This is a genomic window from Ectobacillus polymachus (genome assembly GCF_048159605.1).
GTDB classification, from domain to species: Bacteria; Bacillota; Bacilli; order Bacillales; family Bacillaceae_G; genus Ectobacillus; species Ectobacillus polymachus.
On record NZ_JBLREB010000002.1, the window covers coordinates 1 to 57,671 of the forward strand.

49 protein-coding genes, 4 tRNA genes, 1 rRNA gene, 3 pseudogenes and 2 other annotated features are annotated in these 57,671 nt (G+C 36.3%); of the genes and pseudogenes, 38 read left to right on the top strand and 19 right to left on the bottom strand.

Going from position 1 to position 57,671, the window contains the following annotated elements; genetic code table 11:
- The 7 genes from ACM5BR_RS10655 to dnaA form a co-directional block, all read right to left on the bottom strand.
- A 16S ribosomal RNA gene (locus tag ACM5BR_RS10655) occupies positions 1–85 on the bottom strand; the annotation flags it as partial.
- A 395-nt stretch (positions 86–480) separates the two neighbouring features.
- Entirely contained in the window at positions 481–2,946 is a 2,466-nt protein-coding gene (gene gyrA / locus ACM5BR_RS10660; RefSeq protein ID WP_416827894.1) for a DNA gyrase subunit A, read from the bottom strand.
- 49 nt (positions 2,947–2,995) lie between these two features.
- Positions 2,996–4,918 (bottom strand): DNA topoisomerase (ATP-hydrolyzing) subunit B, encoded by a 1,923-nt coding sequence (gene gyrB, locus ACM5BR_RS10665; RefSeq protein WP_416827895.1) that lies wholly within the window; start codon positions 4,916–4,918, stop codon positions 2,996–2,998.
- Positions 4,919–4,969: 51 nt separating this feature from the next.
- Positions 4,970–6,079: a DNA replication/repair protein RecF gene (recF, locus tag ACM5BR_RS10670; RefSeq protein WP_416827896.1), complete on the bottom strand. Its 1,110-nt coding sequence runs from the start codon at positions 6,077–6,079 to the stop codon at positions 4,970–4,972.
- A gap of 13 nt (positions 6,080–6,092) precedes the next feature.
- Complete coding sequence (gene yaaA, locus ACM5BR_RS10675) at positions 6,093–6,308, bottom strand: S4 domain-containing protein YaaA (RefSeq protein ID WP_416827897.1); 216 nt, start codon at positions 6,306–6,308, stop codon at positions 6,093–6,095.
- A gap of 376 nt (positions 6,309–6,684) precedes the next feature.
- Positions 6,685–7,830: a DNA polymerase III subunit beta gene (dnaN, locus tag ACM5BR_RS10680; protein ID WP_416827898.1), complete on the bottom strand. Its 1,146-nt coding sequence runs from the start codon at positions 7,828–7,830 to the stop codon at positions 6,685–6,687.
- A 184-nt stretch (positions 7,831–8,014) separates the two neighbouring features.
- Complete coding sequence (dnaA, locus tag ACM5BR_RS10685) at positions 8,015–9,361, bottom strand: chromosomal replication initiator protein DnaA (RefSeq protein WP_416827899.1); 1,347 nt, start codon at positions 9,359–9,361, stop codon at positions 8,015–8,017.
- A gap of 549 nt (positions 9,362–9,910) precedes the next feature.
- Here dnaA and rpmH point away from each other — a divergent pair.
- The 9 genes from rpmH (at position 9,911) to ACM5BR_RS10730 (ending at position 18,540) form a co-directional block, all read left to right on the top strand.
- Positions 9,911–10,045 (top strand): 50S ribosomal protein L34, encoded by a 135-nt coding sequence (gene rpmH, locus ACM5BR_RS10690; protein WP_416827900.1) that lies wholly within the window; start codon positions 9,911–9,913, stop codon positions 10,043–10,045.
- Positions 10,046–10,119: 74 nt separating this feature from the next.
- Positions 10,120–10,488: a ribonuclease P protein component gene (gene rnpA / locus ACM5BR_RS10695; RefSeq protein ID WP_416827901.1), complete on the top strand. Its 369-nt coding sequence runs from the start codon at positions 10,120–10,122 to the stop codon at positions 10,486–10,488.
- Positions 10,489–10,522: 34 nt separating this feature from the next.
- Complete coding sequence (gene spoIIIJ, locus ACM5BR_RS10700) at positions 10,523–11,293, top strand: YidC family membrane integrase SpoIIIJ (RefSeq protein ID WP_416827902.1); 771 nt, start codon at positions 10,523–10,525, stop codon at positions 11,291–11,293.
- 376 nt (positions 11,294–11,669) lie between these two features.
- On the top strand, positions 11,670–13,046 hold the full coding sequence (gene mnmE, locus ACM5BR_RS10705) for a tRNA uridine-5-carboxymethylaminomethyl(34) synthesis GTPase MnmE (protein WP_416827903.1): 1,377 nt from the start codon (positions 11,670–11,672) through the stop codon (positions 13,044–13,046).
- 20 nt (positions 13,047–13,066) lie between these two features.
- The gene (gene mnmG / locus ACM5BR_RS10710) at positions 13,067–14,956 is read left to right on the top strand and encodes a tRNA uridine-5-carboxymethylaminomethyl(34) synthesis enzyme MnmG (RefSeq protein ID WP_416827904.1); all 1,890 of its coding nucleotides are present in this window, start codon (positions 13,067–13,069) and stop codon (positions 14,954–14,956) included.
- A 20-nt stretch (positions 14,957–14,976) separates the two neighbouring features.
- Positions 14,977–15,696, top strand: coding sequence for a 16S rRNA (guanine(527)-N(7))-methyltransferase RsmG (gene rsmG, locus ACM5BR_RS10715; protein WP_416827905.1), 720 nt, complete (start codon positions 14,977–14,979; stop codon positions 15,694–15,696).
- Positions 15,697–15,793: 97 nt separating this feature from the next.
- Positions 15,794–16,651: a nucleoid occlusion protein gene (noc, locus tag ACM5BR_RS10720; RefSeq protein ID WP_416827906.1), complete on the top strand. Its 858-nt coding sequence runs from the start codon at positions 15,794–15,796 to the stop codon at positions 16,649–16,651.
- A 289-nt stretch (positions 16,652–16,940) separates the two neighbouring features.
- Positions 16,941–17,702 (top strand): ParA family protein, encoded by a 762-nt coding sequence (locus ACM5BR_RS10725; protein ID WP_416827907.1) that lies wholly within the window; start codon positions 16,941–16,943, stop codon positions 17,700–17,702.
- Complete coding sequence (locus tag ACM5BR_RS10730) at positions 17,695–18,540, top strand: ParB/RepB/Spo0J family partition protein (protein WP_416827908.1); 846 nt, start codon at positions 17,695–17,697, stop codon at positions 18,538–18,540. The genes ACM5BR_RS10725 and ACM5BR_RS10730 overlap by 8 nt, the downstream gene beginning before the upstream one ends.
- Positions 18,541–18,588: 48 nt before the next feature.
- On the opposite strand, the gene yyaC is transcribed toward ACM5BR_RS10730, so the two are convergent.
- Positions 18,589–19,203 (bottom strand): spore protease YyaC, encoded by a 615-nt coding sequence (yyaC, locus tag ACM5BR_RS10735; RefSeq protein WP_416827909.1) that lies wholly within the window; start codon positions 19,201–19,203, stop codon positions 18,589–18,591.
- Positions 19,204–19,372: 169 nt separating this feature from the next.
- Here yyaC and ACM5BR_RS10740 point away from each other — a divergent pair, with 169 nt between their 5' ends.
- The 22 genes from ACM5BR_RS10740 to rlmH all read left to right on the top strand — a co-directional run bounded on the left by ACM5BR_RS10740 (position 19,373) and on the right by rlmH (position 37,950).
- Positions 19,373–20,254: a mechanosensitive ion channel family protein gene (locus ACM5BR_RS10740; RefSeq protein ID WP_416827910.1), complete on the top strand. Its 882-nt coding sequence runs from the start codon at positions 19,373–19,375 to the stop codon at positions 20,252–20,254.
- Between the two features lie 20 nt (positions 20,255–20,274).
- Positions 20,275–20,478, top strand: a complete 204-nt coding sequence (locus tag ACM5BR_RS10745) for a DUF951 domain-containing protein (RefSeq protein WP_416827911.1) — start codon at positions 20,275–20,277, stop codon at positions 20,476–20,478.
- A gap of 202 nt (positions 20,479–20,680) precedes the next feature.
- On the top strand, positions 20,681–21,781 hold the full coding sequence (ychF, locus tag ACM5BR_RS10750; RefSeq protein ID WP_416827912.1) for a redox-regulated ATPase YchF: 1,101 nt from the start codon (positions 20,681–20,683) through the stop codon (positions 21,779–21,781).
- 285 nt (positions 21,782–22,066) lie between these two features.
- Positions 22,067–22,354 (top strand): 30S ribosomal protein S6, encoded by a 288-nt coding sequence (gene rpsF, locus ACM5BR_RS10755; protein WP_416827913.1) that lies wholly within the window; start codon positions 22,067–22,069, stop codon positions 22,352–22,354.
- Positions 22,355–22,385: 31 nt separating this feature from the next.
- The gene (ssb, locus tag ACM5BR_RS10760; protein ID WP_416827914.1) at positions 22,386–22,889 is read left to right on the top strand and encodes a single-stranded DNA-binding protein; all 504 of its coding nucleotides are present in this window, start codon (positions 22,386–22,388) and stop codon (positions 22,887–22,889) included.
- A 28-nt stretch (positions 22,890–22,917) separates the two neighbouring features.
- The gene (gene rpsR, locus ACM5BR_RS10765) at positions 22,918–23,154 is read left to right on the top strand and encodes a 30S ribosomal protein S18 (RefSeq protein ID WP_416827915.1); all 237 of its coding nucleotides are present in this window, start codon (positions 22,918–22,920) and stop codon (positions 23,152–23,154) included.
- A 142-nt stretch (positions 23,155–23,296) separates the two neighbouring features.
- Positions 23,297–24,229 (top strand): YybS family protein, encoded by a 933-nt coding sequence (locus ACM5BR_RS10770; RefSeq protein WP_416827916.1) that lies wholly within the window; start codon positions 23,297–23,299, stop codon positions 24,227–24,229.
- A gap of 129 nt (positions 24,230–24,358) precedes the next feature.
- Complete coding sequence (locus tag ACM5BR_RS10775) at positions 24,359–26,332, top strand: DHH family phosphoesterase (RefSeq protein WP_416827917.1); 1,974 nt, start codon at positions 24,359–24,361, stop codon at positions 26,330–26,332.
- Positions 26,329–26,775 (top strand): 50S ribosomal protein L9, encoded by a 447-nt coding sequence (gene rplI / locus ACM5BR_RS10780; RefSeq protein ID WP_416827918.1) that lies wholly within the window; start codon positions 26,329–26,331, stop codon positions 26,773–26,775. The genes ACM5BR_RS10775 and rplI overlap by 4 nt, the downstream gene beginning before the upstream one ends.
- Positions 26,776–26,828: 53 nt before the next feature.
- Positions 26,829–28,178: a replicative DNA helicase gene (gene dnaB / locus ACM5BR_RS10785; RefSeq protein WP_416827919.1), complete on the top strand. Its 1,350-nt coding sequence runs from the start codon at positions 26,829–26,831 to the stop codon at positions 28,176–28,178.
- Between the two features lie 329 nt (positions 28,179–28,507).
- Entirely contained in the window at positions 28,508–29,797 is a 1,290-nt protein-coding gene (locus ACM5BR_RS10790; protein ID WP_416827920.1) for an adenylosuccinate synthase, read from the top strand.
- A gap of 158 nt (positions 29,798–29,955) precedes the next feature.
- A tRNA-Lys gene (locus ACM5BR_RS10795) sits at positions 29,956–30,030 on the top strand.
- Positions 30,031–30,036: 6 nt separating this feature from the next.
- Positions 30,037–30,108: transfer RNA gene (locus ACM5BR_RS10800), tRNA-Glu, on the top strand.
- A gap of 4 nt (positions 30,109–30,112) precedes the next feature.
- A tRNA-Asp gene (locus tag ACM5BR_RS10805) sits at positions 30,113–30,188 on the top strand.
- Between the two features lie 39 nt (positions 30,189–30,227).
- Positions 30,228–30,300: transfer RNA gene (locus tag ACM5BR_RS10810), tRNA-Phe, on the top strand.
- A 214-nt stretch (positions 30,301–30,514) separates the two neighbouring features.
- Positions 30,515–31,222 (top strand): response regulator YycF, encoded by a 708-nt coding sequence (gene yycF, locus ACM5BR_RS10815; RefSeq protein WP_416827921.1) that lies wholly within the window; start codon positions 30,515–30,517, stop codon positions 31,220–31,222.
- A gap of 3 nt (positions 31,223–31,225) precedes the next feature.
- Positions 31,226–33,055, top strand: coding sequence for a cell wall metabolism sensor histidine kinase WalK (walK, locus tag ACM5BR_RS10820; RefSeq protein ID WP_416827922.1), 1,830 nt, complete (start codon positions 31,226–31,228; stop codon positions 33,053–33,055).
- Positions 33,052–34,398 carry a YycH family regulatory protein gene (locus ACM5BR_RS10825; protein WP_416827923.1) on the top strand — a complete coding sequence of 449 codons (1,347 nt, stop codon included), beginning with the start codon at positions 33,052–33,054 and terminating at the stop codon, positions 34,396–34,398. The genes walK and ACM5BR_RS10825 overlap by 4 nt, the downstream gene beginning before the upstream one ends.
- The gene (locus ACM5BR_RS10830; protein WP_416827924.1) at positions 34,379–35,188 is read left to right on the top strand and encodes a two-component system regulatory protein YycI; all 810 of its coding nucleotides are present in this window, start codon (positions 34,379–34,381) and stop codon (positions 35,186–35,188) included. The genes ACM5BR_RS10825 and ACM5BR_RS10830 overlap by 20 nt, the downstream gene beginning before the upstream one ends.
- Positions 35,185–35,979 carry an MBL fold metallo-hydrolase gene (locus ACM5BR_RS10835; protein WP_416827925.1) on the top strand — a complete coding sequence of 265 codons (795 nt, stop codon included), beginning with the start codon at positions 35,185–35,187 and terminating at the stop codon, positions 35,977–35,979. Before ACM5BR_RS10830 ends, ACM5BR_RS10835 begins: the two co-directional genes overlap by 4 nt.
- Before the next feature lie 57 nt (positions 35,980–36,036).
- On the top strand, positions 36,037–37,245 hold the full coding sequence (locus ACM5BR_RS10840; protein WP_416827926.1) for a S1C family serine protease: 1,209 nt from the start codon (positions 36,037–36,039) through the stop codon (positions 37,243–37,245).
- Between the two features lie 225 nt (positions 37,246–37,470).
- A complete protein-coding gene (rlmH, locus tag ACM5BR_RS10845; protein WP_416827927.1) occupies positions 37,471–37,950 on the top strand; it encodes a 23S rRNA (pseudouridine(1915)-N(3))-methyltransferase RlmH in 480 nt (159 codons plus the stop codon).
- Between the two features lie 367 nt (positions 37,951–38,317).
- Here the strand turns inward: rlmH and ACM5BR_RS10850 are convergent, their stop codons facing one another.
- Positions 38,318–38,443, bottom strand: a complete 126-nt coding sequence (locus ACM5BR_RS10850) for a hypothetical protein (RefSeq protein WP_416827928.1) — start codon at positions 38,441–38,443, stop codon at positions 38,318–38,320.
- A gap of 218 nt (positions 38,444–38,661) precedes the next feature.
- Here ACM5BR_RS10850 and ACM5BR_RS10855 point away from each other — a divergent pair, with 218 nt between their 5' ends.
- The gene (locus ACM5BR_RS10855) at positions 38,662–38,889 is read left to right on the top strand and encodes a hypothetical protein (protein WP_416828580.1); all 228 of its coding nucleotides are present in this window, start codon (positions 38,662–38,664) and stop codon (positions 38,887–38,889) included.
- Here the strand turns inward: ACM5BR_RS10855 and ACM5BR_RS10860 are convergent.
- A pseudogene (locus ACM5BR_RS10860) lies at positions 38,853–39,080 on the bottom strand (pyridoxal 5'-phosphate synthase lyase subunit PdxS); the annotation flags it as partial. The gene ACM5BR_RS10855 and the pseudogene ACM5BR_RS10860 sit on opposite strands and share 37 nt — an antisense overlap.
- Positions 39,081–39,937: 857 nt before the next feature.
- On the opposite strand from ACM5BR_RS10860, the pseudogene ACM5BR_RS10865 reads away from it, so the two are divergent.
- The 4 genes and pseudogenes from ACM5BR_RS10865 to nhaC form a co-directional block, all read left to right on the top strand.
- A pseudogene (locus ACM5BR_RS10865) lies at positions 39,938–40,081 on the top strand (hypothetical protein); the annotation flags it as partial.
- A gap of 46 nt (positions 40,082–40,127) precedes the next feature.
- Positions 40,128–41,564: an amino acid permease gene (locus ACM5BR_RS10870; RefSeq protein ID WP_416827929.1), complete on the top strand. Its 1,437-nt coding sequence runs from the start codon at positions 40,128–40,130 to the stop codon at positions 41,562–41,564.
- A 177-nt stretch (positions 41,565–41,741) separates the two neighbouring features.
- The gene (gene tdc, locus ACM5BR_RS10875; RefSeq protein WP_416827930.1) at positions 41,742–43,655 is read left to right on the top strand and encodes a tyrosine decarboxylase; all 1,914 of its coding nucleotides are present in this window, start codon (positions 41,742–41,744) and stop codon (positions 43,653–43,655) included.
- 137 nt (positions 43,656–43,792) lie between these two features.
- A complete protein-coding gene (nhaC, locus tag ACM5BR_RS10880) occupies positions 43,793–45,178 on the top strand; it encodes a Na+/H+ antiporter NhaC (RefSeq protein WP_416827931.1) in 1,386 nt (461 codons plus the stop codon).
- Between the two features lie 200 nt (positions 45,179–45,378).
- On the opposite strand, the gene tyrS is transcribed toward nhaC, so the two are convergent.
- The 3 genes and pseudogenes from tyrS to ACM5BR_RS10895 form a co-directional block, all read right to left on the bottom strand.
- Positions 45,379–46,644 carry a tyrosine--tRNA ligase gene (gene tyrS, locus ACM5BR_RS10885; RefSeq protein WP_416827932.1) on the bottom strand — a complete coding sequence of 422 codons (1,266 nt, stop codon included), beginning with the start codon at positions 46,642–46,644 and terminating at the stop codon, positions 45,379–45,381.
- Between the two features lie 53 nt (positions 46,645–46,697).
- Positions 46,698–46,914: a binding site (T-box leader), on the bottom strand.
- A 186-nt stretch (positions 46,915–47,100) separates the two neighbouring features.
- Positions 47,101–47,317, bottom strand: a binding site (T-box leader).
- A gap of 172 nt (positions 47,318–47,489) precedes the next feature.
- Entirely contained in the window at positions 47,490–48,254 is a 765-nt protein-coding gene (locus ACM5BR_RS10890; RefSeq protein WP_416827933.1) for an IclR family transcriptional regulator, read from the bottom strand.
- Positions 48,255–48,408: 154 nt separating this feature from the next.
- Positions 48,409–49,008 (bottom strand): annotated as a pseudogene (locus ACM5BR_RS10895) (SDR family NAD(P)-dependent oxidoreductase); the annotation flags it as partial.
- 176 nt (positions 49,009–49,184) lie between these two features.
- On the opposite strand from ACM5BR_RS10895, the gene ACM5BR_RS10900 reads away from it, so the two are divergent.
- Positions 49,185–50,663, top strand: a complete 1,479-nt coding sequence (locus ACM5BR_RS10900) for a WD40/YVTN/BNR-like repeat-containing protein (protein ID WP_416827934.1) — start codon at positions 49,185–49,187, stop codon at positions 50,661–50,663.
- Between the two features lie 406 nt (positions 50,664–51,069).
- Here ACM5BR_RS10900 and ACM5BR_RS10905 read toward each other — a convergent pair whose 3' ends face one another.
- Both ACM5BR_RS10905 and ACM5BR_RS10910 read right to left on the bottom strand, forming a co-directional pair.
- Positions 51,070–51,702: a sterol desaturase family protein gene (locus ACM5BR_RS10905; protein WP_416827935.1), complete on the bottom strand. Its 633-nt coding sequence runs from the start codon at positions 51,700–51,702 to the stop codon at positions 51,070–51,072.
- Between the two features lie 27 nt (positions 51,703–51,729).
- The gene (locus ACM5BR_RS10910; RefSeq protein ID WP_416827936.1) at positions 51,730–52,407 is read right to left on the bottom strand and encodes a GntR family transcriptional regulator; all 678 of its coding nucleotides are present in this window, start codon (positions 52,405–52,407) and stop codon (positions 51,730–51,732) included.
- Between the two features lie 327 nt (positions 52,408–52,734).
- Between ACM5BR_RS10910 and ACM5BR_RS10915 the strand changes: the two genes are divergently transcribed.
- On the top strand, positions 52,735–53,316 hold the full coding sequence (locus tag ACM5BR_RS10915; RefSeq protein WP_416827937.1) for a Crp/Fnr family transcriptional regulator: 582 nt from the start codon (positions 52,735–52,737) through the stop codon (positions 53,314–53,316).
- Positions 53,317–53,326: 10 nt separating this feature from the next.
- Here the strand turns inward: ACM5BR_RS10915 and ACM5BR_RS10920 are convergent, their stop codons facing one another.
- From ACM5BR_RS10920 to ACM5BR_RS10935, 4 genes are all read right to left on the bottom strand, one after another.
- Positions 53,327–54,037: a DUF4386 domain-containing protein gene (locus ACM5BR_RS10920; RefSeq protein WP_416827938.1), complete on the bottom strand. Its 711-nt coding sequence runs from the start codon at positions 54,035–54,037 to the stop codon at positions 53,327–53,329.
- 155 nt (positions 54,038–54,192) lie between these two features.
- The gene (locus ACM5BR_RS10925; RefSeq protein WP_416827939.1) at positions 54,193–55,584 is read right to left on the bottom strand and encodes an MFS transporter; all 1,392 of its coding nucleotides are present in this window, start codon (positions 55,582–55,584) and stop codon (positions 54,193–54,195) included.
- A 108-nt stretch (positions 55,585–55,692) separates the two neighbouring features.
- Positions 55,693–56,412: a purine-nucleoside phosphorylase gene (gene deoD, locus ACM5BR_RS10930; RefSeq protein ID WP_416827940.1), complete on the bottom strand. Its 720-nt coding sequence runs from the start codon at positions 56,410–56,412 to the stop codon at positions 55,693–55,695.
- Between the two features lie 425 nt (positions 56,413–56,837).
- Positions 56,838–57,578: a GntR family transcriptional regulator gene (locus ACM5BR_RS10935; RefSeq protein WP_416827941.1), complete on the bottom strand. Its 741-nt coding sequence runs from the start codon at positions 57,576–57,578 to the stop codon at positions 56,838–56,840.
- Between the last annotated feature and the right edge of the window lie 93 nt (positions 57,579–57,671).

Genomic DNA, 57,671 nt, shown 5'->3' on the forward strand with positions numbered 1-57,671 from the left:
GCTAGCCCCGAAGGGCTCGCTCGACTTGCATGTATTAGGCACGCCGCCAGCGTTCATCCTGAGCCAGGATCAAACTCTCCATAAAAGTTAAGTTTGTCTAAGCTTATTTAAAAAAACTGACGTTTGTTGTTTTGTTTAGTTTTCAATGTTCATCCGCTGTCTTTCAGCGACTTAAATAATATAACACACATAAACAAAATCGTCAACACTTTTTTATGTTTTAATATATATGACTTGCTGACTTGATTTATTATAAAGACTTCTATTATAAAATGCAACCTATTTTCGATGAGAAATTTATATAATATCTTACAGTGAAAACAACTCCTAGAACATTGTACACTCATATGATCTACTCACGACAAAAAACAGTTACATGAAATTCTTTAAGCAGCGGGATAAAAATAGACCGTTAGATAGAACTGCCTATCTAACGGTCTATTGAGAATGAAAGGTAGGATGTATCTACCACTTCATTTCTTATTCTTCTCCATCTTCATCTACTTCGATGTCATCTTCACGCTGTGCTTTTGCAACCGTAGCAACTTCTTCATTTTCCTTTAAATTAATGAGACGAACTCCTTGTGTATTTCTACCCATACAAGAAATTTGCTCAACAGGAATACGAATCAGAACACCTGCTACTGTAATCAGCATAATATCTTCTTCGCCTTTTACAGACTTAACAGCTACTAGTTTTCCATTTTTATCATTCACATTACAAGTTATCAAGCCTTTTCCGCCACGACTTTGAATTCGATACTCTTCTATCGGTGTACGTTTACCAAATCCATTTTTCGTAACAATTAATACATCTACATTATCTTCTGCAATTTCCATTCCAACAACTTGATCATCATCATGTAATGTGATAGCTTTTACGCCAGCTGCTGTTCTTCCCATAGAACGAACATCTTGTTCATTGAAGCGTATGAGCAGCCCGCCGCTCGTTCCAACAATAATATCTTTATCTCCTGATGTTAATCGAACGGAAATAAGTTCATCTTCTTCTCGTAAGGAAATAGCAATTAATCCATTATTGCGGATATTCGCAAAGGATGAAAGTGGCGTACGCTTAGCAAGCCCTTGCTTCGTAGAAAAGAATAAATAATCCTCGTCCGAAAATTCCTGAATTGGAATCATGGCATTAATCCATTCATCCTTTTCGATTTCTAACAAATTAATAATTGGAATCCCTTTTGCTGTTCTACTATACTCTGGTATTTCATACCCTTTTATACGGTATACTTTTCCTTTATTCGTAAAGAACAGAATATGATTATGTGTAGACGTCGTAAGTAGATGTTCTACAAAATCATCATCATGTGTCCCCATTCCTTGAACGCCTCGTCCATTTCTATTTTGACTTCTATACGTTGAAGTAGGAAGTCTCTTAATATAGCCGTTATGAGTCAAGGAAATAACAATATTTTGTTCGGGAATTAAATCTTCATCCTCGATAGATCCAAATCCACCTGGAACGATTTCTGTTCTGCGCACATCATTGTAACGTTCTTTCACTTCTAGCAATTCTGTGCGAATAATTTCAAGTACTTTTTCTTCACTTGCGAGAATAGCCTTCAATTCTGCAATTAATTGTTGCAATTCTGCATACTCTTCTTCTATCTTCTCGCGTTCTAATCCTGTTAAACGTTGCAAACGCATATCCAAAATAGCTTGTGCTTGCTTTTCGCTTAATCCAAATCGTTCGATCAAACCATTACGAGCAATATCAGCAGTTCGTGAGCTACGGATAAGTGCAATAACTTCATCCAGGTGATCAAGAGCAATACGTAAACCTTCTAAAATATGCGCACGAGCTTCCGCTTTATCTAGCTCAAATGCTGTCCGTCTTCGAATTACTACCTTTTGGTGCTCTAAATAATAATGTAAACTTTGCTTTATATTTAAAACCTTTGGTTCTCCATTAACTAGAGAAAGCATGTTTATACCAAAGCTTGTTTGTAATGCTGTATGCTTATACAAATTATTAAGTAATACATTTGCGTTCGCATCTCTGCGGACTTCCATAACAATATGCATACCATTGCGATCTGATTCATCTCGTAAATCCGTAATACCATCAATTTTCTTATCACGAACAAGCTCAGCAATCTTTTCAATAAGCTTTGCTTTATTTACTTGATAAGGAAGTTCCGTTACAATAATGGATTGCTTTCCATTTCCGCGTTCCTCTATCGACACTTTACCACGTACAAGAATCGATCCTCTTCCTGTTTCATAGGCACGACGAATTCCGCTCTTTCCGATGATCTGTCCAGCGGTAGGAAAATCAGGACCCGGAATGTACTCCATTAGCTCATTAATTGTAATATCTGGATTCTCACTTAATGCTAACACTCCATCAATTACTTCTCCAAGTTGATGAGGAGGAATGTTTGTTGCCATCCCAACCGCAATTCCTGTAGCTCCATTTACGAGAAGATTTGGAAATCTTGCTGGTAAAACGATAGGCTCTCTTTCAGTCCCATCATAGTTATCTTGATAATCAATTGTATTTTTCGAAATATCGCGCAAAAGCTCCATCGATATTTTCGACATTCTCGCTTCTGTATAACGCATTGCTGCAGCAAAGTCACCATCAACAGATCCAAAGTTTCCATGACCATCAATGAGTTCGTAACGTTGGTTAAAGTCCTGCGCCATCCGTACCATCGTAGCATATACGGCTGCATCACCATGTGGATGGTACTTACCAATTACTTCTCCGACAATACGAGCTGATTTTTTATGTGGCTTATCTGATACAATTCCTAAATCATTCATCGCATATAAAATTCTTCGGTGCACAGGCTTTAATCCATCCCGTACATCTGGCAGAGCCCGAGAAACAATGACACTCATCGCATAATCCAAAAAGGATGATCGCATTTCATGACTAATATTTATATCTCGAATCTGGGCTTGTTGTTCGTTATCTGACATCAACTAGCGCCTCCTCTTACGTTTCCGAACATATTTATAGGGCGAGCCCTTAAATATCTAGGTTTTTCACGTATCTAGCATTTTCTTGAATGAAGTTACGACGCGGTTCTACTTTATCGCCCATTAACATTTCAAATGTTTCGTCTACTTCCAGCGCATCTTGTAGGTTTACTTGAAGAAGCAATCGGGCTTCAGGATCCATTGTGGTTTCCCAAAGCTGATCTGGATTCATTTCACCAAGACCTTTGTAGCGCTGGATATTTGGCTTCGGCTGCGCTGGTAATTCCTGCATGATTTTATCTAAATCTTTATCGTTATAAGCGTATAAGATTTTTTTCCCTTGTTGAACTTTAAATAAAGGCGGCTGTGCTATATATACATAGCCGTGTTCAATAATATTACGCATATAACGATAGAAAAACGTTAATAATAAAGTTCGAATGTGTGAGCCATCCACATCCGCATCTGTCATAATGATAATTTTATGATATCTTGCTTTTTCTATATCAAACTCTTCTCCGATGCCTGTTCCGATTGCCGTAACAATGGCACGAATTTCGTTATTAGAAAGAATCTTGTCAAGACGAGCTTTTTCAACGTTAATGATTTTCCCTTTCAGTGGAAGAATTGCTTGGTAATGCCGTTCACGGCCTTGTTTGGCAGATCCTCCGGCTGAATCACCTTCAACGATGTAAATCTCGCTGATAGACGGGTCTTTTGACGTACAATCTGCAAGCTTACCAGGTAAACTTGAAACTTCTAAGGCATTTTTACGTCTCGTTAGCTCACGAGCCTTTTTAGCAGCGACACGAGCTCTGGAAGCCATTAGTCCTTTATCGATAATCTTTCTTGCAACATCCGGATTTTCGAGAAGGAATTTTTCAAATGTTTCTGCGAAAACAGATTCTGTAATCGTTCTTGCTTCACTATTGCCAAGCTTCGTCTTTGTTTGTCCTTCAAATTGAGGATCTGGATGCTTGATAGAAACAATTGCGGTCAATCCTTCACGCACGTCTTCTCCCATTAAGTTATTATTACCATCTTTAAATATTCCGTTCTTTCTTGCATAATCATTAATCACTCGTGTTAAGGCCGTCTTAAATCCTACTTCATGGGTACCGCCTTCATACGTGTGAATATTATTTGCGAACGATAAAATATGGCTTACATATCCTTCGTTGTATTGTAAGGCAACTTCAAGATATATATCATCACGTGTTCCCTCTACGTAGACCGGCTCCTCATGGATAACTTCCTTTGAACGATTTAAATGTTCTACATAGGACTTGATGCCGCCTTCGAAGTGAAATTCTTTCTTTTGTTTCGTTTCTCGCTTATCTTCAATGGTAATACGTAAACCACGATTTAAAAATGCAAGTTCACGCAATCGATTTGCTAATGTATCAAAATCATATTCCGTAGTTTCCGTGAAAATTTCCGCATCTGGTTTAAAACGTGTAGTTGTACCGTTCAATTCTGTTTCTCCAACTACAGCTAAATCAGCAACTGGAATACCACGATGATATTCTTGATAATGTATGTTTCCTTCACGATATACATATACTTCTAATACTTCTGATAACGCATTGACAACAGAAGCTCCGACTCCATGTAATCCGCCGGACACTTTATATCCGCCACCGCCAAATTTTCCACCTGCATGCAGAACTGTCATGATAACTTCAACGGCAGGACGTCCTACTTTTTCTTGAATACCTACCGGAATACCACGACCATTATCCTTTACTGTAATACTATTATCTTCTTCAATAATGACGTTAACTTCATTACAATATCCAGCAAGTGCTTCATCAATACTGTTATCAACAATTTCCCAAACTAGATGATGCAACCCTTTACCACTTGTAGTACCAATGTACATACCAGGACGTTTTCTGACAGCTTCAAGTCCTTCTAATACTTGAATTTGACTTTCATCGTATGCATTCTCTTGTGTTTTCTTTTGTTCCATTGTCACAAACATCACCCACTTTTCCATTTAACGGAAGAAATTTATAACGATCTAATTGACGACTCCATTCGTCACTTGTATCGTCTTCGCTTGCTTGAGTGTTTGATGCTCAATACCATCAACACTTGTTGTCGTTACGAAAGTTTGTACTTTACCTTGTATTGTATTTAATAAATGAGATTGACGATAATCATCTAATTCTGATAAAACGTCGTCTAATAAGAGAATAGGGTATTCGCGTACTTCTGAGTGGATCAATTCAATTTCAGCTAGTTTAAGGGAAAGTGCTGTGGTTCGCTGCTGTCCTTGCGAACCAAAAACCTGCACATTTTTATCATTAACGAAGAAATGTAAGTCATCGCGATGAGGACCAATTAAAGTTGCACCACGAAATAATTCACGCTTTTTTATCGTCTGAAAAGCACCATAGTATTCTTCTTTTATTTTCGACAAATCCGTGGATTCTGATACATCTATGCTCGGTTTATATGCAATTCGCAGCTCCTCTAGCCCTCTACTTATACCATTATGAATGGGAGCTGCCCATTCTTGGAGCATACGAAGAAACTCGAATCTCTTTAGTAAAATTTTCGCTCCATGCTCAATCAACTGAATGGTAAACACATCTAGCATTGCTTCATTGTGTTTACCCTCACTTTGCATCTTCTTTAATAAATGATTTCGTTGCACAAGCACCTTATTATATTGGCTTAACTCATACAGATAGAGAGGCGCAATTTGTCCTAATTCCATATCAATAAAACGCCTTCGAACTTGCGGGCTTCCTTTTACTAGATTCAAATCCTCCGGAGCGAACATGACAACATTCATTTCCCCGATATATTGACTTAGTTTCGATTGTTCTAATTGATTTAATCTCGCTTTTTTTCCCTTTTTGGAAATGAGCAAATCTAGGGTTAGCGATGTATTTCTTTTTTGAAGCTTCCCTTTTATTTTACCATATTCTGCGTCCCATTTGATAAGCTCTCTGTCATTTGACGTTCGATGAGATTTTGCCATAGCTAATACAAAAATTGATTCAATTAAATTCGTTTTACCTTGTGCGTTTTCACCGATAATAACATTCACTTGATCTTCAAATGAGAGCATAAGTTCCTTATAGTTACGAAAATTTTGTAGTGCTAGTTCTTCAATATACAAAGGGATGCCTCCCTTACTTTGCCTTTACTTGAAATGTTCCGAATGACGGAACTTCAACCGTATCATTGCTATAAAGCTTTCTGCCTCGTCTGTTGTCTGCTTCGCCATTGACATACACTTCATGTTCTTGTAAAAACCAGCGAGAAGCTCCTCCAGTATTCACTAAATCAGCAAGCTTCAAAAACTGTCCAAGCGTTATATATTCTGTCGAAATCGATATCACTTTCATAAAAATCGCTCACTTTCTAAAAGTGTTCATTCTTTCATTGTACTAAAAAAATAAATATTAGAAAAGAAATGCTTCAAAAAAGATTATGCAAGAAGGGGAACTTAAAAAAACTAACAGACGAAATGGACCGCTTCAGAAACAGTCATACCATTCTGTAAGTCGGTCCATTTCATAACATATCACAATTTTAAAATATCCCAGTGAACATAAAGTGAAACTTTCCTAGGTGGGGGTTTTCTCTCATCCCCCACCTAGGGTTAGCCCGCCCAATACGGACTTTAACGGGCAGCCCTACCCCACTTAGCCTTCTCCGATTTCTCTAAGTCTTGAAGTGGGGGTCTTACTGCCCGTTAAAGCGGGATAAAAACTTTAGATATTAATACGTACGAACAGGCAAGATTAATTGAACCATACTGTCATCATTAATAGATCGAATTAAAAACGGACGCATAGCTCCTGTAAAACTTGTTTTTATTTCAGTGCTATCTAATACTTTTAATGCATCCATCATATATTTTGCACTGAAGGAAATTTTTAATTCTTCTCCATCAATACTCTCACAAGACAATTCTTCAACAACCTTTCCGATTTCAGGAGAGTTTGAAGAAATTTCAATTTGATTATCTTCAAATGTAGAAAGCTTTACAACATTGTTTCTACCATCCCTTGCGAGTAAGGACGCACGATCAATCGATTGTAGAAAGTCCTTTGTTTTAATAATAATTTCAGTTTTGCTTTCTGTAGGAATAAGTCGAGATGTATCTGGATAGTTTCCTTCCAACAGGCGTGAGTAAAATAGCAAATGCTTTGTTTTAAATAAAACTTGATATTTTGTGATGACAATATCTAATGTTTCTTCCGTGTCATCTAATATTTTGCTAAGTTCATTTAAACTTTTTCCTGGAATGACCACATTGGCTTGAAATGATTCAGGAAGAGCATTTCCCAAAATAGTCGCCTTTCGCAAAGCAAGTCTATGACTATCTGTAGCAACGCATGTTAATTCCTTGTTACACACGCTCCAGTTTACACCTGTCAAGATTGGCCGGGTTTCAGACGTAGAAACAGCATATACGGTTTGGCGAATCATGTGTTTTAATAAATCCGTCGGTAGTTGAAATACTTGATTTTCTTCCAGTTGAGGAAGTAATGGATATTCATCTGGATCTAATCCGTTCAAATTAAATTCTGATTTTCCAGATTTAATATGGGTTGAAAAATGATTCTCTACACGAATTTCTACCGTATCCTTTGGCAGCTTTTTGACAATTTCACTAAAATATTTTGCTTGTAAGACAATGTTGCCAGGCTGAGTAATTGTTACAATTTCATTTCCATCTTCTTCAATAGGAATAAAAGATTCAATTGAAATATCTGAATCGCTTCCTGTTAAAGTAACTCCTTCATGATTAGCTACGATTTTTATTCCTGTTAGGATAGGGATAGTTGTTCGAACGGACACGGCTTTCATGACATCTTGCACACTTTTTACAAGATAATCTTTTTGAATGATAAAATGCATGACGAAAAAAACCTCCTACATGTTCAAAATGAAGTGTATTTAATTAAATTAATAATAATAAAAAATAGTAGTAATAGTAATAGTACTTGTGGATATGTGGATAAGCCTACTTTAGCAAGGAAAAAACAGTCTATCCACATGTTGATAGACTGTGAGTAATTAACAAGATATTATTCACATTATTCTATTGTTTGAGTATCTCACAGATTTCCTCGATTTGCTTTTGCAGATGTACATCTGTTTTGACAAGGCGAGAAATTTTTTCATGAGCATGAATCACAGTTGTATGATCTCTACCTCCGAATTCTTCTCCTATTTTAGGAAGAGAGGAATCTGTAAGCTCCCGTGATAAATACATAGCGACTTGACGTGGAAACGCTACTGACTTCGTCCGTTTCTTTGCTTTAAAATCCTCTAGTTTTATTTGAAACACTTGCCCGACTACTTTTTGAATATCATGAATGTAAATAGTCTTTGGCTTTGAGTTTGGAATAATATCTTTAAGTGCTTCAGCTGCAAGGTCCGCATTAATATCTTTATTAATTAAAGAAGAATAAGCTACGACGCGAATAAGAGCACCTTCTAGCTCACGGATGTTGCTATCGATTTGGTTTGCAATATATAGCATCACTTCATTTGGGATATCCAAGCCTTCAGCACGTGCTTTTTTTCGTAGAATGGCAATCCGCGTTTCTAAATCTGGAGGCGTAATATCCGTAATGAGACCCCATTCAAAACGGGAACGCAGGCGATCTTCCAGAGTAGGGATTTCTTTCGGCGGACGATCACTTGAGATGACAATTTGTTTACTTTCTTCGTGAAGTGCATTAAAGGTATGGAAAAATTCTTCTTGTGTTTGTTCTTTTCCCGCTAAAAATTGAATATCGTCAATTAGAAGAACGTCTACATTTCGATATTTATTTCGGAAATCTACCGCCTTATTATCACGAATGCTATTAATAAATTCATTTGTAAATTTTTCAGATGATAGGTATACAACCTTCGCATTCGGATTATGCTCTATAACATAGTGGCCAATAGCGTGCATAAGATGTGTTTTCCCTAAACCAACACCCCCGTATATAAATAACGGGTTGTATGCTTTTGCTGGTGCTTCTGCTACTGCTAATGAAGCTGCATGAGCAAAGCGATTACCAGATCCAATTACGAAGGTATCGAACGTATACTTTGGATTTAGCATACTTTGTGTGAAGTGGTTAGGTTCATCATGCATAGCTTTCTTTTTATTTGGCGGTGAGTACTCAAAGTCTTCCTCAGATTGACTTTGAGGAATGATAAAACGAACTTCTAGCTCTTCTCCTGTTACTTGGTATAACGTTTCAGAAATTAGTTCAGAATAATGAGATTCGAGCCAATCTCGGGCAAATTCATTTGGAGCTGTTATAGTTAAATGATTTTTTTTAAGAGCATAAGCTTTCGTTGACTTTAACCAGGTTTCGAAGCTAGGCTTACTCACTTTTTTTTCGAGCTGCTTCAATGTTTGATCCCATAAGTCATCTATATTTTCCAAGTGGTGTCCCTCCTTCTTTCTATAATGGGTCAAATATTGTACAAGTTTTGTACAACCAGAACATATCATGAATAAACATACGAATATGATCAAAAATAAATTAGTGCAATATAGAATCTATTAAATATATCTACAAAAAACTGCATTGTGGACAAGTCGTTATGCACATGTGTAAAAAACATGTCCACATGTTATGCACAATCTGTGGATAACAGTAGACTGTGGAAAACTTGTCCGAAGGTGAAAACACAAATATGATATCAAAAAAAGAGTGTAATATCAATTTGTTTCGTCAAGTTATCCACAAAAAGAACATTATTCGAGCTTTTTTTATCAACAATAGGAGAATTTGTGTAAAAACAAAAAAAATACTGTGGATATTTCGATTTTCCTTTTTTTATTATCCACAAAAGTATAGAATGTTTAGTATAAGCTTGTGGATGAGATAATTAGAAAGGAATATATTAGGGCATTGACTTTTAGAGGGGAAATTTACTATAATTTATTAGACTGTCTGTAACAGTTATTCCTCAGGGAGGTGTCATATACATGAAACGTACGTATCAACCAAATAAACGTAAGCGCAGCAAAGTACATGGTTTTCGTAGCCGTATGAGTACAAAGAACGGCCGTAGAGTTCTTGCAGCTCGTCGCCGCAAGGGAAGAAAAGTATTATCTGCGTAGACCACTGATCGTTCAGTGGTCTTTTTTCTAGTAATGTATCCTTTCCACTGGCGATATACAGGAGTGTTGAACAGATGAAGAAAAAAAACCGTATTAAAAAAAACTTGGATTTTCAAGAAGTATTTAAAACAGGAGTATCACAGGCTAATCGCCAATTTGTTATGTATTATTTAAATAAACCGGGTCAAGAGCATTTTCGTATTGGTCTTTCAGTTAGTAAAAAAATAGGAAATGCTGTGGTACGGAACAAAATCAAGAGAATGATAAGACAAGTCTTTACAGATTACAAAGATTGCATAGATTCTGAAAAAGATTTTGTTATAATAGCAAGGAAGCCTTGTACAGATATGACGTACGAGCAATTTAAGGGAAGTTTAATCCACGTGCTTCGCAAATCTGGTATTCATTTGTCGCATCAGGAGCGGAAAAATGAAGAGATTTAATGATCGACATACTTATTAAGGGAGGAAATAGTACGTGAAAAAGAAAATTACTTTTCTGGTTATGCTGATCGGACTTGTTTCAGTTGTTAGTGGCTGTAATCAAGTAAACCAGCCGATTACGCCAGAAAGCACGGGTATTTGGAATCAGTTCTTCGTATATCCGCTTTCTCAAGTTCTTACATATTTTGCAAATCTCTTTAACAAAGATTACGGGTTATCGATTATTATCGTAACGCTTCTTGTCCGCCTAGCTTTGTTACCACTTATGATCAAGCAAACAAGAAGTACAAAAGCAATGCAAGCACTGCAGCCAGAAATGGTGAAGTTGCGTGAAAAATATAGCAGTAAAGATAAAGCTACTCAAACTAAGCTTCAACAAGAAACAATGAAATTGTATCAAGAATATGGTGTCAATCCTTTAGCAGGATGTTTACCTGTATTGATACAAATGCCAGTGTTATTTGCTTTTTACCATGCAATTATGCGTACCCCAGAAATCAAACTACATAGTTTTCTTTGGCTACAGCTGGGAACTCCCGATCACTTGTATATTCTACCTATATTAGCGGGTGTTACGACATTTATACAACAGAAAATTGCCATGGCAGGAAATGATAATCCGCAAATGGCCATGATGCTTTGGCTTATGCCGATTATGATTACTGTTTTCGCTATTCAATATCCATCGGCGCTTTCGTTATACTGGGTGGTAGGGAATATCGTTAGTATCGCACAAACCTATTTTATTAGAGGTCCTGTAGTGAAGCCTGCTGAATCTGTTAAGGCAAAAGGCTCTAAGAAGTAAATAAAAAAGATATATTGTTTATGGAAATTTTTGTAAAAATTGCTAGGATAAAAATCGAATGCTTTGGTTTTTTAAAATAATGGAAAATCCGTTAACCTCATTGAAGGTTAACGGATTTTTTTATGTTTCGTTTTTAAAGTAATTTTTTACAGCTAATACATGGGATGATTGATCCTTAAGGAAGGTTATTAACATCACCCTGAATACAATTCGTTTATCCACAGTGGATAAGTTTACGGTTATTTTTCAGAGGATATAATAGATTGAGTTAATATTCTTTTTTCGTGGTCATCGTTATGGTATGCTATTTGTTTAGTGAATGAAAAAAATATAATTAACATAGAAGTACCCAAGAGGAGCAGTGAGGTGAAAGAAAATGGAATTTGATACGATAGCAGCGATTAGCACAGCACTAGGAGAAGGCGCTATTGCCATTGTGCGAGTAAGCGGAGCAGAAGCAATCGAAAAGGTAAATCGTATTTTTAAAGGGCAAGACTTGTCCGAGGTGCCTTCTCATACGATTCAGTATGGACATATTGTTGATACGAGTACCAATCATACAATTGAAGAAGTAATGGTGTCGATCATGCGCGCACCGAGAACCTTTACACGCGAGGATGTGGTAGAGGTAAATTGTCATGGCGGCATTGTGTCAGTAAATCGTGTATTGCAGCTTATTTTAGCGCAAGGGGTACGATTAGCTGAACCTGGTGAATTTACGAAGCGTGCATTTTTAAACGGCCGTATTGATTTGTCGCAAGCAGAAGCAGTAATGGATTTGATACGTGCTAAAACAGATCGTGCTATGAATGTAGCCATGAATCAAATAGAAGGACGCTTGTCTAAGCTCATTCAGAAACTGCGTAAGCAATTAATTGAAACGGTTGCCCATGTAGAGGTAAACATTGATTACCCCGAATATGATGATGTGGAGCAAATGACCCATGATGTACTTCTTGTACAGGCAGAAGCAGTTCGAAATGAAATTCGTAGATTATTGGAAACGGCAAAGCAAGGGAAAATTTTACGAGAAGGAATTGCTACAGCTATTATAGGACGTCCAAATGTAGGAAAGTCCTCTCTATTAAACAGTCTTATCCAGGAAATGAAAGCAATTGTTACTGATATCGCAGGCACAACGCGTGATATAATAGAAGAATATGTGAATGTCAAGGGAGTCCCGCTCCGTTTAATAGATACTGCAGGTATTCGGGAAACCGAGGATATTGTTGAGAAAATTGGGGTAGAACGTTCGAAAGATATGCTCCAAAAAGCGGATCTCGTGTTACTTGTATTAAATTATAATGAACAGCTATCTTCAGAGGACGAAGAGCTGTTTGCAGTAATTAAAGAAAAAGAAAGTATTATCATCGTAAATAAAACGGATTTACCGGAAAAAATTGATATGCAGCGCGTACAGGAATTAGCAAGTGGCGCTCCTATTATTACAACAGCTCTTCTTGAAGAAAAAGGAATCGAAGAGCTCGAACAAGCAATAGCCGATGTATTTTTAGAAGGAAAAATGGAAGCAGGGGATTTAACTTACGTTTCTAATACACGTCATATTGGACTATTGCAGCAGGCAGAAACAACGATATCTGATGCAATTGAAGCCATTTATAATGGTGTTCCTATTGATTTGGTACAAATTGATATTACAAGAACGTGGGAAATACTTGGTGAAATTATTGGGGACACTGTGCAAGATAGCCTAATTGACCAATTGTTTTCTCAGTTTTGTTTAGGAAAATAATAGCAAGGGAGGAATTAGAAATGGAATATGAAGCTGGTTCATATGACGTCATCGTAGTCGGTGCAGGTCATGCTGGCTGTGAAGCAGGTCTTGCTGCTGCACGTATGGGAGCCAAAACTTTGCTCTTAACAATAAATCTAGATATGGTAGCGTTTATGCCATGCAATCCATCGGTTGGAGGTCCTGCAAAGGGGATTGTAGTCCGTGAAATCGATGCGTTAGGCGGAGAAATGGGACGCAACATTGATAAAACTTATATTCAAATGAGAATGCTAAATACTGGTAAAGGTCCGGCTGTTCGTGCACTTCGGGCCCAAGCAGATAAATTTGCATATCAGCATGAAATGAAAAATACGATTGAAAATACCCCTAATATAACACTACGTCAAGGTATGGTCGAACGTCTAATAGTTGAGGATGGACAATGTAACGGTGTTATTACACACACCGGTGCTGTTTACAAGGCGAAAACGGTAGTCATTACAACGGGTACGTACTTACGCGGTGAAGTGATTATTGGAGAATTAAAATATTCAAGTGGTCCTAACAATCAGCAGCCTGCTGTGAAATTATCGCAGCATTTAGAGGAGCTTGGATTGGAATTGGTTCGTTTTAAAACCGGAACACCTCCACGTGTGAATGGTCAAACGATTGATTATAGCAAAACAGAAATACAACCTGGTGATGATGTTCCTCGTGCCTTTTCATTTGAAACAACAACCTTTATGATGGATCAAATTCCATGTTGGCTTACCTATACAAGCGAAGAAACGCATCAATTAATTGATGCTAACCTTCATCGTTCTCCTATGTTTTCTGGTATGATTAAGGGCAGAGGTCCGCGGTATTGTCCTTCTATTGAAGATAAGATTGTTCGCTTTCATGATAAACCAAGACATCAGCTGTTCTTAGAACCAGAAGGTCGTAATACGAAGGAAGTTTATGTACAAGGCTTGTCCACGAGTCTTCCTGAAGATGTACAACGTAATATTTTAAAAACGATTCCTGGACTTGAGAATGTAGAAATGATGCGAACGGGTTATGCGATTGAATACGATGCGCTTGTTCCAACACAGTTATGGCCTACATTAGAAACGAAAAATATAAAGAATCTATATACTGCTGGTCAAATTAACGGAACTTCTGGCTATGAAGAAGCAGCAGGTCAAGGAATTATGGCTGGAATTAATGCTGCATGCCGGGCCATTGGAAAGAAAGAAGTAATTTTAGATCGCTCCGATGCCTACATTGGTGTGTTAATTGATGACCTAGTAACGAAAGGAACGAATGAGCCTTATCGTCTTCTTACCTCTCGTGCTGAATATCGCTTACTTCTCCGCCATGATAATGCAGATTTACGTTTAACGGAAATTGGTCATGAAATTGGGCTCATATCAGAAGAAAGATACGAACGGTTTGTTACGAAAAAGGAAAAGATTGAAAAGGAAATAGCTCGACTTCATGCAACGATTATTAAACCAAAAGCTGAAGTACAGGAGCTCATTCGAAATGCAGGCGGCAGTGAATTAAAGGATGGCATTCGCGCTAGCGATTTACTTCGAAGAACGGAAATGGCGTACGAACATATAAAGGTACTTATACCTAGCGAAGAGCCGATTGAAGATGAAATTGCAGAACAAGTTGAAATTCAAATTAAATATGAAGGATATATCGAAAAATCCTTACAGCAAGTGGAACGTATGAAGAAAATGGAAGATAAAAAAATTCCAGCAGATATCGATTACGAGGCTATCACAGGCATTGCTACAGAAGCACGTCAAAAATTAAAGGCTGTGCAGCCATTGTCCGTTGGGCAGGCTTCTCGTATTTCAGGAGTAAATCCTGCAGACATCTCAATTTTACTTGTCTATATAGAGCAAGGGAAAATTGCAAGAGTATCGAACCAATAAACAGGTAGGAGATTTATAGTATGAATATGCAACTTTTCCAATCCATGCTTGAGGAAAAAGGGATTGTCCTTTCTCCTCAGCAGCTAAATCAATTTGAGACCTACTACAAACTGCTAGTAGAATGGAACGAAAAAATGAATTTAACTGCAATTACAGACAAAGAAGAAGTGTATTTGAAACATTTTTTTGATTCCATTACTGCTGCTTTTTATTATGATTTATCTAAACCTTTTTCTCTTTGTGATATCGGGGCAGGTGCAGGATTTCCTAGTTTACCGTTAAAAATTTGCTTTCCACAACTGCAGGTTACGATAGTAGATTCATTGCAAAAACGAATTACATTTTTAAATCATCTAGCTAATGAGCTACAGCTTGAGAATGTTGCTTTTTATCACGATCGCGCTGAAACGTTTGGAAGAAAAGAAGGAATGCGAGAATCGTTTGATATCGTCACTGCTCGTGCAGTTGCTCGTCTATCCGTTTTAAGTGAACTATGCCTTCCATTGGTAAAGGCTGGTGGTGTATTCATTGCGATGAAAGGTGCCGCAGCTAATGAAGAAATAGAAAATGGAATGCATGCAGTTCAAGTTCTCGGCGGAGAAATACGTGATAGAAATACTTTTCGTTTACCGATTGAGGAGAGCGAGCGAAACATCATCATTATTGAAAAAGTGAGAAAAACACCAAAGAAATATCCACGTAAACCAGGTACACCTAACAAATTACCTATTGAAAAGTAAATCTTTTTCGAATTATGATGGAATTGTATATGTAGCGACCTAATGTTTCACGTGGAACATTTCTTGTTTAGCATTCAATAGAAGGTGGTGGAGTAGTATGAAACATACATTTTCTCGTCTGCTTGGTTTTGGAGACAAGGACGATTTGATAGATCAGGATGAAAGTCAAGAAGAAATACGTGATGAGATTATTCAAATACCGATAGTAAATATTATTCCAAATCGTTATCAGCCTCGCACAGTATTTAATGATGAGCGTATCAATGAATTGGCTTTAACAATTCGTACTCATGGTATCATTCAACCAATTGTGGTTCGAATGTATGAAGAAGATAAATATGAAATTATTGCAGGTGAAAGAAGATTCCGTGCTGTTTCAAAGCTTGGCTGGGAAACGATACCTGCTATCGTAAGAAATATGAATGATAAGGAAACTGCTTCCGTTGCTCTAATTGAAAACCTGCAACGTGAAGAGCTATCAGCTATTGAAGAAGCAGTTGCATATCAAAAATTATTAGATTTACATAACTTGACACAAGAAGCTCTTGCACAGCGTCTCGGAAAGGGACAATCGACAGTTGCAAATAAACTACGTCTGCTAAAGCTTCCTGAACGAGTAAAGGAAGCTTTGTTAGATAAAGCTATAACCGAACGTCATGCCCGTGCACTTATCCCATTAAAAGAAGAAGAATTACAGGTGAAAATTCTTCAAGATATATTAGATTTACATTTAAATGTAAAACAAACTGAGGAACGAGTTGCTAAGGCGATGCAGCCGAATGAACCAAAGCCAAAGCAAAGAAGGAAAGCTGTAAGTCGTGATATGAGAATTGCTATGAATACAATTCGACAATCGCTACAAATGGTAGAAAACACCGGATTAAAGGTTAATTCTGAGGAACAAGAGTTTGAAGAATACTATCAAATTACGATTAAAATTCCAAAAAACAGATAGTTTTTTCTTTGTATTAACCTCTTCCTTTATAGAAGAGGTTTTTTGTTATGTTACCTACATAAAAATGTAAGGATGATAGATTTATTAGTCTTTTTCATAGCTTTCATTTAAAAGTGCACAGTGATTTCTTGCTTCGTTTTACATATGTGTATGGACTTCATTTTTTTAGAAGGATTTTTAACTGGAAATTTTGAACTTTTATACAGAATCCAACGGAAAATATTCTAATTCATGATACAATTAGCTTACATCAAACTCATAGGGTAGAAAGTAGAGGGTAGGTGACACCATGGGTAAAATCATTTCGATTGCCAATCAAAAAGGCGGAGTTGGTAAGACGACAACCTCCGTTAATTTGGGAGCAGCATTAGCCCAATTAGGTAAAAAGGTTCTGCTTGTAGATATTGACGCACAAGGCAATGCTACAACAGGAGTAGGACTTGAGAAATCCGAATTAAAGCAGTGTGTATATAATATACTCGTTGAAGATGAGGATGTTCGCGATATCATAAAGCCAACAGCAATGGAAGGCTTATTTGTTATTCCGGCAACGATTCAATTGGCAGGAGCAGAAATTGAGCTTGTCCCGACTATTTCTCGTGAAGTTCGTCTTAAACGAGCACTTCAGCCAGTTCGCGAAGAATATGATTATATTATCATTGATTGTCCTCCATCTCTCGGTCTATTAACGATTAATGCACTTACTGCATCTGATTCGGTTATTATTCCCGTACAATGTGAATATTACGCCTTAGAGGGATTAAGTCAGCTTTTGAATACGGTACGACTCGTACAAAAGCATCTGAATAAAAGCTTAGCCATACAAGGCGTGCTATTAACGATGCTAGATGCAAGAACAAACTTAGGACTTCAAGTAATTGATGAAGTGAAGAAGTATTTCAGAGATAAAGTATATCGTTCGATTATTCCTAGAAATATTCGTCTTAGTGAAGCGCCAAGTCATGGAAAACCAATCTTGTTGTATGATGCTAAGTCAAAGGGTGCAGAAGTTTATTTAGATTTAGCAAAGGAAGTGATCGCAGGTGGCTAAAGGCCTAGGGAGGGGAATTCAAGCACTATTCCCTGATTTAGAAGTGAATGAAGAGGAAGTTGTTCGTGATATTCCATTGCAGCAAGTACGTCCGAACCCTTATCAACCTCGTAAATACTTCTCCAACGAAGCGATTCAAGAATTGACAGATTCGGTTAAAGAACATGGTGTCCTGCAGCCAATCATCGTTCGAAAAAGCATAAAAGGTTTTGAAATTGTAGTAGGCGAACGCAGATTTCGAGCTGCAAAAGAAGCAGGGCTTGAAACAATTCCAGCAGTCGTTCGTAGATTAAATGATCAACAAATGATGGAATTAGCATTATTAGAGAACTTGCAACGTGAAGATTTAACGCCTATTGAAGAAGCAAATGCTTATCAAAAACTTATGGATGAGTTAAAGCTAACACAAGAGCAACTGGCAAAACGATTAGCGAAAAGCAGACCGCATATTTCAAATCATATACGTCTTCTCACACTTCCTACATACGTTCAAGAACTTATATCTGAAGGAGAACTTTCCATGGGACATGGACGAACACTTCTAAGCCTAAAGGATAAATCGAAATTACAGGCTGTGATTAGTCGTATCCAAAAAGAAAGTTTAAATGTGAGACAATTAGAGCAGTTAATTCAGCAAATGAATCAAAATGTTCCACGTGAAACAAAAAAGGAAAAAAGAGAGCAAAATATTTTTTATGTGGAACAGGAAAATGTATTACGGGAACGATTTGGTACAGCTGTTAAAATTAAAGAAAATAACAACAAAGGGAAAATCGAAATCGAGTTCTTTAATGAGCAAGATTTACAACGAATTCTAGATGTGTTAGCAGGAGAATAATAGAATTTTTCCTCTGTAGTTAAGATAGAAAGAGGTGATTCAAGAGTATTACTCTTTGTGAATCATCTCTTTCGTTTTTTTACGGTAAGAAATCATTCGATCCGTTTGATGGATACTTGTAGCAATGACATGTGCCATTTTCATAACTAAATGCAATCTTGTATTTTGGAGAACGAAAAACTCCATAAATCCATTTGTGTTAACAATGCCGTGTATATGCATATTTCCAATTGATGGAAGGTTCTTGTTCATTGCAGCACCCGGTTTACATGGACCTTTTCCTATCATAATGCTTCCAACGTGTTGTGTTTTGCCTAAACATGCATCAATAGCAATGATATAGGGATTTGTATATCTTTCTGAAATACTCGTTATCGTTTCTTCTAAGTTTAAAGCATGCACGGGTTTTTCTAATGTTCCATACAAATGAAAATTTTCCATTTTTCTTTCTTCTAGCTTAGAACCCACTAATGGACCTAAAGAATCACCAGTAGAACGGTCACTTCCAATACATATTAAAACAATCGGTGCTATTACATCTGAAGGTACGAATCCATCTAATGTTTTACTCAATTGATTACATACATCATGTTCATCATAAAATAATGAAAAGGACTGTTTATCAAGAAACGGAAATGGTAAACGAAATGATCCTGCGCTCACGAACATCCATCCTTTTATAGAATAGTAACATTATATCGGGATTTCCGTCTTTTTATACTCGATAAGGCAATGAAAAATATAAAACTGTAATTATTTTTTACAGATGTAATGAAAATTTCTGTTACAATTATAAAATGAAATGCTCAAAAACTAAGGAGAGGTTACGATAATGAGTTGGTTTAAAACAACGTATGTTCAGTTGATGAGCTTCCTAGTAGACCCAAAAATATGGATAAATATTTCTATAGGATTAGCGAAGATTATATTTATTCTTGTAGCTGCAAATATCGCAGTGCGTATTGGAAAAGCGATTATCCGAAATGCCTTTAAAATAAACGCGAAGTCACCTATTTCTTTATCAAAAAGAAGAACGACTACAGTTGCAAGGCTTCTTCAAAATGTCCTTACGTATGTGGTGTACTTTGTTGTTATTATTATGATATTAGGTGTACTCGGAATTGAAACGAAGGGGCTTTTAGCTGGAGCTGGAGTACTTGGGTTAGCCATAGGTTTCGGCGCTCAAAACCTCGTACGAGATATAATTACTGGTTTTTTTATTTTGTTAGAGGATCAATTTTCGGTTGGGGATTATGTAAAGCTAGGTAAATTTGAAGGTGTTGTGCAAGAAATTGGATTGCGAACGGTGAAGGTTAAAAATTGGACCGGTGAGATTCACATTCTTCCAAACGGAAGTATAAAGGAAGTTACAAATTATTCATTAACGAATAGTATTGCCTTTGTTGATGTTGGTGTTTCGTATGATAGTGATATCAATCATGTAGAGCGTGTAATAGAGGAATTACTAAAAGAGCTTCCAATGAAGTATGAACAAATGATTAAGCCTCCTGAATTACTTGGCATTCAAAATTTAGGTGCATCTGATGTTGTTCTTCGTGTTGTTGCGGAGGTCCATCCGATGCAGCATTTTGCTGTTGCAAGAGCACTGCGAAAGGAAATTAAGCTAAGACTTGATGAAGAAGGTATTGAAATTCCGTATCCTCACATGATTTTGTACAATCGTGAAGAAGTTGAAAGTCAAAAAGCAAATTGACTGTAAGAGGTGAATTTTGTATGGTAGAAAAGGAATTTGGGTTAAATGACGTAGTAGAAATGAAAAAAGCACATCCATGTGGTACGAATCGTTGGAAAGTCATTCGTATGGGAATGGATATTCGAATTAAGTGCGAAGGATGCGGACATTCTGTACTCATTCCGCGACGAGATTTTGCAAGAAAAATGAAGAAGGTATTAGTGAAAGGTGAAAGCCAAGATTAAGCACCGCCATAGGGTTTACCAATGCTGGTTTGGCTTGTCAATTAGTAACGAACTATCTATAATGATGAAAGATTACAAATACGTATAGCTTTTCCAAACGAAGGATGGCGGATCCTGAATAAGTCTTTTTATGAATAGGCATCATCTATTATTTGTAAAGATGCATCGTGTTAGGGAAGCTTTCATTTAGGAGTGAATAAGGATGGGATTAACAGCTGGTATCGTTGGTTTACCAAATGTCGGAAAATCAACGCTGTTTAACGCAATAACACAAGCTGGTGCGGAATCTGCGAACTATCCGTTCTGTACCATAGATCCGAACGTAGGTATTGTTGAAGTTCCAGACTCACGGTTAAATAAATTAACGGAACTCGTACTACCGAAGAAGACAGTACCGACCGTTTTTGAATTTACTGATATTGCTGGAATTGTAAAAGGGGCTAGCAAAGGCGAAGGTCTTGGGAATAAATTTTTAGCACATATTCGTCAAGTAGACGCAATTTGCCAAGTTGTTCGCTGCTTTGAAGATGAAAATATTACGCATGTTTCTGGTAAAGTAGATCCTGTTTCGGATATAGAAACGATAAACCTTGAGTTAGTTTTGGCCGACTATGAAACCATTGAAAAGCGTATTGAACGAGTTGGAAAACTTGCTAAGCAAAAAGATAAAGAAGCTGTTATAGAATATAGCATTCTAGAACGATTAAAGGATGCATTTGAACAAAATCAACCAGCACGTACTGTAGAATTTACAGCTGAAGAGATGAAGCTTGTTAAAACTCTGCACCTTCTTACTATTAAACCAATGCTATATGTTGCAAATGTAAGTGAAGATGATGTGATGGATCCTTCTGATAATGAGTATGTAAAGAGAGTAAGAGAGTTTGCTGCTGCAGATAACGCTGAAGTTATTGTCGTGTGTGCGAAGGTTGAAGCAGAAATTTCTGAGCTAGAAGACGATGAAAAGAAAATGTTCTTGCAGGAGCTAGGCATTGAGGAGTCTGGATTGGATCAACTTATTCGCGCCACTTATCATCTTCTTGGTCTTGCTACTTATTTCACAGCAGGTGTTCAAGAGGTTCGTGCATGGACCTTTAAAAAAGGAATGAAAGCACCTCAATGTGCAGGCGTCATTCATACTGATTTTGAGCGAGGCTTTATTCGAGCAGAAACAGTTTCGTACGAAGATTTAGTTCAACATGGTTCCATGAATGCAGCTAGAGAAGCTGGACGTGTTCGACTTGAAGGAAAAGACTATGTTGTACAAGATGGAGATGTTATGCATTTCCGATTTAATGTGTAAGGATTTAAATATAAAGGCTTACCTTTACTTTATAGAGAGTAAAACACGAGCACTTTACTTATATAAAAATACATTTTTACACCTTGGGAATGGCATAAAATTATATGTATTATCGCAAAATGATGTAATAGAAGAGAGATTTTCTTCTTTTGCGTCATTTTCTTTTTCATATTAGAATAAAGTTGCTTCCAATACATGACTATGCTATAATTTAAACTCGTGAGTAATTGATAAATTGCTCCTTGCCCATAATTGGGCCGTTTAGTCCAAAAGGAGGTGACTGTGATGAAAAAGTATGAAGTTATGTATATCATCCGTCCAAACATTGAAGAAGAAGCGAAGAAAGCATTAGTTGAACGTTTCTCTAACGTGTTAACTGACAATGGTGCGGAAATTACGAACGTTAAGGAATGGGGTAAGCGCCGCTTAGCTTATGAAATTAACGACTTCCATGATGGTTTCTACATGATTTTAACTATCAATTCTTCTGCAGCTGCAGTTCAAGAATTTGATCGTTTAGCTAAGATCAGTGAAGATATCATTCGTCATATTGTTGTAAAAGAAGAAGAATAAGATTAATGAATATATAAGGGGAGTGGTTCGGTTGTTGAATCGCGTTATACTCGTTGGACGCTTAACAAAAGATCCAGACTTACGATACACACCAAATGGCATCGCAGTAGCTACTTTCACATTAGCAGTGAATCGGACATTTTCGAATCAGCAAGGCGAACGCACAGCTGATTTTATTAACTGTGTAGTATGGCGTAAGCAAGCTGAGAATGTGGCAAATTTTTTGAAAAAAGGTAGTCTTGCTGGTGTAGATGGACGTCTTCAAACTCGTAATTATGATGGACAAGATGGTAAACGTGTATATGTAACAGAAGTGGTTGCTGACAACGTTCAATTCTTGGATACTAAGTCTAGCAGTGAACAACGCGGATCGTATAATTCTCAACCTGCTGGTTCCGGCTTTGGAAACCAAGGACCACAAAATAACCCATTTGGATCTTCCAATAATTCTCAACCGGGAATTACTAAAAATGATGATCCATTTGCAAATGCAGGTCATCCAATCGATATTTCGGATGATGACCTACCATTTTAATTAATAAAAATAGAATGGAGGGAATATGATGGCTCCTGGACGTAAAGGTGGTCGCGCTAAACGTCGTAAAGTTTGTTACTTTACTTCAAATGGTATCACACACATTGACTTTAAAGATGTAGAACTTCTTAAACGCTTCGTTTCTGAACGCGGTAAGATTTTACCTCGTCGTGTAACTGGTACTAGCGCAAAATACCAACGCAAACTTACAATTGCAATCAAACGTGCTCGTCAAATGGCATTGCTTCCATATGTTGCTGAATAAGCACTGTGAAAATGCACAGTAGGGAATTATCTCTACTGTGCATTTTACTATGCACAGTATTTTTTAGTACCATAGAAACATGCAGATGTCATATTTTGAGAGCCGTATAAAAGAGCAAAAGATGGAAAGATGAGGATATATAATGAAAAATATTAGGTGGATTACCGAGGGCGCAGTTTTACTTGCAGTGTATGTTGTTTTATTTCTTGCAACACTATATTTGCCAATTGTGGGTATTATTCTTCCGTTTACATTACCTATTCCTTTTCTCATTTTTGCAATGAGACATGACTGGAAATATTCGTTGATTCTGTTGTTTGCTGCTTCGCTTGTTTCCATGTTAGTAAGCTCTCCGCTTACGATTTCAACAGCCATTATGTTTGGTACAACGGGAATTGTACTTGGTATAATGTATAAGAATAAAAAGAGTGCTTTGCAGCTCTTAGTGGTAGCAGCCTTGATTTATACTGTTAATTTAGTTGTAATTTATGTCATTAGTGTTACTTTTTTTTCATACAATTTTATTCAACAATCACAGGACCTTGTGATGCAATCTATTACAGGCTCCGAGAACTTTATGCGATCCACAGGACTTCCTGTCAATGAAGCGCAGCTTACGCAAATGAAGCAGCTACCGAAAATCATTGGATATGCATTTCCATCGTTAGTCATTATGGGATCGTTTATGATGTCATGGTTTACGCTTCTCATTGCTGCACCTATTTTAAAACGTTTACGCTTTGAAGTTCAGCCATGGCCACCGTTTCGAGATTTACAGCTTCCAAGAAGCGTATTATTTTACTATGTAATTTTTCTAATTTTAGCTATGTTTATGAATGTCCAAGAAGGCTCCTATTTATATACTGCAATTCTTAACTTAAATCTTATTTTACCCTTATTAATGGCAATACAAGGATTCTCTTTTCTGTTTTTCTATAGTTATAAAAAAGAATATCCAAAATTTATACCAATTGTCATCGTTATCTTTTCATTCTTCATTCCATTCTTATTTTCTCTTGTAAGTTTCTTAGGTATAATTGATTTAGGTTTTTCTTTGCGAAGTCGATTAAAATAAGTGTATTGTAACTCTGTTCACTGGTTATTCCAGGTTAATCTTTTGCATCGGCCTTAATGATAGTTGTTAGGATTTGAATTATAGAAGGAAGCTTCAGCTTGGGGCAAGTATCTTATAGGAGTTGAACGTATGCCAGAGTTTTATAAGAAACAGAAGTTTCTGTATCCTATTTATTCGTTAGCGTTCTTAGCTCTCGTTACCATTGCAGTACTTACGTATCATGACTGGATAGTCGGGATTCTGGCTCTTGTTATTTTTTGTTTCGTCATCTTTTTTTTAATTAAGTTCGAATTGCTTTTTCGTAAAAATTTAAAGCAGTATACAACTAGCATGATATCGAGAGTAAGAAAAGTAAATGATGAGGCATTAAATCAAATGCCAATTGGTATTTTGCTTTATAACAGAGAATTTGTCATAGATTGGGCAAATCCGTATCTGTCTTCATGTTTTGGCTACCAACCCCTTGTTGGGTGGCATTTATATGATTTATCAGAACCGCTTCTGCTTTGTGTGAAAGGAGAAACGGACGAAGATATCATTAACTTGAATAAACGGAAGTATCGTATTTTTGTTCGTCGTGAAGAAAAACTCGTTTATTTTTTTGATGTGACGGAACAAACACAAATAGAGAAGATGTACGAAGACCAAAGAACGGTTTTAGCTGTTATTCTACTTGATAATTATGACGAAGTTACACAGGGGCTAGACGATCAAGTTCGTATTTCTATTACGAGTCGTGTAACATCTCTATTAAATGAGTGGGCGTTAAAATATGGTATGTATTTAAAGCGTGTTTCTTCGGAACGGTACTTTGCGGTGTTAAACGAAAGTATTCTTTCGCAACTCGAGAAAAGTAAATTCGATATTTTAGATCAAGTTAGAGAGGAAACATCCAAGAGACATGTGCCACTTACACTAAGCATTGGGTTAGGATCAGGGGCCACGCTTCTTCCTGAGTTAGGAAGTATTGCACAATCTGGGCTGGATTTAGCACTAGGAAGAGGCGGAGACCAGGTAGCTATTAAGCAGGCTGTAGGTAAAGTCAAATTCTATGGCGGCAAAACGAATCCAGTTGAAAAACGTACGAGGGTGAGAGCACGAGTCATTTCTCACGCCCTTAAAAATTTAGTGTTAGAAAGCAATAACGTTATTATTATGGGACACAAATTGCCTGATATGGATGCAATCGGTGCTGCCATCGGCATTTTGAAAATAGCAGAACTTAATGAACGTGACGGTTATATTGTGATAGAAGAAGATGGGCTAGATCAAGGAGTAAAGCATCTTATTAGTGAAATTAAGAAAAATCCAGATCTATGGTCACGCTTTATTAGTAGAGATAAGGCATTAGAGCTCGCCTCTGAAGAATCACTCCTTGTCGTTGTCGATACGCATAAGCCATCTATGGTAATAGAAGGACGTCTGCTTCATACAATTGAAAACGTCGTGGTCATTGATCATCATCGCCGTGCGGAAGAGTTCATTCAAGATCCAATTCTCGTCTATATGGAGCCCTATGCGTCTTCTACATCGGAGCTCGTAACGGAATTACTTGAATATCAGCCAAATCGGTTAAAAATGAATATGGTCGAAGCAACAGCCCTTCTTGCTGGTATAATAGTAGATACAAAAAGCTTTACATTTCGAACGGGTGCTCGTACATTTGATGCTGCCTCGTTTCTTCGTTCACACGGAGCAGATACGATACTCGTACAAGAGTTTTTAAAGGAAGATATGAATCATTACTTGCAGATTGCAAGAACGATTCAGCACGCTTATATTTATAAGAAAGGAATCGCCATCACGACGGCAGAGGAAGATGAAATCTATGACCAGGTGCACATTGCACAGGTTGCTGATACGCTTCTCTCCTTAACGAATGTGGTTGCTTCTTTCGTCATTGCAAGACGAAGTGAACGAATGATTGGAATTAGTGCTCGTTCGCTCGGAAAGATAAACGTGCAAATTATCATGGAAAACTTAGGTGGAGGCGGACATTTAACAAATGCTGCTACCCAAATACAAGAGGTCACGATAGCGGATGCCAAGCAAATGGTACAACGCGTCATTGACGAGTATTTAGAAGGAGGTACAAATTCATGAAAGTTATTTTTCTAAAGGATGTAAAAGGGAAAGGCAAAAAAGGCGAGGTCAAAAATGTAGCAGACGGCTACGCACAAAACTTTTTACTTAAACAAGGGTTAGCTACTGAAGCTAGCAATTCAAATATAAACGTTCTGCAAGCACAAAAGCGTAAGGAAGAAAAAGAAGCAGAGCAAGAATTACAACACAGTCAAGAGTTAAAAGAAAAGATTGAAAGTATCACAGTGGAATTAAAAGCAAAATCAGGCGAAGGCGGCCGTTTATTCGGTTCTATTTCTAGCAAGCAAATTGCAGAAGAATTACTAAAAGCTTATGGTATAAAAATTGATAAGCGTAAATTAGAAATGGAAGATAGTATTCGTGCATTAGGACATACGAACATAGTAGTAAAGCTACATCCACAAGTTACAGCAAAGCTAAAAGTTCACGTGGGGGAACAATAAATATACATCAGCGTAATTACAGTGAAGTCCATTTGTGAGGGGAGGAAATGAGTATGACTGAAGTATTTGCTGATCGAACTCCTCCGCAAAATATAGAAGCAGAGCAAGCTGTATTAGGAGCCATGTTTCTCGAACAGGAAGCAGTAACGGTAGCCTTTGAAGTTCTTTCTGCTGAAGATTTTTATCGTGCTGCGCATCAAAAAGTATTTGAAGCGATTCTTACTCTTTTCGACAAAGGAAAGCCTATTGATCTTGTAACGGTTACTGCCGAATTGGTAGATCAAAATGTATTGGATGAAGTTGGCGGCGTTTCTTATTTAGCTGAACTCGCCAATTCCGTTCCAACGGCTGCCAATGTAGAGTATTATGCTCACATTGTAGAAGAGAAGTCTATTTTACGTAGGCTCATTCGAACAGCTACCACAATCGCTACTGATGGGTATGCAAGTGAAGATGAAGTAGAGGATTTGTTAAACGAAGCTGAGCGCAAAATATTAGAAGTATCGCAAAAGAAGAACACAAAAGGCTTTCAAAACATTAGGGATGTTCTCGTTGCTACCTATGATAAAATTGAACTCCTTCATAATCGGCAAGGGGACATAACTGGTATTCCAACTGGTTTTTCAGAGCTTGATAGAATGACAGCAGGCTTTCAAAAAAATGATTTGATTATTGTAGCAGCCCGTCCATCTGTAGGGAAAACCGCATTTGCACTTAATATTGCACAAAATGTAGCAACGAAAACCGACGAAAGCGTGGCTATATTTAGTTTAGAAATGGGAGCAGAGCAGCTCGTTATGCGTATGCTATGTGCGGAAGGAAATATTAACGCTCAGCGCTTGCGTACAGGTGATTTAAATGCAGAGGACTGGGGTAAGCTTACGATGGCAATGGGTAGCTTATCGAACGCCGGTATCCACATTGATGACACCCCAGGGATTCGAGTGAGTGAGATTCGTGCAAAATGTCGTCGTTTGAAGCAGGAAAGCGGATTAAGCATGATTTTAATAGATTATCTTCAACTCATCCAAGGCAGTGGAAAACGGGGAGAGAACCGTCAGCAGGAAGTATCGGATATTTCTCGGTCCCTTAAGGCGCTTGCACGTGAACTGGAAGTCCCAGTCATTGCCTTATCACAGCTATCTCGTGGAGTAGAATCAAGACAAGATAAGCGGCCAATGATGTCTGATATTCGTGAATCAGGAAGTATTGAACAAGATGCAGATATTGTCGCCTTCTTATATCGTGATGATTATTATGATAAAGAAACCGAGAAAAAAGATATTATAGAAATTATTATAGCAAAACAACGGAATGGCCCTGTTGGAACAGTTGAACTCGCATTCGTAAAAGAATACAACAAATTCGTAAACTTGGAACGAAGATTAGAACCAACCTCATAAATATAGTAGGATGGGAAATTTCTTTTCATAGAAGGCTTTTGCCCTATATAGTTAGAGAGGATTAACCCCGTTGTAAGAGCAAGACGTAAAAATGATTGTCTCGAACAGTTTAAATATCGATTAAAAAGAGGAACATGATGCATACTATTGCAGTGTTCTTTTTTTTTTATTACGGTATAGATTACATTGCTTTTTTTTCTAAAATAACTTTGTTTACGAACAAAAAAACAAAACATCAAAATTAATGTTCGTATTTATGTTGACTTCTATTCTTGGTCTGATAAAATAATATTGTTTGAGTTCGTTTGAAAATAGCGGAGGTGCTTAGAATGTCTTCAGTAGTAGTTGTAGGAACACAATGGGGAGACGAAGGAAAGGGTAAAATTACAGACTTTCTTTCAGAACATGCAGAAGTAGTTGCACGTTATCAAGGAGGAAATAACGCAGGTCATACAATTGTGCTGAATGGAAAGCGCTATAAGCTTCAATCAATTCCTTCTGGCATTTTCTACAGTGACAAAATCTGTGTAATTGGTAATGGAATGGTTGTAAATCCAAAAGCATTAGTAGAAGAGCTTACAAATATTCGTAATTTCGGATTTAGTATAGATAATTTGCGTATTAGCAATCGCGCACATGTTATTTTACCGTATCATATCAAACAAGACGAGCTAGAAGAAGCAAGTAAAGGCGATAACAAAATTGGAACGACGAAAAAGGGAATAGGCCCAGCTTATATGGATAAAGTAGGACGTATTGGTATTCGTTTTGCTGACCTATTAGATCGTGACGAATTTTATACGAAGCTTAAGCGAAATCTAGAAGAAAAAAATCGTTTGTTTGAAAAGATGTATGATGCTGAAGGATTTAATATTGAAGATATTTTTGAAGAATACTACGAGTATGGACAACAAGTGAAGCAATTTGTATGCGATACATCTGTGATATTGAATGACGCTATTGATGAAGGACGGAAAGTGTTATTCGAAGGAGCACAAGGATCCATGCTTGACGTTGACCAAGGTACGTATCCTTTCGTTACGTCCTCTAATCCAGTTGCTGGTGGGGTAACAATCGGTTGTGGAGTTGGTCCGAATAAAGTCAATCGTGTTGTAGGCGTATGTAAGGCATACACAAGCCGCGTAGGTGATGGTCCATTCCCAACAGAACTATCAGATGAAGTTGGACAACAAATTCGTGAAGTAGGTCGTGAATACGGAACAGTAACCGGCAGACCTCGCCGTGTTGGATGGTTTGATAGCGTAGTAGTAAGACATGCACGTCGCATTAGCGGTATTACAGATTTAAGCTTAAACTCTATCGATGTATTAACAGGCCTTCCAGTTGTGAAGATTTGTGTTGCTTATAAGCACAAAGGAGAAATTATTAAGGAATTTCCTGCAAGCTTCCACATTTTATCAGAATGTGAACCTGTTTACGAAGAATTTGAAGGATGGACAGAAGATATTACAGGCGTGAAGAGTCTAGATGAGCTTCCTGCAAATGCGAGACGATATGTAGAACGTTTATCAGAGCTTACAGGTATTCAGCTATCTATGTTCTCTGTTGGACCTGATCGCAACCAAACAAATATTATTCGTAATGTGTATGAAAATTAATCTTGTTATTTGAAGAAAAAGCAGGTATAGTAAATACGAAAGAACCCATTTCTGTTGGGTTCTTTTTTGATGAAAAAAATGAAAAATTATAGTTGCAAAAGTACTTTTAAGTGTGATATGATATGTCTTGTCGTCAAGAAATTAGCATTGACGTAGATGAGCCATTAGCTCAGTGGTAGAGCATCTGACTTTTAATCAGAGGGTCGAAGGTTCAAGTCCTTCATGGCTCACCAATTGTTGGCCCGTTGGTCAAGCGGTTAAGACACCGCCCTTTCACGGCGGTAACACGGGTTCGATTCCCGTACGGGTCATTTTGGTTCCGTGGTGTAGTGGTTAACATGCCTGCCTGTCACGCAGGAGATCGCCGGTTCGATCCCGGTCGGAACCGCCATTTTGTTTTACCACATAGGTGGTTTTACATAGATAGTTTGGCTCGGTAGCTCAGTCGGTAGAGCAGAGGACTGAAAATCCTCGTGTCGGCGGTTCGATTCCGTCCCGAGCCACTTTAAAAGGATGCTAAGTGGGCCCACATAGCATCCTTTTTCATATTTTGATTTGGTTACAATGTGATGTTTTAATGGCCTTATAATAATAGGAAACCGATTCCTATTTTACAAATACCGTTATATCTTTTAGAATAAAGTTAAGACCGCCTCTAGCAGAAGCTAGAGGTTTTTCTATAAAAGGCATGAAATTCTCTTTTGGAGGAATGCACAAATGATGGGAAAAAAAATCTTGGTTGTAGATGATGAAAAACCAATTGCCGATATTTTAAAGTTTAATCTTGAAAAAGAAGGATTTGAAATCGTTGTTGCTTATGATGGAGAAGAAGCTATAGAAAAAGTAGAGACAGAGCAACCTGATATGATGCTTCTTGATATCATGCTGCCGGGAAAAGACGGCCTAGAAGTATGTCGTGAAGTAAGAAAAAACTATGAGATGCCAATTATCATGCTAACCGCTAAGGACTCCGAAATCGATAAGGTACTTGGTCTAGAGCTGGGTGCAGATGATTACGTTACGAAGCCATTTAGCACAAGAGAGCTATTGGCTCGTGTAAAGGCGAACCTACGACGTCATCAGCAAGGCGGTAATGCGGAAAAAGAAGATTCATCTGAAATTACAATAGGTGCTATCGTTATTAATCCAAATGCCTACAGTGTAACAAAACGGGAAGAAAATATTGAATTAACGCATCGTGAATTTGAATTGCTGCATTACTTAGCAAATCATTTAGGACAAGTCATGACGCGTGAGCATTTATTGCAGACTGTTTGGGGATACGATTATTTTGGTGATGTTCGTACAGTCGATGTGACCGTTCGTCGCTTACGTGAGAAAATTGAAGATAATCCAAGCCATCCGACATTGATTGTTACACGACGAGGAGTCGGCTATTATCTTCGTGATCCTGAACAGGAGTAGGTTATGAAAAAGGTAGGATTTTTTCAATCGATTCATTTAAAATTTGTATTAATTTATATGCTTCTTATTTTAACTGCGATGCAAATTATAGGTGTTTACTTTGTGAAACAGCTAGAAGATAAATTGGTAAAAAACTTTCAGTATTCGATCACAAAACGAGTGGATTTACTAGCCTATAATTTAGGGCAGGAATTTACGAAAGAACGCGATAAAACAGATTCCATCGATGTAGCTATTAAAAAGCTGATGATGGAGTTTAGTTCAAATTCAAAGGATGAAGTAAAGGAAGTCCGCTTTATCGATGAAAATAGCCGCGTTGTGGCAACTTCGGATCAAGCAAACAGTGGAATTGAAGGAAAAAAAACGACGGAACCGCTTGTGAAAAGAACATTAATATCTGGAGCGGAGGATGAACGGGTTGAGGTAGATCCAACGACTGGACAACGGATGTACGTTAAGGCTGTCCCTGTAAAAGTTGATGGAAAGACCAAGGGTGTTGTTTATTCCATTGCATCAATGGAAGATGTATATACACAGATGAAAGATATCAATCAAATCTTTGCAACAGGTACGGTCATTGCACTAATGGTTACCGCTGTCCTCGTCTTTTTCTTAGCACAAACGATTACAAGACCTATTTCTGAAATGCGCAAACAAGCGTTGGAAATGGCAAAGGGTAACTTTTCACGAAAAGTAAAGGTATATGGGTTTGATGAAATTGGTCAGCTCGCTGTTGCATTTAATAATCTATCCAAAAAATTGCAGCAGGCTAGATCCTCAACAGAGAGCGAACGGCGAAAGCTTACATCTGTGCTGTCTCATATGACAGACGGAGTTATTGCTACGGATCGAAATGGATATATTATTTTGTTAAATGATCCCGCTGAAAAAATGTTGAATGTTTCACGTGAAACAGCTCTGGATCAACCGATTTTAGAAATTTTAGGTATTCAAGATGAATATACATTGGATAATTTATTTGAAGAGCCAGATTCAGTGTTGCTTGATTTTAGTACAAGAGATGAAACGTATATGCTGCGGGCAAGCTTTTCAGTTATACAGAAGGAAACAGGGAAGGCAAATGGTCTAATCGCAGTATTATATGATGTAACGGAGCAAGAACAGATTAATGGGGAACGACGGGAATTTGTTGCAAATGTTTCTCATGAATTGCGGACACCGCTAACAACGATGCGCAGCTATTTAGAAGCTCTTAGTGATGGAGCATGGAAGGATCCGAATATTGCACCGAATTTCTTAACAGTAGCTCAAGATGAAACGGAGCGTATGATCAGGCTCGTCAATGACCTGTTGCAGCTTTCGAAAATGGATAGCACGGAGTACGTTCTGATGAAGGACTGGGTAGATTTTACCGAATTCTTTAATAATATTATTGACCGCTTTGAAATGTCGAAGGATCAAAATGTAAACTTTAAGCGAGCCTTTTCCAAAAAGGAACGATTTCTTAAAATTGATGAAGATAAGCTTACACAGGTTTTATATAATATTATTTCCAACGCTCTAAAATACTCACCAGAAGGTGGAACCGTCACCTATCGTCTTAGGGATCGTGGGGATTTGCTAGAGGTTAGCATTAGCGACCAAGGTATGGGAATTCCAAAGGAAAATGTAGATAAAATTTTTGATCGATTTTATCGTGTTGATAAAGCAAGATCAAGAAAACTAGGCGGAACAGGTCTTGGATTGGCAATTGCGAAGGAAATGATACAAGCCCATGGCGGTAAGATTTGGGCTAAAAGCGAGGAAGGAAAAGGAACAACCATTTATTTCACTTTACTAATTGATAAAGAAAATGAGGATGAATGGGAATGAATAAAGAAATCTTTAAAACTACTATCCTCGTTAATTTAGTAGTAATGAGTTTATTTCTAACGTATAGCTTATGGACAATAAAGCCTCCCTCAAATGTCGTCCAAAGTCAAAAATATATACAAGATGTTCCAACTATGACAAAGAAGGAAATTACGAATCTTATCTCCCCCTATAGCATTATTTATCATAAGGATGGTACACATATTGCCACAGAGCAAAGCTCCAATGTGAATGCAATTTACAATGTGCTAGAAAAAGGGGAGTTTTATGATTTTAAAGATATTTCAACGAAAATAGATAAGAATGATTTTCTGTCATTTGTTCATGGTAAAGATAAACTTGAAATTGTCTTTCCAACCGAAATACCATTTGAAACGATAAAAAAAGTACTAACGATAAAAGAAAAAAACGTTAGCAATTACAGTTTTGATCGAATTGTTATTTCCTATCAAGGTATGCATGAAGATGATATTAAAGTATATTTTGTATCGTATAATAACTTAAAAATTTACGAAACGACATTAAAGAATATCCCGATTAAGGACTTAGAAAACCTACGAGATCAATATGTGCTCAAATCGGGAAAAGAATACATGATGTATAAAACAAATGATACACATGCTATCTTTTTACCGAAGGATAATGTTGAAATGCCGCGTATGCTCTATGTTACAACGAAGCAACAGGAAGATATGTTTAAGGATTCCTTGTTTACTGACCCGCGTTATGTAAAAAAGGATGAGTCTGCTGCTGAGGACACATATACAGACGGAACGAGATTGCTACGCATTTCGAAAGGGACTGAAATGATGTCCTACTTAAATCCTTCCATTACTAACATCATGTCCGATGACGGTGCGCTAGTAGAAAAAAGTATAGATTTTACTAATAATCATGGCGGATGGTCTGATACGTATCATTTTTATGCTATGAATCCAAAGGAAGGAAAAATAACATTTCGGCTATATGCAGATAATAGCTACCCTGTTTTTAACGCTAATGGGATGGCAACCTTGCAGCAAGTATGGGGATCGGAAGAACCTAGTCTCTACACTCGTCCTTTATTTAAACTTTCCTTCCGCGGAGAATATGAGAAAACGAATTTACCGTCGGGTGCATCCGTTATCTCTTTGTTGGAAAAAATGCCAGATGCCAATATAAATCAAATCACGAATATTCAAATTGGCTATGAAATGAACCCAGAATCGAGCACGAATAATGAACAAGTTACTGCAGTAAGACTAGAACCGATTTGGGTTGTTTCGTATGGAGATACTTATAAAAAGTTAGATTGGAATATGAACAATGGAGGAGGAGTGTTAGTTGGATTGGAGCAAAATTAAGATTATTTTTATTCTTACATTTTTGGTTCTAGATCTCGTCCTCCTTGTTCAATTCGTTCAAAAACGAACGAATAATCAGTGGGAGGTGATGGCCGTTACTTCGTTAGACGATCGGCTAGAAGCTGATAAAATCACCTACTCCAATTTACCGAAGGAACCTACGAAGGAATCCTATATCACGGGGAAAAGCAGAGAATTTACAGAAGATGAAGTTCGTGCTTTAAAAAATCAATCTGCGGTTTTAAGTGATTCAAACACAATTGTAAGTAGACTCAAAGAACCGATCGTAATACCGAAAAATGACAAAGGCTATTTCTATGACGAGTTTTTGCGTAATTATGTGATAGACGGTTCGAAATATAAATATTGGACAACCAATGAGAAAGATAGAAAAATATATTTTTTCCAGCAATATAAAAACCAAAGCATATTTTCTAATAAGGGTGCCGCTATTATTGCAGATATAAACGATAAAAATGAAATCGTATCCTATACACAAACGATGCTTACTGGCGTTACAGAAATGGGAGGCACGCAGGAGGATATCATTACGTCTGCAAAGGCTCTTGAAACATTGTATTTAAAAAATGAAATTAAAGCGGGCAGTAAAATAACAAAAGTAGAATTCGGATATTACACAGTCGTGATTCCATCATCATTAGGAGTTCAAGTAATTGCGCCAACGTGGCATTTCACAGTGAACAACGAAAATGATTATTTCGTGAATGCTATGGAGGGACAGGTTATTAAAAATAACAAGGACGGTACGCAATGGAGTGAAGTGAAGTGAGTTTACAATTTAGTATTCTAGCAAGTGGAAGTTCGGGAAATATCATCTATGTAGGAACGGAAAAACAGAAATTATTAGTAGATGTTGGACTGAGCGGAAAAAATACAGAAGCACTGATGAATCAAGTACATGCAAGCCTAGAGGATATTTCCGGAATTCTAGTCACACATGAACATAGTGATCATATTAAAGGCCTAGGTGTGGTGGCCCGAAAATATAAGCTGCCGATATACGCAAATGAAAAAACATGGAAAGCGATGGAATCCCATATAGGTACGATTCCAATGGAACAGAAATTTATTTTTCCAACAGGAACCGTGCAATCCTTTGGTGATATTGAGGTAGAATCGTTCGGTGTATCTCATGATGCGGCTGAGCCGATGTTTTATGCCTTTCATCATAATGGTAGAAAATTAGCTCATATCACAGATACCGGTTACGTAAGCGATCGGATGAAAGGTGTTATAAAAGGAGCAAATGTTTTTATTTTTGAAAGTAATCATGATGTAGAAATGCTTCGTATGGGCCGATATCCTTGGAATATTAAACGAAGAATTTTAAGCGATGTAGGACATGTTTCAAACGAAGATGCAGCTCTCGCTATGGCGGATGTAATTACGGATGATACGAAGCAAATATACTTAGCGCATTTAAGCCAAGATAATAATATGAAAGAATTGGCACATATGGCAGTTTCGCAAGTATTGGAATCAAAAGGGCTTCCAGTCGGGCATCAGTTTCACCTTTGCGAAACAGATCCAAAGGTGCCGACGAAAATTCAATACGTATAATTCATTCTTTTCGCAAATAATAAGGAAAAGATTTGCGAAAAGGATGGGTGAAACGATATGTCTTTTGAAGAAGAAGAGAAGTCGAATCAGCGTACGAAGAAACGTTCGCTGAAAAAGAGGATTGCATACTCGGGTATTGCTGGATTGCTTTTAGGAGCAACCTTATTTGCACTTATGGTACCAACGCTAACGCGCATTGGCTGGATTCAAGAAAAGGGACAAACAGAAGCAAGCGAATATAAAAACCTAGCTGCAGGTCCGCAAAAGCAAAATAATAGTACGCCTGTAGACATACGATCTGGTTTTGTGGATGCAGTTGATAAGTCTTCAGATGCAGTTGTCGGCGTGATTAATATTCAGCGTGATAGCTTCTCAGAAAAGGATGCAGAGGCCGGAACCGGTTCTGGAGTTATATATAAAAAAGAAAACGGCAAGGCTTATGTGATGACAAATCATCATGTAATAGATGGGGCAACCCGAATTGAAATTAGTTTAAGCAATGGACAAGAGGTACCTGCAACACTAATAGGAAGCGATGTTGTGATGGACCTAGCTGTTCTGCAAATGGATGAGAAATACGCCACCAAAGTAATTGAGTTTGGTGATAGCAACACATTAAAACGAGGGGAACCGGCAATTGCAATTGGAAACCCGCTTGGTCTTGATTTTTCTGGTACCGTAACCCAGGGAGTCATTTCTGCAACGGAACGTATTGTACCAGTCGATATCGATAATGATGGCCATTATGATTGGCAGGTTGAGGTACTCCAAACGGATGCAGCCATTAATCCAGGCAATAGTGGAGGAGCTCTTATCAATGCGAATGGTCAGCTTGTTGGTATCAATAGCATGAAAATTGCAGCAAAGTCGGTGGAAGGGATTGGACTTGCCATCCCGATTTCAAGAGCCATTCCAATCATTGATGAGCTGCAGAAAACCGGAAAGGTGCAAAGGCCTTATCTAGGTGTAGAGCTGCGTTCTCTGGATGAAATTCCGACTTACTATTGGGAAAAGACATTAAAGATACCTAATTCCGTTACTTCAGGGGTAGCTGTATTGGATGTACGAAGTCCTTCGCCCGCTGCTACAGTAGGAATGAAGGAGTATGATGTAATTGTTGGCGTCGATGGACAGCCTGTCCATAATATAATGGAATTTCGAACACTTCTCTATAAAAAGAAAATTGGCGACAAAATGGTGCTTTCTTATTATAGAGGTACTACGCAGGGATCCGCAACAGCTACGCTAGAAAGTGCAAGTTATTAACAGGAGAGCCATCTCTCCTGTTTTTTCTTGAAAAAAATGATATACATATATAGTGTGTGTAATATTCTCCACACTGTGGATAACCGGGTGAAAACCTGTGAATAGTGTAAAAATGGTCCGATATATATGGTATCGAACACAAATTCTCATACAATATGTGGATGAAATTTGTGGATATGTTGATAACTTCTGTGGATAAGATGTTCGTAAAGTGGGGGAATTGTTGTGAATATCACAATTATATCAGTTGGAAAACTAAAAGAAAAATACCTAAAACAAGGAATTGACGAGTATAAAAAGCGATTATCTGCTTATGCAAAAATCGATTTAATAGAGATTCCTGATGAAAAAGCACCTGAAAATTTAAGCGAAGCAGAAATGGAAATCGTAAAAGAAAAAGAAGGCACACGAATTTTAGAAAAAATCGCAGACGACGCCTACGTCATGGCCTTAGCAATCGAAGGCAGCATGAAAACATCGGAAGAACTCGCGGACAGTATCGACAAGCTCGCTACATACGGAACAAGTAAAATCACCTTTATCATAGGCGGATCATTAGGTCTAAGCAAACCAGTATTAAAGCGTGCAAATGAAAAGCTAAGCTTCTCGAAAATGACTTTTCCGCATCAATTAATGCGGTTAATTTTACTGGAGCAGGTGTATCGGGCATACCGGATTAATCGGGGGGAACCGTACCATAAGTAAATGAGGTTTTAACTTTTCCGTTGGAGAATATGCTTGTGCTAATGGATTTTAGTCATTGGGAAAAGTACATTAAAAATAGAAAAGTTAATAGTGTTTAGTTTCAACGAGGATGTTTGTCTAAATTCATCAAAGTTGAGCATAAAAAAGTATTCCCATTAATATAAAGCAGGAGTTTCATGGGAAGGATATTACAGAATTTACTATTTTGTCAGTTTAAAGCTTTGTTGAGTGTTATTAATTTATAAAAAACTTGAAAAACTGATTTTTGTAAAAGAATACTTAAATACAAGGGCTTCCTCGATTGAAAGGTGATTAGTTGTGAACAATCATTTTTCAATTGAGGGAGCCCTTGTCATGTAATTTATGCCTATTCATAAAATAGTTTTGTCTGAAGAATATCTATTGCACGTTCAATATCATTTAAGTCTTCTTTAGAAACATTTTGTATTGGTTTTAGAAAATGTGATTCTATAGTTGCAAAAGCTTCGTTCATCATAGTTTCTCCGTCGTTCGAGAGACGAATATATTGTTTTCTTCGATCTTGGCTATCATTTATCTTTTTAATTAATTTTTTTTCACTTAACTTTCTAAGCTCACGACTTGTGTTGTCTATGGGTTTAACAATATTCCAAAATCATTTTATAAGATGGGTTATGCCACTATTCCTTGGTTCCTATTTTCAGCCTAACCTTCTTTGTTCCTTTTGCATTAATGGTTGCTGAATTTGGTTCTGCATTTAAAGAGGAAAAGGGTGGAATCTATTCATGGATGGAAAAATCCATCGGCCCGAAATTTGCCTTTATAGGAACGTTCATGTGGTATTTCTCTTATATCACTTGGATGGTTAATGTTGCATCCGGCATGTGGGTTCCGGTGTCAAACGCGATCTATAGAGAAAATACATCAGCAGGTGTTAATACTTCACTTTCGTCAATATAGTCAACACCCAATGCTTCAAGAACGCGTGCTTCAACAATATGGCCGATTCTTACTTTTGCCATAACCGGAATGGTTACAGCCCCGGCTTCCTCTGCAATTTTAGCTTGCTCCGCATTGACAACGTCCATAATAACGCCGCCTTTTTGCATTTCTGCCATTCCACGTTTAACACGATCTGTTCCTGTTTCCATTCAAAAAGCTCCCTCGTATTTTTTAACAATATTTACCTGTATCTTACGGAATCCAAGGGAATTGTTTTAATTCAGTTAGTATTCTACATACGTAATGACAATAAACAACAAAAGGGACTTCTGTCAAAGCATAACAGGTGCTCTAATTGTGAGCAAAAATTAAATGAAATGGCTATAGGGTATGGAATACGATTGTTTCGTAACATGTTATTTATTGACATATAAAAATTCAGGGAAATTTAACATGGCAATTATTTCACTAATTAAAACATTAACATAATTATAATTTGAGTCTTAACATTCTTATTCTGCTAGTAGGTTTGGCAAATTAAAGTGAAATGCTATACCAAAAAAACAAAGGAATGAATTCCTCTTTATATTTTTTCAAAATCTTATGATTGTATGTTTTCTAACGATTCGACGAGAAAAGAGAAAGCCTCATAAATTTACTGATTCCCTCGAATGTTCGCAATTATATAACTCATGAACATTTAATCACATTTTTTTAACTACTTTGTTAACAATCATATTATTTTATAAACCAATCTTGTTTTGTATTGAATTTGTGATAGTATGTGGTTGTGATTAGTTTGAAATACAAAACTAGGTTTAATATTTTATACTGATTAAAGCGAGTGATAGAATATGGCTGCAATCTGTTTGTAATACAAAACCAAGTTTAATATTTTGTACTAATCCATGCATTTATACTATCTAAGAATTTTCAATTAATAAGGTAGGTGAATTAACACTTTAAAAACTCTCACAAATTATTTTCAAAGGTAACATTATGATATTTACAGAGTGAATAAGAACACACCATGGAATTATAGGAGGAGTGATTTTCCTTTTCAGAGGATGAATGGAATACTGTAGGAAAAGTGACAGTGCTTCGTCCGGCAGTAATGACACCATATATGAATACGAAGGAAACCTCTGAAGAATTTTTCGAAAAAATTAAAGATGAGATTTCAAAGAAATTATGTAAAATTTTCAATTAATGTTGACATGGATAGATATTACTAAATATTAAGAGGTGGATTTCACATGAATGCTTCAAATAAATTAACCCAGGTACAACTTGGCACATTTATTGGGATGACTTGCGCCCTTGTGGCAAGTATTCGTAATATTACCAATGTTGCTGCAGCTGGGTGGACCATGTTTATTTATATGGCTATCGCCATTGTTTTGTATGCGCTACCACTAACTTTCATTTCTGGAGAATATGCTGGTATGTTTCCCGAAGATGGCGGCCCTGAATTGTGGGTTACAAGCGCATTGGGGAAAAAATGGGGATTTGTTACTTCATGGTTATTGTGGGTGCAAATGTTCCCCGGCATGGTTATGGTTGGATCTGTTTTAGGTCCGATGTTTGCTGTTTCGATAGGTGTACCCCAATTAGCATCAAATAATATGTTTACATTATCGAGTATTTTAGTAATTTATTGGATTGTTACCCTTTTGAATCTTAGATTTGATATGGCTAAAATTGGTGGAAGAATTGGAATGTGGCTTGGACTATATATTCCAGTTGTGGCAATGTTTATCCTAGGTGTTGGTGCTTTACTTAAGGTTGGTATTCAACAAACTGGTCAACTAGGTCACTTTAGTCCGCTGCTATTATTTCCAGATTCTAAGACATTTTCAACCTTGCAAAATTTAATTCCTATTATGTTTATTTTTACTGGAATTGAAATGGCATCTGTGTATATGACTCGATTGAAGAACCCAGTAAAAACTTATCTAAAAGGTACTTTTATTGCGTTAATTTTTATGGCTCTATTTAATGTAGTAAATGGTTTGCTTTTGGCGAATGTTATCACTGGTGATGTTCAACTGAATAACATTGCACAAGGATTTGGAGAGTTTGTGACAATTCTTGGTTTACCAAGTATTTTGACAAATATTTTTGGCATTATGGTATTTATTGGTGTCATCTTTCAGCTTTCAGCTTGGGCGACTGGTCCATCAAAAACCATCACAGAATCAGCACGTCGAGGTTTGTATCCGCCAAAATTTGGTTTCTGGAAGAAAAATAAAATGGGTGTATCAGTTAACGTTCTGATTACTCAAGCTACATTTGTTTCTCTTTTTGCATTACTGTATTTGTTGGTTCCAGCTGCTAACACGGCCTTTCTTCTATTGACAAGTGCGACGGCCATTATGTATAACGCAGTTTATATAATTATGAGCATTGGAATTTTGCATTTGCGTAGAACATCTCCAGCCCAGGAGCGCCCATTTAGAATTGGCGCTAAAGGAAACGGATTAATTTGGTTGGCCGTCCTAATATTTGTTGCTACAACTGTTGGTGCAACGGTAGCATCATTACTTACAGGTTCAGTGGTCGGTGCAATTACCCAGTTGATAATTGCCGGAGTTCTTATTATTGCTCCGCTAGTGGTATACGCTAGACGCAAGGAATCATGGAAGACTGAGATTGAATTCCAATTAAATGGAACAGAAGAAAAAGCTAGCTAAACAAAGTATTTGATAAATTGAATGACTGTTTGTAACCGTCCAGGTAAGAAAGACTTCATTTCTACTTGGCGGTTACACAGTCTAAAATTCATTAATTTATTAATTTATACTTAAAACTTAGAGTAATCATACTCTAAATAAAAAATTTTAACATACTTACAGTAAGGAGAAATCAGTATGAATGAATTAAATTTAAAAGCACTTTTCTTAGGCGGCCATGGTGAAAATGTTGACTTTTTCAAAGAAACATTGTTAAAACTGATCGACGAACATGTTGGCTGGCGCCAAAACTATCAACCTCAGGATATGCCAATCATCACACCACAAGATAAAAGATCCGAAAGCTTCCAAGGAACACTTGATAGAACTCGTAATGTACTCAGTGAGGTATCTACAAGATTACGTGCTAATTCAGTACCTTGGCATTCTTTACGCTACTGGGGTCATATGAATTCGGAAACATTACTTCCTTCAATCATGGCGTATACCTATGCAATGTTATGGAATGGAAACAACGTAGCATATGAATCTTCTCCAGGTACTTCTCAAATGGAAGAAGAAGTTGGTTTAGACTTTACAAAACTTATGAGTTATAAACAAGGACAAAGCTGGGGACATATTTGTGCCGATGGTACAGTTGCTAACACTGAAGGACTTTGGTATGCCCGTAATATTAAATCAATTCCATTTGCAATCAAAGAAGTTGCACCTGAATTAGTTGCAGGTAAGAGTGAATGGGAACTATTAAATATGTCTGTTAAAGAAATCTTAGACCTTATGGGCCAAATTCCTGAAAAAATTGAGGATATTAAAGCTCACTCTGCTCGAAGCGGCAAACATATTGAGAAACTTGGTAAATGGATTATTCCACAAACCAAACACTATTCTTGGGTTAAAGCTGCTGATATCGTTGGTATCGGCCATGATAATGTAGAAGAAATCGATATTGATAAAAATTATCGTATGGATATTGATAAATTAGAAGCAAAAATCCGTGAATTTGCTGAAAAGCGTATTCCAATTCTTGGCGTAGTAGGTGTAGTAGGTACTACTGAAGAAGGTCAAGTAGACCGAATTGATAAAATCATAGAACTTCGCGATAAGTTTGCAAAAGAAGGTATTCACTTCTATGTTCACGTAGACTCAGCTTATGGCAGCTATGCACGTTCTATTTTCCTTGACGAAGATTATAACTTTATTGATTATGACAAGATCGATGAGTATTTCGATAAATATGAAGTTTTCACTGAAAAGAATGAATGGTTGACAGAAGACATTTATAATTCTTTTAAAGCTATGAGCGAAGCAGATTCCATTACTATTGACCCTCATAAGATGGGATATATTCCTTATTCAGCTGGTGGTATTGCGATTAAGGATATTAGAATGCGTGACGTTATCTCTTACTTTGCAACATATGTTTTTGAAAAAGGTGCAGATATTCCTGCATTACTTGGAGCATATATGCTTGAAGGTTCTAAAGCAGGTGCAACTGCAGCAGCTGTTTGGACAGCTCACAGAGTATTACCATTAAATATTACTGGTTATGGAAAATTAATTGGTGCAAGCATTGAAGGTGCATATCGATTCTACAACTTCATGAACAACAAAGAGTTTAAAGTTGGGGATAAGACAGTTGTTTGTCATACATTAACAAAACCAGACTTTAATATGGTTGACTATGTATTTAACGAAGAAGGAAACACAAATTTAGTAGAAATGAATGAATTTAATAAACAATTCTATGATTATGCTTCCTTCTCTAAAGGCGGATTATATAACAACAAATTCCTTACTTCTCATACTGACTTTGCTGTTCCTGACTATGGTCACAGCCCATTCCCATTTGTTCAAAGTCTTGGATTTAGTAGAGCAGAGTGGGATGTAGCTCAAAAAGTAACGATTCTAAGGGCTTGTGCTTTATCTCCATATGCTCGTGATAAAAAAGTATTTGATGAGTATGCACAAAAGATTGAACAAGCTATTCAAGAAAAATTAGAAGCAATTTACAGTGACAAGCAAGAAGAAGAAATTTACAAAAAATTATTTAAAGAAATTAACCAAGAAGAAAAAGAATTGGTTCTTAACTAAAAAGAAAAATTGTTACCTTTCTTTGAATTGAAGTCTTAGTAGAACATAATTGGACACATCCGAATAAAATCTCCCCATGATTATATAATAAGGATGTGTCCAATTAATTATTTAAAAAAGTAGAGAAGGTAAATAACATGAGAAATAATACAACATTGGTAGAAAGTGTTTTTCTATTAAGTGTCTTATTAGCCATTTTTGGGATTTGTATTATTGGTTTAGGAATGCCCCCGCAAATTCCAATTTTAATCATAATAGGTGTAGTAATTATCTTTGGAAAAATTAAAGGCGCTTCTTGGGAAATCATTCATAAAGGAATTGAAAATGGAATTAAACCAGGATTAATCCCAATTTTTATCTTTATGTTAATTGGTGCCTTAGTGAGTGTTTGGATTGCCAGTGGGACAATACCAACAATTATGATTTATGGATTTAAAATTTTATCTGCGAAACTATTCTTGCCTTCCGTATTTATTATTAGTCTGATCGTAGGTGTCGTTGTAAGTTCATTTACAACTGTTTCAACTGTTGGAATTGCTCTTTCAGGTATGGGACAATTTATGGGATTTGATCCTGCCATAACAGTTGGAGCCATTGTTTCAGGTGCTTATCTGGGACATAATATCTCACCATTAGCAGATACTACGAGTCTGGCCTCTGCCATTGCCGAGGTTGATATGTTTGAACACATTGCTAATTTGTTGAAAACAGCTATCCCTACTATTATTATTTCTTTAGTCTTCTTCATGTTTTTTGGACATACAAGTAATGGAGCAACAGGAAGTAGTATTAATCAATTAGTAAATACACTCTCTTCTACTTTTCATATTTCTTTAATCACATTATTACCAGTATTAGTTATGTTTGTATTTTCATTTAAAAAAATACCAGCTATTCCTACTTTACTAGTTAGTATTGCTGTCTCAATTGGAATTATTTACTTGTATCATCCGCATTTTAGCTTTCTTGATCTGGGGAATTTAATTCAGGATGGATACGTTTCAAAGACCGGTGTAAAAAGTGTAGACGCATTACTAACCCGTGGCGGAATTCAAAGTATGATGTGGTCTGTTTCTCTTATTTTCTTAGCTCTATCTTTAGGTGGATTGCTAGTTGAATTAAAAGTAATTGACACACTCATAAATAGTATTAGTAATGTTGTTGATACAAAAGGGAAATTAATCCTAACAACAACTTTAAGTTGTATAGGTGTAAATATTATGGTGGGTGAACAATATTTATCGATGATTTTGCCAGGCAGGGCCTTTAAATCACAATATGATGCTATTGGTGTGCAGCCAAAGGAACTTTCTAGTGTTTTGGCAAATGCAGGCGCAGCAATCAATCCTCTTATTCCTTGGGGGGTCAGTGGTGTATTTATAACAGGGACCTTGGGTGTATCTACGATAAAATACTTACCATTCACTATCTCTTGTATTGTTGCTTTTCTTATCAATATTATTATTGGTTTTATGAAATTAAAGAAGAAAGACAACTTTGACTCAGTGGAAAAGGTATCATAATCAAAATTTATCATGCTTATTCTTGGCTTTTTAAATCAGTTTATAAAAGATTTAAATTGGGCACCAGAAATATCAAGGTATTTCTGGTGCCATTTTATTTATGGACTTTAGTCAGTTGAGCCTGGAGAAGGCAAAACATAAAACCACCCATGGTTTGAGGGTGGTTATGATTAGGTTAAAAACCTGGGTTAAAGATTGTTTTAATCAACTAATTTTACTAAACTGTTGTACTTTTTACCTTTGCGAACGATAATAAATTTTCCGCCAATAGCATTTTCAATTGTTATATCTGCATCGGTATCATTCATCCGATCGCCATTTATCGAAATAGCACCGTTACTAATATCTTCGCGGGCTTGACGTTTGGATGGCTCAAGGCCTATATCTACCAGCCAATCGATAATATTTTTTGGTTCTTTTGATGCATGGAAAGTAGGCATGTTCTTAAAACCGATCTCAATTTCATCTGCTGTCAATGTTTTAATATCTCCGCTGAATAATGCATCTGAAATTTTGATAACTTGGTCTAATAAATCTTTTCCATGAACAAATTTTGTGACTTCGGATGCCAGCAATTTTTGTGCCACACGTTTATGAGGTTCCGTTTTTACCTTTATTTCTAGTTCATCAATTTCCTCTTTCGATAAGAACGTAAATAGTTTTAACAGCTTAATAACGTCCTGATCATCCGCATTCAACCAAAATTGGTAGAATTCAAATGGAGTTGTTTTTTCCGCATCCAGCCAAACAGCTCCGCCAGCTGTTTTACCAAATTTTGTACCATCTGCTTTCAATAATAATGGGATGGTTGATCCGTATGCTTTTGCATCCCAACCTTCTTTTTTGTGGATGAAATCAATTCCAGCTGTAATATTACCCCATTGATCGCTTCCGCCTATTTGGAGCTGTACATCCTCTTCTTTGAAAAGATGATGGAAATCTAATGATTGAAGTATTTGGTATGAAAACTCTGTAAAAGATATACCTCCATCTAAACGGCTGGAAACAACATCTTTGGCTAACATATTATTAATGCTAAAATGTTTACCGTAATCACGTAAAAAATCAATGATATTGATTTTATGAGTCCAATCATAGTTATTTACGAATTGCACTGGATTATCACTGCCGTCGGAATCCAATAATTTTTTCAATTGCTTCGTTAACTTATCAACATTATGTTGTACCATTTCTAATGTTTGTAATTGACGTTCTGTTTTACGTCCACTTGGGTCTCCAATTGTTCCTGTAGCCCCTCCAATTAAAATAACAGGATGATGGCCACATAATTGGAATCGTTTCATCATAATGAAAGGTATTAAATGTCCAATATGCATGCTATCGCCAGTTGGATCTATGCCACAGTAGAGCTTTATCGATTTCTCTTCTACCAGCTTGCGTAAACCTTCAGGATCAGTTTGTTGATTAATTGCGCCACGCCATTCTAATTCGTCAATAATATTCATGTTCACTCACTCCTTTTTGTAATAAAAAAAACGTCCCTATGTCTAAAAATAGACATAGGGACGATTAGTTAACCGTGTTACCACCCTAATTGTATTAATAAGAAAACTATTAATACCACTCATTACAATAGTATCGGATTGTTTATCCGCTTAGAATTACCTAAGAGACTCGAGAATGTAATTCGCAAATTTGTTTGTGCTAAGTTCCATCAACCCTTAGCTTTCTAATAACAGGGACAAATTGCTACTTCGTTCCTTCATTGTCATAAAATATTAAATTTCACATCATTATATTGAAATAAATATAATTTTTCCATCAACAGTTTAAAACATTTTGGGATCTTTTCCATAAAGAACATGAAAAGAATGACCGAAGATGCAATATTCGTCAATAATATTCATGCTCACTTCACTCCTTTTTGAAAAAAAAAAAACGTCCCTATGTCTAATAATAGACATAGGGACGATTATATAACCGTGTTACCACCCTAATTGTATTAATAGGAAAATTATTAATACCGCTCATTACAATAGTATCGGATTGCTCATCCGCTTAGCATTACCTAAGAAACTCGAGAATGTAATTCGCAAATTGTTTGTGCTAAGTTTCATCAACCCTTAGCTTTCTAAATAACAGGGACAAATTGCTACTTCGTTCCTTCATCGTCATTAAATATTAAATTTAATATTATTATATTGAAATAAATATAGTTTGTCAATCAACAGAAAGAAAAAAATTTGTAAAAAAATATATTCTTTGGACCTTTCTCATAAAGAGCACGAAAATAATGATCAAAGAGGCAATATCGTTTCCAATCCTTATATTGTTTGAATATCTGCAATCATTACGGTTGGGTATATCCAGCACACTCAGATAACCTCTTAGCTAAATCCACAATTTCAAGAATAGCCTTATCTTTTTTTTCATTCCAGCTATTTTCTAGCATTGTACAACAAACTCCACAAACCAGCGAATTTTTATGGTTGTATACAGGTGCTGAAATACTATAGCATCCTTGTAAATATTCTTGATCATCAATAGTATATCCAGACCACCTAGCCGACTCCAATTGGTTCCAAAGCTCACCTACTGTTTTTATTGTATTAGGTGTGAACTGTTCTAGCTCTTGGTCATTATAAAGGTCTATCAGCTCATAATAACTGTATTTAATTAATTGGATTTTTCCGAAGGATGTTGCATGTGCTGGAAACTGCATTCCAACATCGGTGGCTATTCGTACAATTGAATCCTTTTCTTGTGCTGCTAAACATAATACATTTGTGCCGTTTAGAACTCCCAATAGAATATTTTCATCTAACTTTTCAAGTGTTTTTTCTGCTTCCATATTAAATGATTCTAAGAGATTAAAATTACGAGAATAAGCTGTAATATATGCTCCCAAGGTGGGTCCCAATTTATATGTATTTCCTTTTTCTTTGGTAACCCATCCTAAAATCTCAAGAGTGTTTAATATTGAGAAAATTGAACTTTTATTAATATTCAAGGACTTTGAAATATCTATTAATCGGTATTTTCCCGGTTCTTTAGCAATAAAATTTATTACTAGGTTTGCTCGTTCGAGAGAACGCACCCAATATTTATCATCCACAATACCACTCCCGATATTATTAACTATCATTTAGTGCAGTTGACCACAGCCAATGTTTTATTTTATAAAGTTTATTAATATTATACCATTACTTAAATCGAAAATTAGGTAAATATTTCATCTTTATTGTGGATTGGAAAAAATGTAGTACTCTAGAAAATTCTTCATGAAATTGGCCAATAGCCCCTTTAGATGCCGAGTAGTCAATTGAATCTTGATCTCCATGATAGGCATTAAGGGATGTTGTATTTATTATGGAACTCCCCGAATTCATGTATGGCAGAGCAGCTTTCGTCAAAATAAACTGCGAAAAAATATTTGTGTGAAAAGTACTTGCTCGTTGATTCGAATCTATATCTAGTAGACTGTTCTTTATGTAAAGTACACCGGCATTATTCACCAAAATATCAATACGACCAAATTGGTGAATCGTTTGCATTACAGCTTGTTGGCAAGGTTGCTCATACCCTATATCGCCAGGAATGGTAATGCAACGACGCCCGTACTTTTTGACATAGAACTTCGTTTCATTGGCATCGCTGTGTTCATTTAGGTATGAGATTGCAATGTCTGCACCCTCTTTCGCGAAGGCGACAGCTACAGCTCTTCCAATTCCACTATCCCCACCAGTAATGAGAGCTACCTTATTCATAAGTTTACCAGCTGGTTTGTAATTGGGATCATCAAATATAGGTCTCGGTGTCATTAATGATTCAATGCCAGGTTTACTTTGTTGCTGAGGCGGGAAGCCCATCACATCCACTCCTCTCGTATTTTCATATCTATGAATGAAATTCTGATATAGGTTATGACTTTTATCAGGAAATTATATCCATTCTAAAAAAATAGGATGATAAAAGGATTATACAAATATTTGGAAAAACGAAGTATACTTAATATAGATAAATATAATCAATAATTTGATTAGGAGTGATTTACATATTTAAGGAAAATGTAAAAAGGATACTTATTTCATTATTAAGAGATCCAATATTAATAATAGGATACTGGATTTTTTGTTATGAGTTAGCTTCATTATGTATGTATGGAAGAACGAATAATAATATTTATATTTTATTAGCATGCATAGTATTTTTTATATCGATAATTACATTTACCACAATTAGAATTATAAAAAACAAAGAATATGAATCTGGAATATCAATTAATTTAAATGCATGGAAATATATTTCTATTATCATTATTGTTGTAATAACATCATTTTATGGAGTAGGGATTTATAAAAGTGCAACAAATTATGGAGGAAAACTTGCATGGGTTATAGATAGATTAAAGAATGAAAGATCAGTTAAGTTTGAACATAACAATATATATCAATATGGAGCAGAAGGTATTTTTAAAGATATAAATAAAAAATATACTTTGCCAAAGAAATTATATATGACGGATAATTTTGACCTTACATTTAATCCGGATGGAACAATTATATCTTTTGATACATTTGTTTATGGGAAAAATGCTAAAGGGAAAGATGAGAGTTACTTAATAACTTATGATAAAAATAAGTCACAAGATATTACTTTATGGCTACATGGATATGCAAATGCTGATTATGATGATGATAAAGTAGTGGAACCTCTCATGAAAACGGTTAAGGCTATTCCAGTTAAGAAAACAGTTAGTAAGTGGAATGAAAGGAATTACGGATTGATTTATTATGGAAAAAGAAGTTGGGGATACAATACAGAGGGAATTATTAATGTGAATGAGGATGGTACGGAGCAACAACTTCAAGAAGCAAGTAATGAAATAATTGGATATACTGTCTCCATATTTGTCCCTGGAAAAGAGAAAGAGATCATACCTGCTAGATATAACTTAAAATGTGACTTGGATTGGTGTAAATCAGATACTCCTCCAAAGAAAGATAGTTCTAAGAAGGATCAACAAGATGTAACGAATAACAAAGAACTGTTTTACTTATCAAAAGAAGTTGGTTATAAACTAAATATTACAGATAAAGCATTAGGTAGTTCTTTTTATTCACTAAGTAAGACGATGGATGGGGGTAAAACTTGGGAGGTTATAAATGAAGACCCATTCAACCGAACAATTGGTAGTGCATCAGGAATAACTTTTATAAATGATAAACTTGGGTTTTTAGGAGCAGCCAGTGTTTCTGGTACTGATGGAGAGTTATATCGTACAGATGATGGGGGCATATCTTTTAAAAAGGTAAATTATCCACTTCATGAAGTAACATTAGATAATGGACATTCTATAAGTCCTTTTGATTTTCTAGGTATGCCCTATGAGAAAGATGGAGTTTTTAATATGTTAGTTGGACAAGGGTCAGATGGAGATTATAACGGGAATAGTAGTGCACTTTATCAATCAAAAGATAAAGGAGAAACATGGGAATTCGTAAAAGAAGTTAAAAATAGTTAGTTAAAGTTACGCCCCATAACTGATTTAGGAAGACACAATAGTTAATTGGTGCCTTCCTTTTTTATATTTACTAATTAGCTATATAGTTAATATAAGATAAAGAAAGGCTGGTGACCGCAGGTGATATGGAATGAATGAGAGTGTTTTTAAGGCAATGTCCGACGCAACACGTAGAAAGATCATTGAATTAATAATTCTTGCATGGGTTTTACAAACAAACGCAATGATGATGGTGGCTGTTCTAGTACCGATACTCTTATGGGTTCTCATAACGGTTGTGGCTTCGTATTTTTACGCAAAAACTGAGTAGCCTCTCTAGAAAGGGCACTGTGTTATGCAATGCCCTTTGATCTTTTCTCTATGGAGGATGTGAATTCAGAAATACAAAGGAAATTCGTGAAATAAATTATATGTTAAGATTTTGTTTATCACGTTTTTCAAGATTACGAGCTGTTTGGCTTTGTTCAACCTTTGTTTGATCCTTAAAGGTTCCTAGCGCAAGGTCATAAATTGGGTTTGTAACACCATACCAGTAATTTTCATTTTTGTAATGGTGCCATAAATGGACTTTTTTCATCCAACGTCCCCACGGGGAAAGTGGAATGATTGGACGGTGTGCAATATAATGTTTCCACTCATAAAATAATAAAAAGATGATTACACCAGCGATGAAAGCATTCGTAATCACAAGGCTGGAAGAAATGAAGTAGGCAGCAACTCCTGCAATTGTAATGTTAGGCAACGTGTACCATAAAGGTAAAAATAATAAATGCAGATTATCAGGATTTGAATGATGGTTGTAATGTAAACGCTTAACTAAATGTAACAAAAATGCATTCTTTGGCGGCTGAATATGAAAGAGAAATCTATGAGTAACATACTCAGCTATTGTATAGGAAATCATCCCTATTACGAATGCAATTATCGGTCCTATAGATGCTAGGCTAAGGGTCATATAGCCAAGACAAATTAAGAAAAGGCAGCTCATAATGAATATATCTGGGTAGAAAAAAAACTCTTTCACATATTTAGATTTCAATACTAACACCTCCATCCATGATCATTCTTATCTGTTTTTCCAAAGAATCAAACTTTTCTCCATTGCATTCTTTGCAATTCTCTCAGCCTCTGTTGCATCTCCCTGTAATGCAACAGTTAAAAGTTCATTATAATATTCCAAAGACAAGCTTCTATGCTCCTTAATTGAAAAATATATTCTTGCTATTTGTATATAAAAGGAGTTAAAGCTATTTAATATTAATAGATATACAGGATTTGGGGAGAGACCAGCAATTTGTTTTTGTAGTTCCCAATCAAATGCTGCATAACCGTCAGCATCATCTTTAAGGGCTTCTAAATCAGCAAGGAGAGAAACTACTTTGGGCTGATTAAAGATAACGGCATCATGAATATAGGCAGGAGCTAAAGCTCTTCTTAATTCTAATAAATATACAATAAACTCATCTGTAACAGTATCATGATTTTGAATAATATTAACAAGAGTAGTTAGATTTCCCTTACGCCAATAATCGTTTACGATTGCAGGAAGACCCTTCCGACATGATATCCAACCATCTCTCTCTAATCGTTGAAGTGCTTCCCTAACTGTTGGACGCCCAACTCCAAATTCTTTTGCAAGTTCCCGTTCTGGAAGCAACGTACTTCCTACAGAATAATCCCCTGCCAATATGGCTTTAATTAATTTTTTCTCAATTTTGTCTGATGATCGTTCCTTCTCTTTCAAGCAGATCCCCCTCTCTCCATTATTATGAATATGCCTAGGGACTTTTTGGTATTACAAGTTTCTATTTGTGGTAATACCATCAGTGTATAATTGGTAGAAAATTCTGTCAAATTATTTATTGATTAACAATTAAATATTCTACAGTTTGATATAGAGTGAAGGAGGATCGGAATGGAAATAAAGAAGTCATAGCAAGAACCATTATTTTATCCAACCAATATATGAAAGTATGTTTATAATGAAAAAAGAAAGTTCAAAGCTATTTATTGAGGTAATACAAAGATGATGTTGATTACAATGACTTAATCCAAGGAGTTGGAGAGCCGAATGAAACAAATATTAATGCAGTATTTAACTAGGTTTACAACACTAAACGAAGTAGAACAACAGACAATTGTTGAAGATATACAAATTGAAGAATATAAAAAAGGAACAATACTCCTTAGACAAGGAGATATTCCGACTAAATGTTATTTTGTATTGAAGGGATGTGTTAGGCAGTATTCTATAGATGAAACGGGAAAAGAGGTCACATCCAATTTCTACACAGAAGAACAAGCCATTTCGAATTTCAATCATCATAAACAGGATAAGGCATCCGCGTACTCTTTAGCTTGTCTAGAAGACTGTATAGTAGTCGTTGGTGACTTTGACATCGAAAAGGACATGTATAACAAATATACACAATTGGAAACAATGACACGCAAGATGATTGAACACAACTTTGGTGAGGTACAAGATGAATTGGCTTCATTTATTGCATCTACACCAGAAGAACGCTACAAAGCATTATTACGGAAACGACCTCATTTAGCTGATCGTGTACCCCAACATCAATTGGCGAGTTATCTTGGTATGACCCCAGAATCATTAAGTAGAATTAAGAAGCGAATTAATAAAGATATATGATAAGAAGTTGTCATACATCTTCAGGGATTTTTCCTCCTCTGATTAGCAGCCATATACCAAAGCCCAATTCTCCTGCAATCATTGGTATAGTAAATACAATTTTAAGAATTGAAATTGCCGCATCATATTGTGAAAGAAACGCGTTACATAAGTTAATGACAATATAGCCTATTGAAGCAAGCAATAGTAAGGTGCTAATGGCTTTAGGAATTTTATCTGATTTGAAAGCCAAATAGCCTACAATCATGAGATGTCCACCAAAGATGATCAATCCGATAGACCAAATAGATTCAAATGCTTCAAGAAACAACATCATATGTGCTTGAAGTTGATCGATATTAAGTAATGCTGTATTTTTCGAGAGAAGCAATACAAAAATCAAATTCAGTATGGCAATGCCTAATATAGTCGCATAAGTAAGACGGAGCCATGCACCGAGCAATGAAAGGTTTTTATTAATTGGCTTTAGAAAGATATAGAAAGCCCAAGCGACTATAATGTCAGTGATCAGGATGATGACCCAACCGAGGATTTCAGCTTTGAAAAGCATATTTGATGACTTAATGTTATGAAAAGTGGCGCTGGCATCTCCTTGCACCACAAGGCTTCCATGGACAAAGCCATAGGAAAAAAATGCAGCAAGTGTCATGATGATAAGTGATATACCAGCAATCAGAGCAGATTTTCGTTGATAGGATTGTTTTTCTATTAAGGTAGCCATAATATATCCTCCTATATTACAATGTTGGTTTCATTTTAATAGGAAGATGATGACTGGTCATTGACTTAAATCAAGGATAAAGTTTTTCTTTATCAATAAAAAAGAACTCCAGACTTTCGGTCTCAGAGTTCTTTTGCTTTTATGTGAAAATTAATCTATTTTGTCGCTTTGCGTCCTACTAATACCCAGTATAGAGATAGACTGAAGAGGGTAATTAGTGCAAGTACGAATAGGAGATTGCTATACACTGAAGCGTCCGGATTGCTGATAAATCCTAGGAAATTTTGTTTCATTGCAGGATGGTCCATCATTGCTGCTGTATAGGCAATTCCGATTGACATAGCGATATTAAGCGTTAAATTATAAAATCCGATTGCAGTTCCTGTTTTTTCTTTTTCAATATTGTGAATGCAAGAAGAAAGCAATGGTGCATACATGAACGCGAATGAACTAGAGAATAAAATCATTGATATCACGAATATAACGACAGAAGTTTGTACAAAAAATCCGGCTAATAGTAGGCTAGCGATAATACATGACATAGCGATTGTAATAGCTTGCTTGCTTCCCATAATATTCGCAACTTTTCCAGAAAGAGCTCCGACCAAAGTAGCTGCTATATAGGCTGGAATTAATAATAGTGAAACCTTATCTAGCTGTAAACCATAAAGCTTTTCAAGCAAGAACGGAAATAAGAAAATATAGGCTAGCTGTACAGAATAAATAATAAACGCGACTCCAAGCAAGGAGATAAACTGCTTATTTTGAAAGAATGATATTCCGATAAAAGCTTTAGAGTTCTTGCTAATATAACCAAGGAACAAGGCAACGGCAACAATAAACAAAAGAAGATACATCCAGTTGAAATCGGTAATATACAATAGTAGGGATGCTGCAATAACACCAACTATAAATAATCCGAGCACATCTATATTACTGCTTTTTCTCTCTTCCTTAGGGAGATATTTTAAAATATAAGGTAGTGTGAAAAGTGTTACTAAAGGAAGTAAGAACAGAGTTGTCCAATGGAAATACGTGGACACATAACCTCCAGTTAATGCACCTATAAGCTGTGAAAGAGCAAAACTGCTTGTACTTAATCCTAAAAATTTTCTTTGTTCATTTTCAGGTAATTCTTTTGTTACAAATATAACATATAATGTTTCAGCTGATGCTAAACCTGCAGTTTGGATAACTCGTGAGATAACAACTAGTAAAAACGAGTGTTGAAAAATAAATCCCATAACTGAACCGACACATATTAAAATAATACCAACAGTAAAAAGTTTTCTGATACTAATGGAATCCGCCAAAGCAGCGTATACTACTGCCCCAATTCCAATCACAAGGCCAGCTAGGGTTGCTTGCCAGCTAACCACTGTCGCAGAAATGTGAAAATCCTTTGCCATATCAACAGATACAATCTTAAATGAATTGTCAATTACCAAACATAATAGAAATAACAGTAAGATAACAGGTACAGCTTTCTTGGCACTATATTCTTTAGCTTCCGTCTTCCTGCTAGCATTGTCAATTATCGTTTCCATGACTTATCTCTCCTTTTATTATTTAGAATTGTCTTCCTAAGTTAGACATCTGACCTCTAATCGCAGATTAACCGTAACCAAATGCCTAACTAATATGGTTTTCATTTCTTAAGCTAGTTCCAAAGCAACTTCCATCATATTTGTAAAAGCTAATTGTCTTTCTTCTGGTGTGGTTTGTTCATTTCTAATAATATGATCACTTACTGTTAAAATCGTAAGAGCATTAACTCCCGCGTAGGCTGCATTCATATAAAGACCGGCAGTCTCCATTTCTACGGATAAAATCCCCATTTTTCTCCATTTTTCTAAAGCGGTTTCATCCGCATTATAAAAAATATCGCTAGATAGGACATTTCCAACATGTACAGGCAGCTCTTTTTGATCAGCTGTTTTTTTCGCTTTTTCTAATAATGCAAAGGATGCAATATTGGAATATTGTCCAGGAAGATTGTATTGATTAACATAATTGGAATCCGTAGAAGCTCCCATAGCAAAAACGAGATCATATAAATTCATGTCGTCCTGGAGAGCCCCGCAGGTACCAATGCGAATCAAATTTTTCACACCAAATACATGAATTAGCTCCCAAGAATAAAGACTCATGCTTGGTATGCCCATACCTGTTCCCATAACAGATATTTTCTTTCCTTTATAAGTTCCTGTATACCCGAACATATTACGAACGGAATTGAACTGAACGGCGTCTTCTAAATAGGTTTCGGCAATAAACTTTGCTCTTAATGGATCCCCTGGCAAAAGGATTGTTTCCGCAATCTCTACTCCATTTGGTTTGATATGAGGTGTTTCCTTGTATTTAACTGTAGTCATTTTTGTTTTCTCCTTCTCAAAGTATTTGCATAAATGCTGAAGATTATTTGTCTATTGTTACCGTTTACATTTTTATGTGATGGCTTTCACAAATAAACATCGTTGAATGGTAGTTGTTTTCACCTTCTTAATAAAGTTTAATAGCGTATTTACAACATAAAAGATGAAGATTATATTTTTCTTTTGTTACCGTTTACATTTTGTTATGTGATGTCTTTCGCGAATATACATCGTTGTATAGTTGTATAATAACTTGTATATATCATTACAATGAAATAATATCACATCTTTCATTTGCTCACAACATATCTTTTTATGGAAATCCGTTCTTTTGTGACAAAAAAAAGGCGGTGTATTTCTGATGAAATACACCGCTTTAAATTGATTTAAAAATATTTTCAAATGATAAGTGCCTACCTATTCGGTTATTTTATTCTATTGATCCTAATTTGACTACATTCTGTTGGTAGATAGTATTTATTATACATCACAGGGTATTTGTCACTAATATATACACTTTCTAATATCAAATTACATTCCTCACCACAGAAAATCTGATATTTTAATGACGGAGTATTAACAGAATTGGAACGTTTGATTTCAATAGTAGAGGAATTAGCCAGTTCATATACTTTCTCCTCTAACATTTCTAAAAATTGCTTTTCATTCTGTAAATCAAGATTTAACTTGGAAACTTCTTCTATGGGCATCATGGTAAAGGCATAAGCTACTACCTTATCATTACTTTTATACCAGCGGTCCACAGCAACAACTGCAGTCATTTCGCGATTTAATACTTGCATGGCATAGTCCGTTGTTAATTCCATTCGAAAATTAAGTTCGACATCATCGATTTTCCCCGTATAGCACTTATATAAGGGATTCCCTAATGTCTCTAAGCCATCGATACTTTCATTATGATGAAATTTTGTAATGAAATTTCCTTTTCCATGGATATTATTAACTAATCCATCTTCCTGCAAGAGTGCTAGTGCATGTCTCAATGTCATTCTGCTGACATCAAATATTTTGGCTAATTCAGGCTCTGATGGAAGCTGGCTATCAGGGGGAAACGTTCCATCCATAATTAGTTTATACAATTGGTCATACACAATAACAAATAACGGTTTTTTTGAGTTATTGTGTTCATGAAGTTTAATGTTCATTTTCTTATCACCTACTGTTTTTCAAATTCATGATTCTTATTTCCTATTTCTTTTCATTTTAGTAAATTGTATCATTTGTTCATAGATAAGGAA

Excerpts from the sequence above, each read along its gene's own strand:
- gyrB (WP_416827895.1), bottom strand. The coding sequence starts at position 4,918 with ATGGAACAAAAGAAAACACAAGAGAATGCATACGATGAAAGTCAAATT.
- rpmH (WP_416827900.1), top strand. The coding sequence starts at position 9,911 with ATGAAACGTACGTATCAACCAAATAAACGTAAGCGCAGCAAAGTACAT.
- ACM5BR_RS10775 (WP_416827917.1), top strand. The coding sequence starts at position 24,359 with ATGCCAGAGTTTTATAAGAAACAGAAGTTTCTGTATCCTATTTATTCG.
- rpsR (WP_416827915.1), top strand. The coding sequence starts at position 22,918 with ATGGCTCCTGGACGTAAAGGTGGTCGCGCTAAACGTCGTAAAGTTTGT.
- yycF (WP_416827921.1), top strand. The coding sequence starts at position 30,515 with ATGATGGGAAAAAAAATCTTGGTTGTAGATGATGAAAAACCAATTGCC.
- tdc (WP_416827930.1), top strand. The coding sequence starts at position 41,742 with ATGAATGAATTAAATTTAAAAGCACTTTTCTTAGGCGGCCATGGTGAA.
- ACM5BR_RS10915 (WP_416827937.1), top strand. The coding sequence starts at position 52,735 with ATGAAACAAATATTAATGCAGTATTTAACTAGGTTTACAACACTAAAC.
- ACM5BR_RS10725 (WP_416827907.1), top strand. The coding sequence starts at position 16,941 with ATGGGTAAAATCATTTCGATTGCCAATCAAAAAGGCGGAGTTGGTAAG.
- ACM5BR_RS10840 (WP_416827926.1), top strand. The coding sequence starts at position 36,037 with ATGTCTTTTGAAGAAGAAGAGAAGTCGAATCAGCGTACGAAGAAACGT.
- ACM5BR_RS10850 (WP_416827928.1), bottom strand. The coding sequence starts at position 38,443 with ATGAACGAAGCTTTTGCAACTATAGAATCACATTTTCTAAAACCAATA.
- gyrA (WP_416827894.1), bottom strand. The coding sequence starts at position 2,946 with ATGTCAGATAACGAACAACAAGCCCAGATTCGAGATATAAATATTAGT.
- ACM5BR_RS10925 (WP_416827939.1), bottom strand. The coding sequence starts at position 55,584 with ATGGAAACGATAATTGACAATGCTAGCAGGAAGACGGAAGCTAAAGAA.
- rplI (WP_416827918.1), top strand. The coding sequence starts at position 26,329 with ATGAAAGTTATTTTTCTAAAGGATGTAAAAGGGAAAGGCAAAAAAGGC.
- rsmG (WP_416827905.1), top strand. The coding sequence starts at position 14,977 with ATGAATATGCAACTTTTCCAATCCATGCTTGAGGAAAAAGGGATTGTC.
- yaaA (WP_416827897.1), bottom strand. The coding sequence starts at position 6,308 with ATGAAAGTGATATCGATTTCGACAGAATATATAACGCTTGGACAGTTT.
- mnmG (WP_416827904.1), top strand. The coding sequence starts at position 13,067 with ATGGAATATGAAGCTGGTTCATATGACGTCATCGTAGTCGGTGCAGGT.
- ACM5BR_RS10920 (WP_416827938.1), bottom strand. The coding sequence starts at position 54,037 with ATGGCTACCTTAATAGAAAAACAATCCTATCAACGAAAATCTGCTCTG.
- ychF (WP_416827912.1), top strand. The coding sequence starts at position 20,681 with ATGGGATTAACAGCTGGTATCGTTGGTTTACCAAATGTCGGAAAATCA.
- ACM5BR_RS10855 (WP_416828580.1), top strand. The coding sequence starts at position 38,662 with ATGGTTGCTGAATTTGGTTCTGCATTTAAAGAGGAAAAGGGTGGAATC.
- rpsF (WP_416827913.1), top strand. The coding sequence starts at position 22,067 with ATGAAAAAGTATGAAGTTATGTATATCATCCGTCCAAACATTGAAGAA.
- ACM5BR_RS10745 (WP_416827911.1), top strand. The coding sequence starts at position 20,275 with ATGGTAGAAAAGGAATTTGGGTTAAATGACGTAGTAGAAATGAAAAAA.
- deoD (WP_416827940.1), bottom strand. The coding sequence starts at position 56,412 with ATGACTACAGTTAAATACAAGGAAACACCTCATATCAAACCAAATGGA.
- noc (WP_416827906.1), top strand. The coding sequence starts at position 15,794 with ATGAAACATACATTTTCTCGTCTGCTTGGTTTTGGAGACAAGGACGAT.
- dnaB (WP_416827919.1), top strand. The coding sequence starts at position 26,829 with ATGACTGAAGTATTTGCTGATCGAACTCCTCCGCAAAATATAGAAGCA.
- rnpA (WP_416827901.1), top strand. The coding sequence starts at position 10,120 with ATGAAGAAAAAAAACCGTATTAAAAAAAACTTGGATTTTCAAGAAGTA.
- nhaC (WP_416827931.1), top strand. The coding sequence starts at position 43,793 with ATGAGAAATAATACAACATTGGTAGAAAGTGTTTTTCTATTAAGTGTC.
- walK (WP_416827922.1), top strand. The coding sequence starts at position 31,226 with ATGAAAAAGGTAGGATTTTTTCAATCGATTCATTTAAAATTTGTATTA.
- ACM5BR_RS10870 (WP_416827929.1), top strand. The coding sequence starts at position 40,128 with ATGAATGCTTCAAATAAATTAACCCAGGTACAACTTGGCACATTTATT.
- ACM5BR_RS10770 (WP_416827916.1), top strand. The coding sequence starts at position 23,297 with ATGAAAAATATTAGGTGGATTACCGAGGGCGCAGTTTTACTTGCAGTG.
- ACM5BR_RS10935 (WP_416827941.1), bottom strand. The coding sequence starts at position 57,578 with ATGAACATTAAACTTCATGAACACAATAACTCAAAAAAACCGTTATTT.
- ACM5BR_RS10825 (WP_416827923.1), top strand. The coding sequence starts at position 33,052 with ATGAATAAAGAAATCTTTAAAACTACTATCCTCGTTAATTTAGTAGTA.
- tyrS (WP_416827932.1), bottom strand. The coding sequence starts at position 46,644 with ATGAATATTATTGACGAATTAGAATGGCGTGGCGCAATTAATCAACAA.
- ACM5BR_RS10790 (WP_416827920.1), top strand. The coding sequence starts at position 28,508 with ATGTCTTCAGTAGTAGTTGTAGGAACACAATGGGGAGACGAAGGAAAG.
- dnaN (WP_416827898.1), bottom strand. The coding sequence starts at position 7,830 with ATGCATTTTATCATTCAAAAAGATTATCTTGTAAAAAGTGTGCAAGAT.
- mnmE (WP_416827903.1), top strand. The coding sequence starts at position 11,670 with ATGGAATTTGATACGATAGCAGCGATTAGCACAGCACTAGGAGAAGGC.
- ACM5BR_RS10740 (WP_416827910.1), top strand. The coding sequence starts at position 19,373 with ATGAGTTGGTTTAAAACAACGTATGTTCAGTTGATGAGCTTCCTAGTA.